59 protein-coding genes and 1 other annotated feature (2 of these 60 running past the window's edge) are annotated in these 57,671 nt (G+C 40.0%); of the genes, 48 read left to right on the plus strand and 11 right to left on the minus strand.

Annotated elements, in window-relative coordinates:
• The 5 genes from ytpR to AWM74_RS06910 all read left to right on the plus strand — a co-directional run.
• Window positions 1–592, plus strand: the 3' portion of a protein-coding gene (ytpR, locus tag AWM74_RS06890) for a YtpR family tRNA-binding protein (RefSeq protein WP_034257975.1). It extends 44 nt beyond the left edge of the window; the window shows 592 of its 636 coding nt (coding positions 45–636); the start codon falls outside the window, past its left edge; it ends in the stop codon at window positions 590–592.
• A 58-nt stretch (window positions 593–650) separates the two neighbouring features.
• Window positions 651–1,514, plus strand: coding sequence for a hypothetical protein (locus AWM74_RS06895; RefSeq protein WP_236702828.1), 864 nt, complete (start codon window positions 651–653; stop codon window positions 1,512–1,514).
• Window positions 1,507–2,850: a UDP-N-acetylmuramate--L-alanine ligase gene (gene murC / locus AWM74_RS06900; RefSeq protein WP_034257973.1), complete on the plus strand. Its 1,344-nt coding sequence runs from the start codon at window positions 1,507–1,509 to the stop codon at window positions 2,848–2,850. Before AWM74_RS06895 ends, murC begins: the two co-directional genes overlap by 8 nt.
• 81 nt (window positions 2,851–2,931) lie before the next feature.
• Window positions 2,932–3,909 carry a magnesium transporter CorA family protein gene (locus AWM74_RS06905; protein WP_026465455.1) on the plus strand — a complete coding sequence of 326 codons (978 nt, stop codon included), beginning with the start codon at window positions 2,932–2,934 and terminating at the stop codon, window positions 3,907–3,909.
• A gap of 97 nt (window positions 3,910–4,006) precedes the next feature.
• The gene (locus AWM74_RS06910; RefSeq protein ID WP_026465454.1) at window positions 4,007–4,909 is read left to right on the plus strand and encodes a UTP--glucose-1-phosphate uridylyltransferase; all 903 of its coding nucleotides are present in this window, start codon (window positions 4,007–4,009) and stop codon (window positions 4,907–4,909) included.
• A 56-nt stretch (window positions 4,910–4,965) separates the two neighbouring features.
• Here the strand turns inward: AWM74_RS06910 and AWM74_RS06915 are convergent, their stop codons facing one another.
• Window positions 4,966–6,276: an alkaline phosphatase gene (locus AWM74_RS06915; protein WP_026465453.1), complete on the minus strand. Its 1,311-nt coding sequence runs from the start codon at window positions 6,274–6,276 to the stop codon at window positions 4,966–4,968.
• Between the two features lie 133 nt (window positions 6,277–6,409).
• Here AWM74_RS06915 and AWM74_RS06920 point away from each other — a divergent pair, with 133 nt between their 5' ends.
• Window positions 6,410–7,417, plus strand: coding sequence for a nucleoid-associated protein (locus tag AWM74_RS06920; RefSeq protein WP_026465452.1), 1,008 nt, complete (start codon window positions 6,410–6,412; stop codon window positions 7,415–7,417).
• Between the two features lie 49 nt (window positions 7,418–7,466).
• Window positions 7,467–7,649 (plus strand): hypothetical protein, encoded by a 183-nt coding sequence (locus tag AWM74_RS06925; protein ID WP_016897743.1) that lies wholly within the window; start codon window positions 7,467–7,469, stop codon window positions 7,647–7,649.
• Between the two features lie 172 nt (window positions 7,650–7,821).
• Here the strand turns inward: AWM74_RS06925 and AWM74_RS09430 are convergent, their stop codons facing one another.
• Window positions 7,822–7,962, minus strand: coding sequence for a hypothetical protein (locus tag AWM74_RS09430; protein ID WP_154647409.1), 141 nt, complete (start codon window positions 7,960–7,962; stop codon window positions 7,822–7,824).
• A gap of 176 nt (window positions 7,963–8,138) precedes the next feature.
• On the opposite strand from AWM74_RS09430, the gene AWM74_RS06930 reads away from it, so the two are divergent.
• From AWM74_RS06930 to AWM74_RS06940, 3 genes are all read left to right on the plus strand, one after another.
• Window positions 8,139–9,941: a M3 family oligoendopeptidase gene (locus AWM74_RS06930; protein WP_026465451.1), complete on the plus strand. Its 1,803-nt coding sequence runs from the start codon at window positions 8,139–8,141 to the stop codon at window positions 9,939–9,941.
• A 116-nt stretch (window positions 9,942–10,057) separates the two neighbouring features.
• On the plus strand, window positions 10,058–10,654 hold the full coding sequence (locus tag AWM74_RS06935) for a uracil-DNA glycosylase family protein (RefSeq protein WP_026465450.1): 597 nt from the start codon (window positions 10,058–10,060) through the stop codon (window positions 10,652–10,654).
• Window positions 10,655–11,018: 364 nt separating this feature from the next.
• A complete protein-coding gene (locus AWM74_RS06940; RefSeq protein WP_026465449.1) occupies window positions 11,019–12,299 on the plus strand; it encodes an MFS transporter in 1,281 nt (426 codons plus the stop codon).
• Window positions 12,300–12,395: 96 nt separating this feature from the next.
• Here AWM74_RS06940 and AWM74_RS06945 read toward each other — a convergent pair whose 3' ends face one another.
• On the minus strand, window positions 12,396–13,352 hold the full coding sequence (locus AWM74_RS06945) for a glutathione S-transferase family protein (protein WP_026465448.1): 957 nt from the start codon (window positions 13,350–13,352) through the stop codon (window positions 12,396–12,398).
• A gap of 476 nt (window positions 13,353–13,828) precedes the next feature.
• Here AWM74_RS06945 and AWM74_RS06950 point away from each other — a divergent pair, with 476 nt between their 5' ends.
• Genes AWM74_RS06950 through AWM74_RS06975 form a run of 6 tightly spaced genes read left to right on the plus strand, consistent with a single transcriptional unit; the run spans window position 13,829 to window position 18,094 of the window.
• The gene (locus AWM74_RS06950; RefSeq protein WP_034257970.1) at window positions 13,829–15,106 is read left to right on the plus strand and encodes a bifunctional folylpolyglutamate synthase/dihydrofolate synthase; all 1,278 of its coding nucleotides are present in this window, start codon (window positions 13,829–13,831) and stop codon (window positions 15,104–15,106) included.
• Window positions 15,107–15,148: 42 nt separating this feature from the next.
• A complete protein-coding gene (gene folE / locus AWM74_RS06955) occupies window positions 15,149–15,706 on the plus strand; it encodes a GTP cyclohydrolase I FolE (protein WP_201784328.1) in 558 nt (185 codons plus the stop codon).
• A gap of 33 nt (window positions 15,707–15,739) precedes the next feature.
• Window positions 15,740–16,579: a dihydropteroate synthase gene (gene folP / locus AWM74_RS06960; protein ID WP_026465446.1), complete on the plus strand. Its 840-nt coding sequence runs from the start codon at window positions 15,740–15,742 to the stop codon at window positions 16,577–16,579.
• A gap of 12 nt (window positions 16,580–16,591) precedes the next feature.
• A complete protein-coding gene (gene folB, locus AWM74_RS06965; protein ID WP_016897734.1) occupies window positions 16,592–17,011 on the plus strand; it encodes a dihydroneopterin aldolase in 420 nt (139 codons plus the stop codon).
• A 2-nt stretch (window positions 17,012–17,013) separates the two neighbouring features.
• Window positions 17,014–17,523, plus strand: coding sequence for a 2-amino-4-hydroxy-6-hydroxymethyldihydropteridine diphosphokinase (gene folK / locus AWM74_RS06970; RefSeq protein WP_026465445.1), 510 nt, complete (start codon window positions 17,014–17,016; stop codon window positions 17,521–17,523).
• Between the two features lie 37 nt (window positions 17,524–17,560).
• A complete protein-coding gene (locus AWM74_RS06975) occupies window positions 17,561–18,094 on the plus strand; it encodes a dihydrofolate reductase family protein (RefSeq protein ID WP_034257968.1) in 534 nt (177 codons plus the stop codon).
• A 197-nt stretch (window positions 18,095–18,291) separates the two neighbouring features.
• Here the strand turns inward: AWM74_RS06975 and AWM74_RS06980 are convergent, their stop codons facing one another.
• Complete coding sequence (locus AWM74_RS06980; RefSeq protein WP_026465443.1) at window positions 18,292–18,963, minus strand: histidine phosphatase family protein; 672 nt, start codon at window positions 18,961–18,963, stop codon at window positions 18,292–18,294.
• 276 nt (window positions 18,964–19,239) lie between these two features.
• Here AWM74_RS06980 and AWM74_RS06985 point away from each other — a divergent pair, with 276 nt between their 5' ends.
• The 12 genes from AWM74_RS06985 to thrS all read left to right on the plus strand — a co-directional run bounded on the left by AWM74_RS06985 (window position 19,240) and on the right by thrS (window position 32,522).
• Window positions 19,240–20,499, plus strand: a complete 1,260-nt coding sequence (locus AWM74_RS06985) for an ArgE/DapE family deacylase (RefSeq protein WP_026465442.1) — start codon at window positions 19,240–19,242, stop codon at window positions 20,497–20,499.
• Window positions 20,500–20,699: 200 nt separating this feature from the next.
• A complete protein-coding gene (locus AWM74_RS06990) occupies window positions 20,700–21,245 on the plus strand; it encodes a hotdog family protein (RefSeq protein WP_034257964.1) in 546 nt (181 codons plus the stop codon).
• A complete protein-coding gene (gene polA / locus AWM74_RS06995) occupies window positions 21,196–23,919 on the plus strand; it encodes a DNA polymerase I (RefSeq protein WP_051218146.1) in 2,724 nt (907 codons plus the stop codon). The genes AWM74_RS06990 and polA overlap by 50 nt, the downstream gene beginning before the upstream one ends.
• Before the next feature lie 171 nt (window positions 23,920–24,090).
• Window positions 24,091–24,945 carry a DNA-formamidopyrimidine glycosylase gene (gene mutM / locus AWM74_RS07000; protein ID WP_026465440.1) on the plus strand — a complete coding sequence of 285 codons (855 nt, stop codon included), beginning with the start codon at window positions 24,091–24,093 and terminating at the stop codon, window positions 24,943–24,945.
• 18 nt (window positions 24,946–24,963) lie between these two features.
• Window positions 24,964–25,572, plus strand: coding sequence for a dephospho-CoA kinase (coaE, locus tag AWM74_RS07005; protein ID WP_026465439.1), 609 nt, complete (start codon window positions 24,964–24,966; stop codon window positions 25,570–25,572).
• A gap of 79 nt (window positions 25,573–25,651) precedes the next feature.
• Window positions 25,652–26,164 carry a transcriptional regulator NrdR gene (gene nrdR, locus AWM74_RS07010; protein ID WP_026465438.1) on the plus strand — a complete coding sequence of 171 codons (513 nt, stop codon included), beginning with the start codon at window positions 25,652–25,654 and terminating at the stop codon, window positions 26,162–26,164.
• A gap of 22 nt (window positions 26,165–26,186) precedes the next feature.
• Window positions 26,187–27,737 carry a DnaD domain protein gene (locus tag AWM74_RS07015; protein WP_026465437.1) on the plus strand — a complete coding sequence of 517 codons (1,551 nt, stop codon included), beginning with the start codon at window positions 26,187–26,189 and terminating at the stop codon, window positions 27,735–27,737.
• A 2-nt stretch (window positions 27,738–27,739) separates the two neighbouring features.
• Window positions 27,740–28,684 (plus strand): primosomal protein DnaI, encoded by a 945-nt coding sequence (gene dnaI, locus AWM74_RS07020; RefSeq protein WP_003142001.1) that lies wholly within the window; start codon window positions 27,740–27,742, stop codon window positions 28,682–28,684.
• A 109-nt stretch (window positions 28,685–28,793) separates the two neighbouring features.
• The gene (amaP, locus tag AWM74_RS07025; RefSeq protein ID WP_016897721.1) at window positions 28,794–29,366 is read left to right on the plus strand and encodes an alkaline shock response membrane anchor protein AmaP; all 573 of its coding nucleotides are present in this window, start codon (window positions 28,794–28,796) and stop codon (window positions 29,364–29,366) included.
• A gap of 44 nt (window positions 29,367–29,410) precedes the next feature.
• Window positions 29,411–29,617 (plus strand): DUF2273 domain-containing protein, encoded by a 207-nt coding sequence (locus AWM74_RS07030; RefSeq protein WP_016897720.1) that lies wholly within the window; start codon window positions 29,411–29,413, stop codon window positions 29,615–29,617.
• 94 nt (window positions 29,618–29,711) lie between these two features.
• The gene (locus AWM74_RS07035; RefSeq protein ID WP_016897719.1) at window positions 29,712–30,164 is read left to right on the plus strand and encodes an Asp23/Gls24 family envelope stress response protein; all 453 of its coding nucleotides are present in this window, start codon (window positions 29,712–29,714) and stop codon (window positions 30,162–30,164) included.
• Between the two features lie 429 nt (window positions 30,165–30,593).
• A complete protein-coding gene (gene thrS / locus AWM74_RS07040; RefSeq protein ID WP_026465435.1) occupies window positions 30,594–32,522 on the plus strand; it encodes a threonine--tRNA ligase in 1,929 nt (642 codons plus the stop codon).
• Window positions 32,523–32,646: 124 nt separating this feature from the next.
• On the opposite strand, the gene AWM74_RS07045 is transcribed toward thrS, so the two are convergent.
• A complete protein-coding gene (locus AWM74_RS07045) occupies window positions 32,647–33,837 on the minus strand; it encodes a haloacid dehalogenase-like hydrolase (protein ID WP_026465434.1) in 1,191 nt (396 codons plus the stop codon).
• Between the two features lie 109 nt (window positions 33,838–33,946).
• Window positions 33,947–34,480, minus strand: coding sequence for a DNA-3-methyladenine glycosylase I (locus tag AWM74_RS07050; RefSeq protein WP_026465433.1), 534 nt, complete (start codon window positions 34,478–34,480; stop codon window positions 33,947–33,949).
• Between the two features lie 199 nt (window positions 34,481–34,679).
• Here AWM74_RS07050 and AWM74_RS07055 point away from each other — a divergent pair, with 199 nt between their 5' ends.
• The 10 genes from AWM74_RS07055 (at window position 34,680) to AWM74_RS07100 (ending at window position 42,331) form a co-directional block, all read left to right on the plus strand.
• Window positions 34,680–35,495 carry a MetQ/NlpA family ABC transporter substrate-binding protein gene (locus AWM74_RS07055; protein ID WP_026465432.1) on the plus strand — a complete coding sequence of 272 codons (816 nt, stop codon included), beginning with the start codon at window positions 34,680–34,682 and terminating at the stop codon, window positions 35,493–35,495.
• Between the two features lie 97 nt (window positions 35,496–35,592).
• Window positions 35,593–36,033 carry a hypothetical protein gene (locus AWM74_RS07060; RefSeq protein WP_016897714.1) on the plus strand — a complete coding sequence of 147 codons (441 nt, stop codon included), beginning with the start codon at window positions 35,593–35,595 and terminating at the stop codon, window positions 36,031–36,033.
• Window positions 36,034–36,302: 269 nt separating this feature from the next.
• Complete coding sequence (gene infC, locus AWM74_RS07065; protein ID WP_081484288.1) at window positions 36,303–36,824, plus strand: translation initiation factor IF-3; 522 nt, start codon at window positions 36,303–36,305, stop codon at window positions 36,822–36,824.
• Window positions 36,825–36,850: 26 nt separating this feature from the next.
• Window positions 36,851–37,051, plus strand: coding sequence for a 50S ribosomal protein L35 (rpmI, locus tag AWM74_RS07070; protein WP_026465431.1), 201 nt, complete (start codon window positions 36,851–36,853; stop codon window positions 37,049–37,051).
• A 53-nt stretch (window positions 37,052–37,104) separates the two neighbouring features.
• Window positions 37,105–37,464 (plus strand): 50S ribosomal protein L20, encoded by a 360-nt coding sequence (gene rplT, locus AWM74_RS07075; RefSeq protein ID WP_016897712.1) that lies wholly within the window; start codon window positions 37,105–37,107, stop codon window positions 37,462–37,464.
• A gap of 336 nt (window positions 37,465–37,800) precedes the next feature.
• On the plus strand, window positions 37,801–38,874 hold the full coding sequence (locus tag AWM74_RS07080; protein WP_016897711.1) for a methionine ABC transporter ATP-binding protein: 1,074 nt from the start codon (window positions 37,801–37,803) through the stop codon (window positions 38,872–38,874).
• A complete protein-coding gene (locus AWM74_RS07085; RefSeq protein ID WP_026465429.1) occupies window positions 38,871–39,551 on the plus strand; it encodes a methionine ABC transporter permease in 681 nt (226 codons plus the stop codon). Before AWM74_RS07080 ends, AWM74_RS07085 begins: the two co-directional genes overlap by 4 nt.
• A 35-nt stretch (window positions 39,552–39,586) precedes the next feature.
• The gene (locus AWM74_RS07090; RefSeq protein WP_236702829.1) at window positions 39,587–40,504 is read left to right on the plus strand and encodes a MetQ/NlpA family ABC transporter substrate-binding protein; all 918 of its coding nucleotides are present in this window, start codon (window positions 39,587–39,589) and stop codon (window positions 40,502–40,504) included.
• Between the two features lie 209 nt (window positions 40,505–40,713).
• A complete protein-coding gene (locus AWM74_RS07095) occupies window positions 40,714–41,250 on the plus strand; it encodes a GNAT family N-acetyltransferase (protein ID WP_026465427.1) in 537 nt (178 codons plus the stop codon).
• 58 nt (window positions 41,251–41,308) lie between these two features.
• The gene (locus AWM74_RS07100) at window positions 41,309–42,331 is read left to right on the plus strand and encodes a lipoate--protein ligase (protein WP_026465426.1); all 1,023 of its coding nucleotides are present in this window, start codon (window positions 41,309–41,311) and stop codon (window positions 42,329–42,331) included.
• Window positions 42,332–42,465: 134 nt separating this feature from the next.
• Here AWM74_RS07100 and AWM74_RS07105 read toward each other — a convergent pair whose 3' ends face one another.
• Entirely contained in the window at window positions 42,466–43,167 is a 702-nt protein-coding gene (locus AWM74_RS07105) for an adaptor protein MecA (RefSeq protein WP_016897705.1), read from the minus strand.
• Window positions 43,168–43,296: 129 nt separating this feature from the next.
• Window positions 43,297–43,713, minus strand: a complete 417-nt coding sequence (spxA, locus tag AWM74_RS07110; RefSeq protein WP_016897704.1) for a transcriptional regulator SpxA — start codon at window positions 43,711–43,713, stop codon at window positions 43,297–43,299.
• Between the two features lie 214 nt (window positions 43,714–43,927).
• Here spxA and trpS point away from each other — a divergent pair, with 214 nt between their 5' ends.
• From trpS to pepF, 3 genes are all read left to right on the plus strand, one after another.
• Window positions 43,928–44,923: a tryptophan--tRNA ligase gene (gene trpS, locus AWM74_RS07115; protein ID WP_026465425.1), complete on the plus strand. Its 996-nt coding sequence runs from the start codon at window positions 43,928–43,930 to the stop codon at window positions 44,921–44,923.
• A gap of 333 nt (window positions 44,924–45,256) precedes the next feature.
• The gene (locus AWM74_RS07120; protein ID WP_026465424.1) at window positions 45,257–46,354 is read left to right on the plus strand and encodes a competence protein CoiA; all 1,098 of its coding nucleotides are present in this window, start codon (window positions 45,257–45,259) and stop codon (window positions 46,352–46,354) included.
• 67 nt (window positions 46,355–46,421) lie between these two features.
• A complete protein-coding gene (gene pepF, locus AWM74_RS07125; protein ID WP_026465423.1) occupies window positions 46,422–48,218 on the plus strand; it encodes an oligoendopeptidase F in 1,797 nt (598 codons plus the stop codon).
• Between the two features lie 121 nt (window positions 48,219–48,339).
• Here pepF and AWM74_RS07130 read toward each other — a convergent pair whose 3' ends face one another.
• Both AWM74_RS07130 and AWM74_RS07135 read right to left on the minus strand, forming a co-directional pair.
• Window positions 48,340–49,035, minus strand: coding sequence for a DsbA family protein (locus tag AWM74_RS07130; protein ID WP_026465422.1), 696 nt, complete (start codon window positions 49,033–49,035; stop codon window positions 48,340–48,342).
• Between the two features lie 219 nt (window positions 49,036–49,254).
• On the minus strand, window positions 49,255–49,845 hold the full coding sequence (locus AWM74_RS07135) for a CYTH domain-containing protein (protein WP_026465421.1): 591 nt from the start codon (window positions 49,843–49,845) through the stop codon (window positions 49,255–49,257).
• Between the two features lie 208 nt (window positions 49,846–50,053).
• On the opposite strand from AWM74_RS07135, the gene yjbM reads away from it, so the two are divergent.
• The 6 genes from yjbM (at window position 50,054) to AWM74_RS07165 (ending at window position 56,250) form a co-directional block, all read left to right on the plus strand.
• A complete protein-coding gene (gene yjbM, locus AWM74_RS07140) occupies window positions 50,054–50,743 on the plus strand; it encodes a GTP diphosphokinase (RefSeq protein ID WP_034257962.1) in 690 nt (229 codons plus the stop codon).
• Window positions 50,744–50,835: 92 nt separating this feature from the next.
• On the plus strand, window positions 50,836–51,675 hold the full coding sequence (locus AWM74_RS07145; protein WP_016897697.1) for an NAD kinase: 840 nt from the start codon (window positions 50,836–50,838) through the stop codon (window positions 51,673–51,675).
• 83 nt (window positions 51,676–51,758) lie between these two features.
• Entirely contained in the window at window positions 51,759–52,640 is an 882-nt protein-coding gene (locus tag AWM74_RS07150; protein WP_026465420.1) for an RluA family pseudouridine synthase, read from the plus strand.
• A gap of 320 nt (window positions 52,641–52,960) precedes the next feature.
• Window positions 52,961–54,322, plus strand: a complete 1,362-nt coding sequence (gene mgtE / locus AWM74_RS07155; protein WP_026465419.1) for a magnesium transporter — start codon at window positions 52,961–52,963, stop codon at window positions 54,320–54,322.
• A gap of 116 nt (window positions 54,323–54,438) precedes the next feature.
• Window positions 54,439–54,671 (plus strand) — a binding site (T-box leader).
• 112 nt (window positions 54,672–54,783) lie between these two features.
• Window positions 54,784–55,728, plus strand: a complete 945-nt coding sequence (metA, locus tag AWM74_RS07160) for a homoserine O-acetyltransferase MetA (RefSeq protein WP_016897694.1) — start codon at window positions 54,784–54,786, stop codon at window positions 55,726–55,728.
• A gap of 33 nt (window positions 55,729–55,761) precedes the next feature.
• Window positions 55,762–56,250: a redoxin family protein gene (locus AWM74_RS07165; protein ID WP_026465418.1), complete on the plus strand. Its 489-nt coding sequence runs from the start codon at window positions 55,762–55,764 to the stop codon at window positions 56,248–56,250.
• Window positions 56,251–56,343: 93 nt separating this feature from the next.
• Here the strand turns inward: AWM74_RS07165 and ndk are convergent, their stop codons facing one another.
• A complete protein-coding gene (gene ndk / locus AWM74_RS07170; protein WP_026465417.1) occupies window positions 56,344–56,757 on the minus strand; it encodes a nucleoside-diphosphate kinase in 414 nt (137 codons plus the stop codon).
• Between the two features lie 160 nt (window positions 56,758–56,917).
• Between ndk and yghU the strand changes: the two genes are divergently transcribed.
• Window positions 56,918–57,671, plus strand: partial view of a glutathione-dependent disulfide-bond oxidoreductase gene (gene yghU / locus AWM74_RS07175; protein WP_026465416.1) — the 5' portion only. It continues 47 nt past the right edge of the window; 754 of the gene's 801 nt are visible here — the first part of the coding sequence; it begins with the start codon at window positions 56,918–56,920; its stop codon lies beyond the right edge, outside the window.

Here is a 57,671-nt window from a genome sequence, read left to right on the forward strand (position 1 = left end):
CATGTTTTCCAAAGGGACATTAACGAGAGATCGTATTGCGACTTCAACAGTTGGAGATGTGACGCGTATTTTCAATAATGAAACGAAAGAAACAATGGGTTACAATATCCAAAATATTTCTAAAATGATTCAAATTGAAGGAAAGGGGCGTGTTCATTTAAGTCAAACACAATTAGACTTAATCAACCAATCCTTATATGAACAAGGTTTTGATACTATTCCTTTCAATGATAATCCGCGTTTAGTCGTGGCTGAAGTTTTAGAAGTGAAGGATTTAGAAGGTTCTGACCACTTGCATATTACGCAAACCAAAATTGGCCCAGATGAGGTTGTTCAAATTGTTTGTGGTGCGCCAAATGTCCGCGAAGGGATGTTTGTAGTGGCGGCCTTGCCAGGTGCTGTAATGCCAAATGGTCAAGTGATTTGGGAAGGTGAACTGCGTGGCGTTTCAAGCTACGGTATGTTAACTTCTGCATTTGAATTAGGTGTCGACCCTGAACATGTACGAAAAGGTATCCTTGAAATTAAAAATGGCGTGCCAGTTGGGACATCATTTGATAAAATTAACAGTGAACATTTCGTTGACGCTTAACAGATATTATACGGTCTGATTAGGCAAACTATACATGTATTGTGTTGGGGGTGAGTAGTTGAGTCGAGAGCATGACAAACTGAGACATTCTAAGGATAAATGGCAGCGATTTGAAGAGAAGTCCGCAAGTCAGCCTGAACAATTTGTCCCATTTTATCATAAGGAGAATGATTCTTTGTTACACGAGAAAAATGACAATCCAATTACTTTCCCCAATTACATGAACTGGTATAACCAGGGGGAGGATCAATCTTCTGGACGGCAAATTCCGCCTAAAAAGACCTATCAAAGAGAGGGTCAAGGAGACGACCGTCAGCAGATGGATTATTATCTAGCCGAAAAAGATCATAATCACCGCTACCAACCCTCATATGGCCATTTTAACTATGCCAACAACGAAGACCGGGACACAAGACCAGTCGAAGATTCAGGGGTGCAGGAGGTCTTTAAAGCGGCCTCTGTGGACGACAAACGCCAGCAAAAATTGGACCGTTTACGTCAAGAGTTGCAGGAATATCAAGATTACCAATTCCGCAGACCTTTTCAACCGAATGATTTGCCGACAAATTGGACCAGTAACCGCCAAGATGCCAAGGCTGCTCGGTTATCCAAACGCAGCCATTTTCATTTTGAAGAGGCGGTTTCTGAACCTAAAGGATTCCAAGAAAAACGGCAAGCAACACCGGTTTCTGAAACCACGCCTGCAAGGGCCACTGTCCCTAAACGAGGGCACTTAAACCGTGGTCTGCAGAGTATTATGGCGGATGAACCAGGGGTAAGCTTTAACCAGCCAGGAAGACAAGCTAAGTCGGGACATTATTCCTATTTTCCAGGCCAGGACAAGCCGTTATCGACCCCATACTTAAAAAATAAACAAGCGCAATCTAATCGAGGAAATGGAGATTTTAACGAGCATGAATAAAGAATTAACGTATCACTTCACAGGAATCAAAGGGTCAGGCATGAGTGCCTTAGCCTTAATCTTGCACAATATGGGCTATAAGGTTCAGGGTTCAGACCAAGAAACTTACTTCTTTACCCAACGGGGTTTAGAGAAAGCTGGTATTGAATTACTACCTTTTAACGCTGACAACATCCAAGAAGGTATGTTTATCATTTGTGGGAACGCTTTTGGCGATGACCATCCTGAAGTTGTCCGTGCGAAAGAATTAGGTCTTGACGTGATGCGCTACCATTTCTTCCTTGGTGAATTAATCAAAGACTACACTAGTGTAGCGATTACTGGTTCTCACGGGAAAACATCTACCACTGGTTTGATGGCACACGTGATGCGTGGTTTACAACCAACAAACTTCCTAATCGGTGATGGTACTGGTGCTGGTCAAGAAGACGCTGAATACTTTGTGTTAGAAGCGGACGAATACCGTAAACATTTCTTAGCTTACCACCCAGACTACGCGATTTTTACTAATATCGATTTTGACCACCCTGACTACTATGAAAACATTGACCAAGTATTTGCAGCGAATACGACTTTTGCTCACCAAGTGAAGAAAAAAGTCATTGCATACGGTGGCGATGCTTACTTACGTCAATTTGCTGACCAATCTGACTTGGATGTTTGGTACTACGGTCTTGAAGGTGGCGACAACCATATTGTGGCTTCAAATGTCGATCTAGCTACTGATGGCTCTCATTTCGATGTGCATGTAATGGGTGAATTCTATGGTCATTTTGACATTCCAACGTTCGGTGAACATAATGTGATGAATGCTTTATCTGTGATTGGTTTCTGCTACTTCGAAAACTTCCCAGCAGACCGTGTTGCAGAAGAATTACGTACTTTCGGTGGGGTTAAACGTCGTTTCTCTGAGAAGAAAATTGGCGATATGACTTTAATCGATGACTATGCTCACCATCCATCAGAAATTAAAGCGACGATTAATGCTGCCCGTCAAAAATACCCGAACAAGAAGATTGTTTCTGTCTTCCAACCACATACTTTCAGCCGTACCATTGCATTAATGGACGAATTTGCGGGTGCTTTGGACTTGTCAGATGACGTGTTCTTATGCGAAATTTTTGCCTCTGCGCGTGAGAAGGACAATAAGCAAGTATCTGTTTCTGACCTAGCTAATAAGGTAACAAAACCTGTGCAAGTATTACCATTGGAAAATGTATCACCATTATTAGACTATGATGATGCAGTCATGATCTTTATGGGTGCTGGCGATATCATGAAATTCGCTTACGCTTATGAAGACCTATTGGCAGACAGCCAATCTACTATCCACTAGAATAAAAGAATTGAAAGGTCGGCTTTGTGCTGGCCTTTTTGTGAAGAGAAAGATTTTTATCAGCCTTGAGAGGAGGATTAGATGGTTTACCAAAAAGTGATTCAATTTGACCAAGAGAACCAGTTTCAAGATGGCTTGGCCAATGAAATCAAGCAACTAACCTGGTTGCATTATGAAAATCCGGATAAGGGGGAAGTCCGGCAGGTGCTTGAAGACTACCACTTGCCAGTCCATTTCGGGGAGTATGTCTATGACCAGTTTGAAACGTCTTGGATTGAGTATTACCGAAATGATGCCGGCGAGCTATTTACCTATATCATTATCCAGTATCCCTTTGGTCATGAGGTAATTAGCGAGAATACCTATCATACAGCCCCGCTAGTGATTGTTATGGGCAAGGATTTGGTGATGACTTTTATGAACCATACCAACATGCCTTTTATGTTGGATATTCAGCGGTTAAATTTTCCTTCTGACTTTCCGATGACCTCTGCCTACGCATTTGTCATGTACATGTTTTATGAGGTGGCTCAGGCCCATATCGATGCGGTCACCATTATGCATGGCTTGATTAAGCAAGCTGAGGAGGAAGCCCGTCATTCTACTAAAAATAACGTGTCTTATGCCTTAATTAACGTCAATAAGGGGCTGGTATACTTATCCACTGCGGTCCATAATAATGCCAAGACTTTGAGCCGGATTAACCAATACTTTAACCAATTGGAAAACGACACCCGCTACCAGGAACGAGTCCTCAATAGGGTACAAATCGAGATGAACCAGGCAGTAACCATGATTGAAAACGACATGGCGGTCATTAATAAACTGAACGATATGCTGTCGAATGTCATTTCAAATAACTTGAACGATGTCATGAAACGGCTAACGGTTATTACCATTATTATGACTGTGCCGACGATTACAGCAGGTCTTTGGGGGATGAATGTGGCTTTACCACTTGAAGATAATGTCCACGGTTTTTCTATTATTTTAGTCGGTTCGATTATCTTGTCGGTTATTATTTACTTTATTATTGACCGGATCAATCTGTTTAAATGATTGCTTGGATTGTAAATTTTTTGAAAAATGACCGTTTACCTACCTAGTTGAAAGTAAATTATGCTAAGATAAAGATAGTATAATCAAGGAGGCTATTATGGCTAAACAACAGATTAAAAAAGCAGTAATTCCAGCTGGTGGTTTAGGAACGCGTTTCTTACCAGCGACTAAAGCGATGGCAAAAGAGATTATTCCAATCTTAGATAAACCATCCATTCAGTTTATTGTTGAAGAGGCAATTGAAAGTGGTATTGAAGAGATTTTAATTATTACCGGACGTAACAAACGTTCAGTGGAAGACCATTTTGATGCAAACTTTGATTTAGAAGACAACTTGAAGCAAAAACATAAAGATAAGTTGTTGAAGATGGTTGAAGACACATCATTATTGAATATTCAATTCAAACGCCAGCACTATCCAAAAGGATTAGGGGACGCTATTTTCCAAGCAAAATCATTCGTTGGTGACGAACCCTTCTTATTACTATTAGGAGACGACATCATGGTGAGTGCGCCAGGTGAAAAACCATTATCAAAACAAATGATTGATTGCTACCAAGAGCAACTAGATAATGACGTTGTATTGGTTGCCGGAGCAACTGTTTCAGCTAAAGAAACATCTTCTTTCGGGATTATGACGACATCTGGTGACGGCGAAGCGGGTATCTACAATATTGATAAATTTGAAGAAAAACCACAAAATGAAACCGAAGAAAAATTAGCGGCAGTAGGTCGTTACATTTTACCACCGGAAATTTTTGATGCCATTGAAGCCGTTCCAGAAAATGACTTCTCAGGTGAGTTTGAATTAACAGATGCCATCAACCACTTAGCTAAAGGCAACAAGTTAAAAGCCTATGACTATCAAGGTGAATGGTATGAAGTTGGCGAACCATTAGGTTTATTAAAAGCCAGCATTCAATTCGCCTTACGTCACGAAGAAACGGCAGACGGTTTCCGTGACTACTTGAAAAATGACATTATTCCTACGCTAAAATAATTGAACTTAAAAAACAGTAGCGCAACTTCAATCGCGCTACTGTTTTTTTCGATATTTTAATAGTTATCATCGTCTGGTGATAAGCCAGCGGCTAATATCTTCAGTAGTTGCCCGTTTTCCGCATTTTCATGCCAGCCTCTAAAGTAGTCAGACCCGGGTCCATAAGCATAGACATTGACGTCTTCACCCGTATGGTTACCTGTTGTCCACCCTGTATTAGAACGGCGGTCTACAATGTCTCGAATGGCTTGGGTCAAGCGGCTGACCTTTTCTTCGTAAGTATAGACATAAGTATGGTAGATAGACCGTAACTGGTTTTTCTCAGTAGAAGATAATTCGAATTGGATGTTACGACGAATTACTTCAACCCAGTCATTGGTTTCTTGGGTTAATTCAGCAATGTGTTCAGGAGTTGCTTTGACTTTTCGAATATAGTCAGGCAACCAGGAATCGATATTATTAGCCCCCATAGTCATCCCACCGGTTGCATGGTCAGACGTTGCAATGACAAGGGTATCTCCGTCTTGCTTGGCGAAATCAATGGCCACTTGAAAGGCGCCGGCGAAATCATCAATTTCACTCATGATCCCAACCACATCTTTATGGTGGGCAGCCCAGTCAATTTGACTCCCTTCAACCATTAGGAAGAAACCTTCATCACCAGTATCCAATCGGCGGATGGCAGAATGGACCATTTCACCAAGACTAGGGGTCACATTTGACCAACGATCAATAGCCATTGGAACCCCAAATTCGGAGAATAAACCAAGAATTTGTGGGTTGTGAGAATTGAAGAGTTCATGTTTGGTATGGACGATATCATAGCCAAGATTTTCAAATTCTTGGGCTAAATTTCGGTCTGGGCGGATAAAATGGTCACGCCCCCCGCCAAGCATGACATCAATTTTTTGCTTACCTTCAATGGTATCGTCTAGGTATTGATCAGCAATATCAAAATAATCTAAGCGGCTTTCTACATGGGCCGCAAAACCTGCAGGCGTTGCGTGGCTGATTTCAGCGGTCACGACAATCCCTGTCTTTTTATTGTTCAATTTGGCAATCTCTAAGGCAGAGTCTACCCGGCTCAATTGTTTGTCTAGGCCAATGACACCATTCATGGTTTTGACACCAGTAGCCATGGCTGTTGAAGAGGCGGCAGAATCGGTAATTGTCGCCCAAGGGTCAAAGGAATAAGTGGATTGTTGGCCAACCAAATACTTGTTAAAGATACTTGGGTTTCTAAAGTGACCAACGTCTTGATGAAGATATTCCCGGTAGGCTGAGGCGAGTGAAACGCTCATCCCGTCGGACACCATGAAAATAATGTTCTTCGGTTGGTGGGGAAATTGCTCAATACTAGCTACCATAATTTATGCTGCTTCCTTTCAGTAATCACTTGTCAAATTGATGGTATTTTTTCAAATCAATACCATCTTTTCTATCCTATAATCCTATTATAAGTTAAAATAGAAAGGAATGCTAAAGAAAGAGGGATACAACATGTTACGGATTGATGCCGCAGTTTTACATATCTTTGATACCAACACCAACGAAGCGGTCTTATCACAGACACTTTTAGACCATAAAGAACAATATATGATTGAATATATTGACAAAATGATGACCAAAATCATGTACACGGCACAGCAAAAAGTAGGCAAGCTACCCGACAGAAGTCCAGCTAAGGAAATTTTAGTGGGCATGAATCAAGCAGAAAACTTCCTACATGGCACACAAAAACTGACCAACCGATTTTTCAATTTCACTAAATTAAACCCGGATATCAAACCAGCGGATTTACTGTGGACAGGATTCTGGCTAGACGAAGCCTATTTTATCGGCATGTTCAAGTTAAACCACAACGAATCTTACACCCACTACGTAGAGTATGACCAGGACAACTTGAAGAATGACCTGATTATCAACCGGGCCATTCTACCTAGCCCAACCCAAGCTATCGACGAAGGGTTCTTATACTGCATCGATACAGAAGAGTACTTCTTAATTGAGAAGAAACACCTGATCGAAGAATATGGGGAGCGAATTAACTATTTAAGTGAAATCTTCTTGGATATCCAAACCAACCCAAGTATGAAAGAATCAGTGAATATTATCAAAAAGGCCATCGCTAAAACCGCCAAGAAGTTTGGGGAAGATGACTATCAAGACCTGGCCGAAGTAAAACAAATTCTGCATGACACTATTCATGAAACACGAGCGATTGATAACCAAGCCATTGCTGAAGTTATGTACGGGGACAATTTCTCTCGTAAGCAAGCCTACTTTGAAGAAACCAAAGAACAAGGTCTAGCTGATGAAACACCTTATATGCCGGAACTTTTGGGGAACAACATGCAACGCCAAAAATTCAAGTTTGAAAACGGGATTGAATTATCCATTCCCTTAGACTTGTTCAATGACCCAGAAGTGGTTGAAATCAAAAATAACCCGGATGGAACACTGTCAGTCGAAATCAAAAATATCGAAAAAATCAAAAACATGTTCTAGACTACCACCATTGTCTAAATGACGGATAATATTAGAAAGGTTTACCTATATGTGGCAAAAATTTAAAAACTTAGGTTGGCGTGCCGCCCTAATCGTCTTCTTCGTGGTTTATATGATCACGATTTTAACAGTACCAAACCCAGAACAATTCCAAACGCCATTCCGCTTCATCTTCGCGGCCATCATAATCGTTGGCTTTGTAATGGAATTAGAAAAGAAACGAAAAAAATAGAGAGCTGTAACCAAAGTCGTTAAGACCCAACATGCTGGGGAAAAAGCCGAAAAATTACTTCTGAGTAATTGGCGTATTTTGGGAAGCATCGGAAGCGTTTGACTTTTTGAACCCGATATTAAGACTATATGCATGATAAAAGGTCGCGAATTGTTTTTCGCGACCTTTTTACTTAGTTTTTCGTATGTGTCTTAATATAAGGCATGACTTCATCGGCGAATTTTTCCATCTGGGCATTTACCCGGTCTGGTTGATTGCCATTATCCACTTTTAAGGTTAACCGCTGGAAGTTAAAGGTTTCGTACTGGTACAAAATCTTATCTCGTAGTAACCGCTTGTCCCCAATCAACGTTCTTTTGCTTGCCTAAATTGAAGGACGAAGGTCTATGTGTACTGTATATTCTGAATGATTTGAATCAAACTGTAATCAAGAGTAAAATAGGAAAGAATAATGATAGCAAAAATAAAGCAAGAGGAGAGGGTTTTTAAATGAAATATAATGACACTTGGGATTTAGACGCCATGTATCAAGGCGGAGTGACAGGGTATGCCTTTCAAGAGGCATTAGAAACCCTAGTCCAAAAACGAGATGCCTTAATCAAAGACATGCAAGCATTTGATATCAATACAACAGGCGCACCAGCAACTTTTGCGGATATTATTGATCAAGCTGACCAATACCTGAACCACTTCACTACTTTAATTACCTACGCCCAAATGGCATCTGACGCAGACATGCGTGACGAGGCCGCTTCGGCAGCGATTAATAAGGTGGCGACTTTAAACCAAGCTTATGAGATTGCCCGCAAAGGGTTAGACAAACAATTGGCGACCCTAACAGATGCCGCATTCCAAGACTTTTTAGCGGAACCGCGCTTGGCTGAAATTGCCTTCACCCTTGAGGAAGACCGCCGCGATGCGAAACGCTTGTTAGATGATCAAGCGGAAGCGCTTTTATCTGAATTACAAATCGACGGTTTATCTGGTTGGTCAAATACCTATTCTACGACGGCTTCAGTGATGACGATTTCGGTCGATTTAGACGACGGCCACCACGACTATTCAGTGGGACAGGCCATGAACAACATGTACGCTGACCCAAATCCGGATAACCGGGCGAAAATTTTTGCTGCTTGGGAAGAGACTTTTGCTCAATACGGTCCAGTCTTCGCTGATGTCTTAAACCACTTAGCTGGCTACCGGTTAACCACTCAAAAAGCGCATGGATACAATGATTTCATGGAGGAGCCCCTAGAATATAACCGTATCAAGGCGGAAACTGTGGAAGCTATGTGGCAAGCTGTCGCAGCCAATAAAGATACCTTTGTCCAATTTTTAAACCGGAAAAAGGCTTTGCTTGGTTTAGACGAGTTGAACTGGCAAGATGTTGATGCGCCATTAGATTTCGAGGATACCAAACCAACGACCTTCACTTACGATGAGGCGGCAGACTTTGTGGTAGAAAACTTCAGAACCTTTGGTGACAAGCTAGCGGACTTCGCCCAATCAGCTATAGACAAGCGGTGGATTGAAGCAGAAGACCGTCCCGGTAAGCGTCCAGGTGGTTACTGTACTGAAACCATCAACCAAGATGAGACCCGTATCTTTATGACCTTTACAGGCTCTAGAAACGATACGTCAACCTTGGCCCACGAATTGGGTCACGCCTTCCACTCTGATGTGTTAACTAGTGAAGCACCGTCTAACCAAGCTTATGCTATGAATGTGGCTGAAACAGCGTCGACATTCGCTGAAACAATTGTGGCTAACGCCAATTTAAAACAGGCCAAAAGTAAGTCTGAGCGCCTACAATTATTGAACGCGAAAATGGAAAATGCCATTGCTATGTTTATGAACATCCGGTCTCGGTTCTTATTTGAAACAGCCTTTTATACTGAGCGCCAAGACGGTTTTGTATCAGAAAGTCGCTTGAATGAATTGATGACCCAAGCCCAAAAAGAAGCTTTTGGTGGGGCCATTAATGACCTACACCCACATTTCTGGGCCAGTAAGTTGCACTTCTTCATCGATGACGTGCCATTCTACAACTTCCCATATACATTCGGCTACATGTTTAGCTTAGGAATCTATGCGGAATACTTGAAGGCGCCAGAAGGATTTGAAGAGCGTTACATCGCCCTATTGAAAGATACAGGACGGATGACCACTGAAGAATTGGCCATGAAACATTTAGGCGCTGACCTAACTAAGCCAGATTTCTGGCAAGCTGCCATCGATTTAGCGGCAGCAGACGTGAAAGAATTCTTAGCTGAATCGGAAGATTTAGTTTAATGGAATATATAAACAAGTTGCTAAAGCAGGTAGGGATATATTTCCTTTACCTGCTTTTTACAATATGCACAAACTTTGCGTGCTATAATTGACCTAATAAGGAGTATGTGATTTTTATGACTAAATCAACCATTTTTGACGAAATCAAACAAGAGATTATTGCCGATCCTTATAACAAGGACTATACCGACCGTGGGATTAATCCTGTTTTCTATGCTTCAAAAAATGCCAGGGTTGCCATTATCGGCCAAGCACCTGGTAAGAAGGTAGAGGAGACACAAATTTTCTGGAATGACCAGTCGGGAGACCGGTTAAGAAATTGGATGGGGATTTCTAGGGAACTATTCTATGAAACTGATTTGATTGCCCAATTACCCATGGATTTCTATTATCCAGGCAAAGCCAAAACGGGGGACAAACCACCAAGAAAGGGATTCGCAGACAAGTTTCACCCGCAAATTCTAAAAGAAATGCCCAATATAGAAACCATTATCTTGATTGGTAATTATTCACAGAAACACTATTTGGGAAAAGACCGGCAGAAAAACCTGACCGAAACAGTTAGACATTACAAGGACTATTTACCAGAATATTTCCCCCTGGTCCATCCGTCCCCTTTAAACCAAAGGTGGATGAAGAAGAATCCTTGGTTTGAAACAGATGTACTACCTGATTTTAAAGAGATGATACAGACGTATATCAAGGAGGACTAGGTAATTGACCAGGTACTAGCAATCGATGACTATATTGCAGGTTATGTAAATGATGTCCAAGCTATTTTAATGAAGTTATGACATAAGCTAGCGTCGGCATTGCCTGCTTGTCAGGAGAAAAATTCCTATGGCATACCGAACCTTTTTGATAAGGAGATGGTTACCCACTAAGGGAGCAACAAGTGTTACCTTGGGATTTATCCCTTCCCGAAAACGATTCTTACTTTTGGGGACAAGGGGGCAGATCTTAGGTAAGCCAAGGGACCTTACAATTTCCCTATGATTCAGAAATTCCTTATGAATTAATTGTTGAATTAGCGGTTTACAACTACCATCAACAAAAATAAAAATACGGAGGCAAGTCATGGCAGAGATAGGTAAAAAAATTTGGGGTTACACCAAAGAAGAATGGTCGTGGGTTTTACAGGATACAGGGAATTCAGCTTATTCCTTAGTTATCACAGCAACATTATTTCCCTTGTTTTATAAGGCAATCGCAGAAGGGGCGGGAGTTGCGGACGCAGATTCAACCGCCTACTTGTCTTATGCCAATTCTATCGGAACGGCCTTAGTAGGCTTGATGGCACCGATTTTAGGGTCTATCGCTGAATACCGAGGTTTTAGAAAGCCTTTGTTTACGATGGGGACCTTGTTAGGTATTATTTCTATATTGTTGATGGCTTTTACACCAGGTGGGACTTGGGGAATGGCTTGGTTAATCTTATTAATTTTATATGTTTTATCCAATATCGGTTTTTCATCGTCAAATGTCTTTTATGATGCTTCACTGCTTGATGTAACGGTTAAAACCCGGATGTCTCGCGTATCTTCAATGGGTTACGGTATGGGCTATATCGGGTCTTGTGTACCATTCTTATTCTATTTAGTTTTTATGTTAAATATTGATGCTATGCCGTTTACCCTAGATTGGTTAACCAGAGCAGCCTTTGTATTAACCGCTATTTGGTGGTTTGCCTTTACTATTCCTTATTGGCAAAATGTCCAACAAAAATCTTGGATCAACCCAAGTCCAAGCCCCATTCGCGATTCCTTTAAACGGGTGAAAAATACCATCAAAGACATGGCCCAATACCGTCAGTTATTTATATTCCTATTGGCTTATTTCTTATATATCGACGGGGTAGGGACAATTATTTCAATGGCAACGGCTGTAGCAACTGACTTAGGGATTGAAGCGACAGTCCTTGTAGTGGTTTTATTGATCGTTCAAATTGTGGCCTTTCCATTCACAGTATTATACGGGCAGCTGGCCAAACGATTCGGAGATAAGAAAATTATCTATGTAGGGATTGTGACTTATATCATTATCTGTATCTATGCCTTGAGTATGGAAACAGCGACTGATTTCTTTATACTAGCTTGTATGGTTGGGACGGCTCAAGGTGGCTTACAAGCCTTGTCACGTTCGATGTTTGGAAAATTAGTACCAGAAGGCAAAACGAATGAATTCTTCGGCATCTATAATGTTTTCGGAAAGTTCTCTTCCATTATCGGGACAACCTTATTAGGGATTATCACCCAAATGACGGGTAATTCCTTGAATGGGGTCTTTGGTTTAATTATCCTCTTTATTATCGGGGGTGCCTTATTACTAGGCGTTAAAGAAGACGGGGTAAAAGGATAGGTAACTTGCTCATAACAAAAGGAAAAACTGGTGATCACTTTTTAATAGTGACCACCAGTTTTTTCGTATTGGCTTATTTAATTGTTTGCAGTCATCTTAGATATCTAAAGAGATTGCTGGCCCGGCTGGAATAATGCCGTTCGGGTTAATTGTCGGGTGGCTACCATAGTAGTGGTGTTGGATGTGGTAGAAATCAACTGTGTCAGAAATACCTGCCATGTTGTAGATTTCACGCGTATAACGCCATACATTTTCAAAGTCAGTTAAGTGTTTAATATTGCACTTGAAGTGACCGTAGTAGACATGCTCGAAACGAATTAATGTTGGGAACAAGCGGATGTCAGATGTTGTTAATTTGTCGCCTAATAAGAATTTTTTGTCAGCTAGGATACCGTCTAATTTTTCTAGGGCATCAAATACATGACCAACTTCTTCTTCATAAACAGCTTGATCTGTCGCAAAACCAGCTTTATAAACACCGTTGTTGATGTTTGGATAGACAAAGTCATCTATTTCTTTGATTTGGTCGCGCAATTCTTCAGGGTAGTAGTCACCTTCAATGGCACCTATTTCGTCAAAGGCTGAGTTTAACATCAACATAATATCAGATGATTCGTTGTTGACGATGGTATCTTTTTCCTTGTCATATAAAACAGGTACTGTTACACGGCCTGTGTAGTTAGGATCTGCGTGTGTATAGACTTGGTGTAAGAAGTCAGCATTTAGAATGGGGTCAGGAATTACACCTTGGTCTGGTGCAAATGTCCAACCGTTTTCCAACATAATTGGGTTCACGATAGAAATAGAAATCAGGTCTTCTAATCCTTTTAATTTACGCAACATTAAGGTACGGCTAGCCCATGGACACGCTAGTGAAACGTATAAGTGGTAGCGTCCTGCTTCTGCTTTAAAGCCACCTTCACCTGAAGGACCTGGTGCACCGTCAGTTGTGATCCAGTTTCTGAATTGTGAGTCTTTGCGGACGAAACGACCACCTGTTGACTCTGTGTCATACCATTGGTCCTTCCAAACGCCGTCTACTAATAATCCCATGTATTCATCTCCTTTTAGAAATAATAATTCGATTTCAAATTAATATATGTCTTATTGTAATATAGTTGACTGTATTTCTCAAGTGATAGGGGTTGAGGGGAGAGAGGATACTGCTATTAATGGCAGGTCTTCTGCATCCGCTTGCGCTATCATCTCCTGTCTGCCCTGCAGAACTCGACTTGCGGTGGGACCACCCAACATTGGGCGCGATATCCGGCTCCCTTCAAACGCATAGCCATCGCTTCAAACACGAACTATGTTTTTTTGAGTAATCGTTGATGACTAACAATTAAAAGTTAGCTATACTTAATGGGACTAGGTATGGCTATGGCAGGTCGGGGCATATGTTTTAAGAAAATACCGAATGTTGTTGGTGTTAAATGGTGCATCCACCTGCTAAATCCTACCTATAGACGTTTTAGAAGACGGTTTAAAGGTCTTCTACTCATAATAGATCACGAAAAGAGGCTTATCCATTGCGTTACGAATCACTTCAAGCAAAGTTGCCCCTAGCACCCGCCGGCGAAATGGTGTTAGGATTAGCGTCGATGAAACAATTAATGGCGCACTTTAACCATCCAGAAAATCAACTCCCAACCATTCATATCGCTGGGACAAACGGCAAAGGGTCAACCGCCAAAATGGTGGCCACTATCTTACAAGCAGCCGGCTACAAGGTTGGCTTATTCACTTCCCCGTCCTTAGTCGATTTTAATGAACGCATTCAAATCAATGGCCAGCAAATCACTGACACCCAGCTCATGGCACAAGTTGACCGGATGACGGCAGCATTAGGACCGGATGAATATTACACCGAGTTTGAAGTCTTTACCGGACTTGCTTGGTTGACCTTTGAGGCAAATCAAGTAGATTTTGTCGTCTTAGAAGTTGGCTTGGGCGGTAGATTGGATGCTACCAATATCATCAACCAACCACTGGTCACGGCAATCACGAAAATTGCCCTGGACCACCAGAAAATCCTCGGCGACACACTGGCTGAAATCGCAGGGGAGAAGGCCGGCATCTTGAAAGCAGGTGTGCCCTTGGTATTATATCCGCAAGTTGATGAGGCGAAAAGGGTCATCACTCAACAAGCTGACCGCCTTCAAGTGCCTATACATGAAGTCGTGCCAGGGGATATAGAACCGCTAGCTACCTACGCCCACGGATTACAGCCATTTAACTATAAGGGGCACAAGTATACACTCAATCTACAAGCCCCTTACCAGATCAATAATGCCGCCCTAGCCATTGAGATTATCCAAGTTTTGAAAGCACAAGGGATCGTCATTTCTGACCAGGCCATTGAAAAAGGACTCGCGACTGTTACTTGGCCAGCCCGCTTTGAAAGGGTAGCATCGGAGCCTACAATCATCATCGATGGGTCTCATAATATGGACGGGATTTTATCCTTAAAAGAGGCGATTTTAACCCATTACCCAGCTTCAAAAGTGGGCAAAAGGGTCGCTATTATGGGCATGTTAGCGGACAAGGACGTGGCCCCCGTGGTTGAGGCCATTGCCCCCATTTTTCAAAAAATCATTACCGTAACTCCGCATTCAAACCGGGCTTTAGCTGGTGACCAATTGGCAGCTATGATCAAAGCAACTGGGACAGCGGTTGAGTTTGCGGATTCAGACCAGGCAGCTTTAGAAATTGCGGAAGCGGATTTAAAGAAAGACGACCTCTTATGTATATTTGGGTCTTTCTACTTTGTGGGCTATTTAAGGTCCATCATCAAAAATCGGCTATAAGCATGATAAAGAGTTTTCAATATTAAATAAGAAAAGGTGACAATAATGGATATGGAAAGAATTGAAAAGGCAGTACGGGAGATATTGCTTGCAGTGGGCGAAAACCCGGACCGTGAAGGACTTGTTGAAACGCCAGAACGGGTAGCCAAAATGTATGCGGAAGTATTTGACGGGTTAAATAGAGACCCGAGAATCCACACAGAAAAAACCTTTTCTGAATCAGCATCAGAATTTGTATTGGTAAAGGATATTCCCTTCCACTCAACATGTGAACACCATCTATTACCAGTGATTGGGCAAGCGCATGTAGCCTATATTCCTAAAGACGGACAGGTTATCGGCCTATCTAAATTGGCACGGATTGTCGAAGATTTTGCTTTGAGACCGCAATTACAAGAACGGTTAACCAACCAAGTAGCGGACGTATTAGCGGAAGAATTAGGTGCAGAAGGCGTGTTTGTTGTGTTAGAAGCAGAACACATGTGCATGACTTTACGGGGCATCAAGAAACCAGGTGCTAAGACAGTCACTTACGCAACCCGTGGTGCTTATACTGACCGCGGTCGCCGTCAAGAAGTTTTAGATATGATGAATTTATAGTGGATGCAGTGACCATAGAAAGATTGTGACGAGATGTATATTAAACGATTAAATAAAACCTTCAATTTCCCAAGCGACCACACTTGGATCATGGGCATTTTAAATGTGACCCCTGATTCATTTTCAGATGGCGGAGCCTATGTTGCCACTGACGACATGATCGCCCAAGTAGAAAGAATGGTCGCTGAAGGGGTAGATATTATTGATGTGGGCGGCGAATCTACCCGTCCTGGCCACGCCCCAGTGACCCTTGAAGAAGAAATTAACCGGGTTGTTCCAGCAGTTCAAGCTATTCGTCAAGTTTCGGATGTCTTGATTTCAGTAGATACTTGGAAGGCTGAAGTAGCCAGTCAAGCTCTTGCAGCAGGTGCAGATATTATTAACGACCAGTGGGCTGCGACCCGTGAACCAGCAATTGCCAAAGTTTGCGCTGACTTTGATGCGCCTTTAATTTTGATGCATAACCGGGAAGAATACCATGATTATAGCGATATCATGAAAGAGATGAAAGCTGACCTACAAAACGCTATTGATATTGCCCTTGCTCAAGGGATGCGTGACGACCAGCTGATTCTTGACCCTGGTGTTGGTTTCGCCAAAACGGCGGACGACAACTTGTTGGCAATCCAAGGCTTACAAGAATTAGCTAGCTTTAATATGCCTGTCCTTTTGGCTACTTCAAGAAAAGGGTTCTTGGGTAAATTAGTGGATGTACCAGCTAATGAACGCGACGTAGCGACCGCAGCCACAACGGTTTCAGGGATCTTATCGGGGGCTGATATGGTTCGGGTCCACAATGTGAAAGTCAACAAGGAAGCTGCAGCGGTGGCAGATGCGATCAAACGCGGACAAATTGACCCAGTGAGTATTTAAGGAGGGGTTCTGATGGCTACAAGGGATAAAATTTATTTGAATAACCTGCAATTTTACGCCAACCACGGCTTGTTGGCTGAAGAAACGGCCTTAGGACAACGGTTTAATGTGGATGCAGTTCTAGCGGTGGACTTGGCGCCAGCTGGCCAGTCAGATGATATGTATGATTCAGTTTCCTACGCCGATGTCTATACGGTTATAGAAGATGTTGTCGTACATGAAGCACCCGCTAAATTATTGGAACGATTAGCCCACAAGTTAGCCATGCGGATTTTAGGGGACTTTCCACTCGTTGAAGAAGTGACCATCAAAGTGGTGAAACCTGATCCACCCATTCGCGGGATTTATGACAGTGTAGCCATTGAAATACAACGAGACCGGACCTGGTTTAATAAGATGGAGCAGATAAACCAGATGAATGAGGTGAAATAAAGATGCAATCAGACGTATTAATCGCTTTAGGGTCTAACATTCAACCACGACTTGACCACTTGAAAAATGCAGTGACAGCCTTTAAGCAAAATGAAGGGATTAAAGTAGTGGCAACTTCGCCAATCTATGAAACAGTCCCCAAAGGCTACCTTGATCAAGAGGACTTTTTGAATATGGTTGTGCATATCCAAACTGATTTAACAGCAGCTGATTTATTGGCTTTTTGTCAAAGCATTGAACAAGACCAAAAACGAGTTCGGACCATTAAAAATGGCCCTCGTACTATCGATGTGGATATCTTGCTCATCGATGAAGAGATTATTGACACATCAGACTTACTAGTACCGCATCCGCGTATGCATGAACGGGCTTTTGTCTTATGTCCGGCTGCTGATATTGTTGGTCAATGGCAAGTTCCGCACCTGAACAAAACAGTTTCTGCATTACGAGATGCATTACCACAAGCTGAAAAAGATGATGTCCGGATTTCAGGATTGTCACTAGATTTATAACCATTGAAAATAAATGCTTATTAGAAAGGGGAAAATCATGGGTAAAATTGCCTTAAGTATTGTACAGAGCGTAGATGGGTATATCGCTGACTTAGATGATCAGTTTGGTTTTATTGAAGGTATACCAGGTCCTCACTTAAAAGACATCTCAACGAGTGATTCCCCGTATTCACTCGAAGCCTTTTTTGAGGCTTATGACATTATTGTCATGGGACACCAGTCTTATAAAATTGGCTTTGCAACAGATTTCCCAAGTAAAACGATTTACGTGGTTACAAATGAAAAACGCCCTAATGAAGGTAATATCCATTTTGTTAAACCAGGCCAAATAGTGAAATTAATGATGGCTAAGAAAAAGCAAGGCCACCATATTTACCTATATGGCGGGGGAATTGTATTGAAGCCATTTATGGCAGCTAATGCGATAGATGAGTACATTATCGGGACCGTACCGATTATTTTAGGTAAAGGTAAACCTTTATTTTACGAATTAGATGAAAGTATACCTTTACAACTAGACCAAGTTGATGTGATGGGTGGATTAACCATTCATATTTATCACAGACGTTAAATAAATACGAATAAATTATTTTGTTTGTTTTAGAAGTGAAGAAGGTTAAATACACATTTCTACTGTATCAATATTAGGAAGATATATTTTAATAATTGTTTTGACGCTATAATTTGTTTATTTATCCAAAAATTAAAAGGTATGGTTCAATAGTAAACCACACCTTTTTAATTTTTATGAAATGAATTGCATAACAATTACACTTGGTTAAATTCTTCTAGTTCGTAGGCACCTTTGGTATAAACGACATGGGCATAATGGCCGTATTCTAATTCTTCTTTTAGGTCGAATTCTGGTAGGACTTCATGTAGGAAGAAGCGAATGGGCATGTCATGGCTGACGATTAAGACGTGGATGTCTTTCTTTTGGGTTTCCATGCGGACTTCTAGGGCGTCGTCATGGATATCCAACATAGCTTCTTCAATCCGGTTCCAGAAGGTGATAAAGTCTTCAGAATTACCTTCTTCATCTCGGTCCACAAGGTTTTCGATGATGAGTGGGACGTATTGGGTGGAAGGGATTTGGTTGATCCGCATGTCGTCCACTAATTGACTAATGGATTTTGGCCATACTTTCTCGATATCTTGATCTTCTAAACCACCGAAGTTGTACTCTCTAAAGCCTTCAACTGGGAATAGTTGGATATCATTTTCTTGTTTCATTAAGATGCGCTCACCTGTTTCAATACACCGGTCTAAATCACTGGAATAGGCTAGGTCAAAGGGCACATCTGCTAGGGTTTCGGCTACTTGGTCGACTACACGCATGCCGACACGTGTAACTGGTGAATCTGCCCATCCTTGGACGCGTTGGTCTGCATTGGCCGTCGTTTCACCATGACGGACAAAGTAATAATGGATAGCTGCCATAATATTCACTCCTCTCGTGTTTTGGTATTTGATGTTAACTTCATTCTAGCATAATAAACGATTTATGAAAACGATTTCCATAATAATGATGATATATGATCTTATTAACCCAAATCTTGATTCAATTAGTTGAGAGAGTTATTCGCATACTTAGTTCAATAAAAACGAACACTCCTGATTGAAATCTCGTGGGCAATTTGTTATTCGTGGGCAAAAATTCGTGCTAAAATGGAGGATATATGATGAATGCCGGAGGAAATGGCAGAAAAATGAGGAGTGTTCTTTTTGACAAAAGTAGCAAAAGTATTTACTGATGAAGAAAAAATTAAAATTTTAAGTGATATTGTGGCAATCGAGACGGTTGACCGCAATGAGGAAGATGTGGCTAATTATCTTGCAACCCTACTAGGTGAGTATGGAATCGATTCTAAGGTGATTCCAACAGGGATTCCTGGTCGTGCCAACTTGGTAGCTGAAATCGGATCTGGTTCGCCAGTATTAGCAATCTCTGGTCATATGGATGTCGTATCTGCAGGGAATGCGGAGGCTTGGACGTCTGATCCTTACACATTGACTGAGCGTGACGGGAAACTATTCGGCCGTGGATCCACAGATATGAAAGGTGGATTGGCTGCCTTAGTGATCGCTATGATCGAAATTAAAGAACAAGGATTATTAGAACGCGGAACTTTACGCCTGTTAGCTACTTACAACGAGGAAAATGGGGCTGTCGGTTCAATCCAACTAGAAGAAGCAGGTTATGTATCTGACGTTGATGCTATAGTGATTGGTGAACCAACAACAGGGATGATTCACCCATCTCACAAGGGTTCAATGAACTTTGTGGTGTCATCACGCGGTAAATCTGTTCATTCATCTAGACCACGTGGCGGCATCAACGCCATTGACCCATTGATGGACTTTGCTTTAGCCTTCAAACAGGCATTCAAAGAAGCGACAAAAGATATCAGCTTTGGTCAATTAGACTTCTCACCAGTATTGAATTTATACGGGGCAGTTGAAGGTGACGACGCTGGTAACCAAGAATTAGACCAATTATTGAAACAGCCAACCTTTAACGTGACTGTATTCCGTGGTGGTGACCAAGTGAATACCATTCCTGACCACGCAGAAGTTGTCTTCAACATCCGTACGGTACCTGAATTCGACAACGAAGCAGTTAAAGGTGTATTTTCTGAAGTTTACCAAGAATTCTTGGATAAAGGGGCTGACTTCGACCTACAATTAACCCTAGACTTAAAACCACTAAATGGCGGGGTTAATTCAGACTTGGTCCAATTAACCAAATCATTAGGTGCTACTTACCTAAACCAAGACTTGGAAGTTGTGCCAATGACAGGTGGTACGGATGGGGCAAACTTTGTTGCTAACAAACCAGCAGGCTACCCAATCATCATCTTTGGCCCAGGATCAACAACATCACATCAAATTGATGAATACGTGGACAAGGACGAGTATCTAACATTCGTCAACTTATACATTGACTTGTTAGCCACTTATTTAGAAAACAAATAAAACTGGTTTAAAAAAGCTATGACATTCTGGTCATAGCTTTTTTATGCAGCCGGTACAATGGTATCTACTACCATACTATTGTATTTGTCGCATATATCCATTTTCTTTGATAAAATATGAAAGAGACTGTTGCTTTTTTTCGCAACAAATAATCGTTGGAAATGACATGATCATAAAATAAGCGTAGGGGTGTATTGAATATGGTAGAACATAATTTAGAAGAGACGCAAGAACAAGCTGCAATGGGTAAAACCCTTCAAGCTATCAAAGTTGGTGACACTTTCCGTGTAACTGAATCGATTAGAGAGCGAGATGTCTTGTTATACATGGGGGTTACCTCAGACTCGAACCCGGCATACCTACATCAAACGTCACATAAAGCAGGCCTGACTCCAGGTGAAGTTGTTGTACCACCAATCGCCTTGATGGGGATTATTACGCGTACAGTATCGATGAACTTCCCTGGCCCAGGTTCTCGTTTAGTTGAAATGAATATCAATATCATCCACTCTATTCCACATAACTCAATTATTACCTTTGAATTTGAGGTTATCCGTGTAGAAGAATTGAAGCAATTCGTGACGATTCACTGTATTGGAAAATTTACCAATACGACTGGTGACGACCGTGTCCTAGATGCCATGTTGACTGTTTTACCACCACTAGAGCACCTACAAAATGACGCTGAAACGATTGATGCAGGTGTATTCCAACGAATTTCAGGAGGCGACTCAATTGAGTACTAATAAAGAAAAGAAGAAGCTTGTCTTATTTGACGGGTCATCTCTGGCTTTTCGTTCTTTCTTTGCCATCCATAATATCGATTCATTCGTAAACAAGAATGGTATGCATACCAATGCCTTGTTTGCTTTTCATGAAATGATGAATAATATCTTGGAAAAAGAACAGCCGACGCATGCCTTGGTGGCGTGGGACGCAGGTAAAACGACGTTTAGAAACGAATTCTTTGATGAATATAAAGGTGGGCGTCAATCAACACCATCTGAGTTTAGAGAGCAAATGCCATTTTTCAATGTGCTCCTAGATGCCTTTGGGGTTGCGCATTATGAGTTGACTAACTATGAAGCGGACGACATTATCGGGACTTTTGCGACTAAAGTAGACCCTGAAGAATTTGATGTTGTCGTGATTTCTGGGGACAAGGATTTAACGCAATTGGCACGTGACAATGTCCGAGTAGATATCACTAAAAAAGGGGTATCTGAATTAGCATCTTATACGCCAGCTTCGATTATGGAAGATATGGGGATTACGCCTGAACAAATCATTGATATGAAGGGGTTAATGGGGGATTCTTCAGATAACTACCCTGGTGTATCAGGGATTGGTGAAAAGACAGCCCTAAAATTATTACATGAATATGGGTCAATGGAAGCGATGTATGAGCAAATTGACGATATGAAGAAATCGAAGCGTAAAGAAAATCTGATCAACGAAAAGGACAATGCGATTCTGTCTAAAAAGTTGGCGCGGATTGAACTGGACGCACCTGTGAAAATTGAATTAGCTGAGTTACCTTATAAAGGCAAACAGCTTGAACCGCTGATGTCATTTTATAAGGATATGAACTTTAATGGCTTTATGTCTCGTTTATTGGAAAATTCAGACCAGGCGGACTTGTTGACAGAAGATTGGGAAGAGGTTACTTATACGCATGTGGCGTCTGCTGAGGATTTAACAGTGGACCATTTCCCAGGTGTGGCTGCAGCGGATGGGTATGCGATTTACCTTGAAAACTTGAGTAAAAACTACCATGATTCAGAGGTTGTGGCTGTTGCATGGACGAACGGTAGTGAAATCTTTACTGGAGATGCTAGCTTACTACAGGCTGATTTATTTAAATCATGGTTGTCGGATGAGCAAGTCACAAAAGTAGTCTTTGATGCCAAACGAACAAAGGTCATGCTGGACTATGTAGGCATCGACTTTGCAGGGGTTGTGGATGACGTCTTAATCGGGTCGTATTTATTACATGCCCGCGACAATTCTAACGACTTGGCTGAAGTGGCACGCGAATTTGATATGGATGACTTGTCTTATGATGAGTCTATTTATGGCAAAGGGGCTAAACGAGGCGTACCTGAAGAAGCTGAAACCATGTACGAACATATTGCCCGTAAAGTGCATATTATCGCACGTTTACAAGAAACCATTCGCCCGCAATTAGAAGCCAACCAAATGGATGACTTGTACCAAAAAATGGAGTTACCATTGGCTTTAGTATTAGCAAACCTTGAAATTTTAGGGATTTCAGTGGATAAACAACAATTAGTCACTATGCAGGCTGAATTCCAAGAGATTATTGACGGCCTTGAAGCCAATATCTGGAAAGAAGCAGGCCACGAATTCAATGTGAATTCACCTAAGCAATTAGGGGTTATCCTATTTGAAGAAATGGGCTTACCGGTGATTAAGAAAACGAAGACTGGTTATTCAACAGCCCAGGATGTTTTGGAAAAATTGGCTGGCCAAGCACCAATTATCGACTTGATTTTAAACTACCGTCAATTGAATAAATTGCAATCGACTTATGTTGAAGGGTTACAAGAGTTTATCCACGAGGATGGTAAAATTCACTCTCGTTTCCAACAAACCTTAACATCAACAGGTCGTTTATCATCGGCTGATCCAAACTTACAAAATATTCCAATTCGTTCTGAAGAAGGTCGGAGCATTCGTAAAGCCTTTGTGCCAAGTCACGAAGACTGGGTTATTTTTTCAAGTGACTACTCACAAATTGAATTACGGGTGTTGGCCCATATTTCTGGTGACAAGCACATGCAGGAAGCCTTCAACAACCAAGAAGATATCCATACTTCAACAGCTATGAAAGTCTACAATGTGGCTAAAGAAGAGGTGACGTCTAACATGAGACGAAATGCCAAGGCGGTAAACTTCGGGATTGTCTATGGAATTTCTGACTATGGTTTGAGCCAAAACTTGAATATCTCTCGCCCAGAAGCTAAGAACTTTATTGATACTTACTTGGAAAACTATCCAGGTGTTCAAGCTTACATGAAGGATGTTGTAGAGAAAGCCAAAGAAGATGGTTATGTAGAAACCTTATTCAACCGTCGTCGCTACCTACCTGATTTGAAGTCGAAGAACTTTAACGTACGTTCATTTGCTGAACGTAATGCCATGAATACGCCAATTCAAGGGACGGCGGCGGATATCATTAAAATAGCCATGGTGAAGATGGATGAAGCGTTAAAAGAACATAAGTTAAAAGCCAATCTATTATTACAAATCCATGATGAGTTGGTCTTTGAAGTGCCAAAAGATGAAATTGAGACATTAGAAAAATTAGTGACTGAAATCATGGGGTCAGCAGCCCAACTAGATGTGCCATTAGAAATTGAATCTAATTACGGTGCAACTTGGTACGAAGCAAAATAATGAATCAAAAGAGGTGCAGTTAAAATAGACTGACACCTCTTTTCTAGCCTTTGAAATAAAATGGATAAGGATGGCAGATATCTTGCAAGCTTTACCTCCTACTTGTCTTTTCAATAGGCAGGTTTTGCATTAGAATGGTATGAAGAAGAGAAATTAGAAAGTGGTGTAGTGATGCCAGAAATGCCCGAAGTGGAAACGGTTCGACGCGGTCTAGAAGAAATTGTTATTGGTAAGACAGTATCGTCTGTGACAGTGACTTGGCCAAGAATTATTCAAGCAGAAGGTGGCGTGGAGGCCTTTGAGAGCCGGATGCCAGGCCAGCAATTAGAGAAAGTAGGTCGAGTAGGAAAATTTTTACTTTTCTATTGGACTGATGTAACATGGATTGCCCATTTACGGATGGAAGGCAAGTACCTATATGACCCAACGGATTGCCCGGTAGACCAATATACCCATGTTATTTGTCATCTGACTGACGGTCATGACCTTCGTTACAGAGATGTTCGGAAGTTTGGCCGGATTCATATGGTTGAAAAGGCGGATACTGAAGCAGAGATTGCCAAGTTGAAATTAGGTCCTGAGCCAGAAGATTTAACCTTTGATTATCTGCAAAAGCGTTTTGATAAGACAATAAGACCCATCAAGGCAGTTCTTTTAGACCAAGGGGTTATTGCAGGAATTGGCAATATTTATGCGGATGAAATCTTATTTGCAGCGAAAATCCACCCTGAACAAAGCGCTAGATCATTATACGACGAGGAAATTCAAGCCATTATCACTGAGAGTCGTAGGATTATGGCGTCAGCTATTGAAGTTGGTGGGACAACGATTCGAACCTATACCAATACCTTCGGTGAGAATGGTCATTATGCCGATTATTTAAAGGTCTACGGGAAGAAGAGCCAACCCTGTCCACGATGCGGCACTGAGATTGAGAAAATTAGCGTGGCTAAAAGAGGGACGCATTTCTGTCCACATTGCCAGCGCATTCACCTTTCAGTTAAAAACACTACATCATCTATTTAAACGTAAAATGGAGGCACTATGAGTCATATTTTAGGACTAACCGGCAGTATTGCCACAGGTAAATCAACAGCAAGTAAATTTTTTAAGAAAGCCGGGTTTCCAGTCATCGATGCAGATTACGGAGCGCGGGTGGTTGTTGAACCAGGACAACCAGGCTTAGAAGCGGTTAAAGCGCATTTTGGAGAGGATATTGTCTTTCCAAATGGGGTTTTAGACCGTAAAAAACTAGGCCAAATTATCTTCTCAGATGATAAGAAACGAGAGAAGCTGAATGAATTGTTACACCAACCTATTCGCGACTGGTTAAACAGTCAAAAAGACAAGTATGAAGCAGAAGGACATGAACTGATTGTCATGGACATTCCTTTATTATTTGAAGGAGATTTCATGGATGCATGTGACCAGGTGATGGTTATTTATGTGTCAGAAACCATCCAATTAGACCGGTTAATGCAGCGGGATAACTTAACTTCAGTTGATGCTTTTCAACGAATGACTAGTCAAATGTCCATTGAACGAAAAGCCATGATGGCGGATGTGGTGATTGATAATTCGGGATCTATTGCAGAGACTGAACAACAATTGGATGCATGGGTCGGCATCTCTGGTTTTCAACCGCTAAAATAGTGGTTTAATAGCCTTTGTGCTATAATAAACCGAGCAATAATTCAAGTATATTAAAATTGAAAGCAGAGGTGTCAAATATATGCAATGTCCAAATTGTACTTCAACCAATTTAAAAGTAATTGATAGTCGACCAGCGGAGAATAATACCTCTATTCGTCGACGTCGAGAGTGCTTAGACTGTGGCGCCCGTTTTACCACTTTCGAGCGCATCGAACGAACACCCTTATTAGTCGTTAAACGTGACGGAACTAGAGAAGAGTTTTCTCATGAGAAAGTTTTGCGTGGCCTGATCCGCTCTGCTGAAAAGCGTCCTGTATCAGCTGACCAACTTGAACAGGTAGCCAATGATGTTGAATCTGAGTTGCGGTCTCGTAGCCAAAATGAGGTACCAGCTTCTGAAATTGGGGAATTGTTGATGGCGGCTTTACCAGATATTGATGAAGTGGCTTATATTCGTTATGCTAGCGTATACAGACAATTTGAGGATCCGACTGTTTTCCTAAGAGAAATCGAACGGTTAAGAGGGCGGAATGACCAGGGTGAAGGCGATGCGAAACCTGAAGAATCGAACCAAGATCATGTAGAAGACTAAATATTTCATAGAAGGGAGGGTAATGCCAGTGACATACCCATGGCAAAATTTAGATCCAAAAGGGCTTGTTCAAATTACCCAACCCCACTGGATTTCAGATATTGACCAGCAAGTCCTACTTCATTTATACCAACCCATTATTGGCGGCACTGCTTACGCCTTTTACCAGACTTTATATGCCAATATTCAACTGTCTGACTTTGCCTCAATCCCTTTGCGCCACTTCGATTTGATGGAACAAATGGTGGCTGGTAAGGAGCAATACGTGAAGGCCAGACGGCAACTTGAAGCAATTGGCTTATTACAAGTTTTTGAAAAAAGTAGTCATCAAAATCAAGATGATGTGACGACGATTTATCAATTGCAAGCACCTTTGGATTCTAAGCACATTTTCTCTGACCCGATTATGTCTAGTCTTTTAATGGGCCGGTTGGGTCAAGACCGCTATCAATTGATGCTAGACAAGTTTTCAATCAAAATGCCAGTAGACTTGAAATCAGGAGATTGGACGGAAGTGACCGCTACTTTCCAAGATGTCTACCGATTACCAAGTCAATACTATCCCATTTCGGATGAGATTGAGGATAAGTTGGTAGCTAAAAATAGTCAAACTAAGGCAACTACAATCACTAGTTCAACCTTAGATATGAACGCCTTAAAAGAGTTGCTGCAATCGTCATTCATCTCTGAAAAAGCTATTACAGCTGAAGTGAACGAGATGTTTGTATCCTTACATCAACTCTATGGTTTTGATGAGGTGGACTTGAAAGAATTGGCCTTATCAGCGACTGATTTAAGGACCAATACGATTGACGTACGCAAGTTGCAGCGCCTGGCTTTAGACAAATCGAGCAGTCAAACAGGTATAAGCAATGTTCAGCCAGCAAAGGCATCTACACAAGGGACTAGTAGCGGTTTAACGGACCGGATTACAGTTTCAGAGGCCAGAGGCCGCCAGCAGGCAGACCAAGCTGATCAACATTGGCTAGGGAAAGGGCTCTCAAAAGAAGAGTTGTCATTTTCTAAATTGGCTAGGTCTTATCCACCAATTGCCTTTGCCAAATCAATTAAGGAACAAAAAGGCGGCTATCTGACTAAGTCTGAGGGGAACGCCATTACTGAGTTAATCCAGTTAGAAGTGATTCAGCCGGCGACCTTAAATGTGATGGTGCAATTCTGTTTGATCGAGTTGGAACAGAACCGGCTGACGCGCTCATACCTAGAGAGTGTTGCGGATGACTGGCGTCAAAACAAGGTGGTTGAGCCTGAAGAAGCCATGTTATACTTGAAGCAACGTAAACAGAAGAGTGCTGAAAATTATGAAAAACGGCAAAAAAACCGGATGGCTAAAGGTCGTTATCAGACGCAGAAGCAGTCGGTTAAACCAAAATGGTTAGACCCTGATTCAAGACAGGATAAATATCAAAAACCAGTGGTGGCGCCAAAGACAGGTGACCAAGAAGGGCCTAAGCAAGACACGGCAGTCAAGCAAGAAAATAAGGCATCCTTAAGTGCGCAAGAAGCAGAAATTCAACAATTACTGCATTCATTAAATCAAAAAGAAGGTGAGTAAGTATGGCTGACAACAACCAAATGAAAAATGTGGGGGACTCCTTAAAACAGCAGTTCAACCGCAACCCCATGTTCAAAGAGCGACAAGCAAAAATTGAAGGCATTGTTCAAAGTGATCCGGATGTCCAGGCTTTTCTTGCCAAACATCAATTAACCTTTGAAGATGAAATCGTGAAGAAATCTTTTTCAAAATTATATGAGTTTGCGCGCGAGAACGGCAATGATGCTTTGGGCCAAAAGAAATTCGTCCAATATGCGCCAAATTTGATTATGAACGTGAACTTTATCGATGTGGATTATCATCCAACTGAAGCCTTTATCCAACAACAAGAGGCCGAAGAATTGAACAAGCGGGTGACTATGGTCTCAATGCCGAAAAGTCTGCGGTCAGCTTCTTTTGAAAAGATGACGAAAGATGACTATCAAGACCGATTTGAAGCGATTCAAAAGAGTCTACAATTTATTTCAGCCTATACCAGTAAGCCAAATGCCTATCATAAGGGTTTGTATCTACACGGGCAATTTGGGGTTGGGAAAACCCATATCCTGGCTGCTTTAGTCAATACTTTGGCTGAGCATGGGGTCAAATCTACCTTGGTACATTACCCAGAATTGTTAGTAGATCTGAAATCACGTATCCGGACCAACACTGTTGACCAAAGAGTGAATGAAATTAAGCAGGCGCAAGTGCTAGTGTTAGATGATATTGGTGCTGAATCTAATAGTGAATGGGTCCGCGATGATGTGCTGGGTGTTATTTTGCAATACCGGATGCAAGAGCAGTTATCGACTTTCTTTACCTCTAATTTCTCAATGGCAGAGTTGGAAGAATTCCTAACAACGACTAGAGAAGGGGTAGATGTGGCAAAATCAGCTCGTATCATGGAAAGAATCAAGTATTTAAGTGAAGAAATTACAGTTGGAGGTAGAGACCGTCGTAACGGTTAATACCTTCTTTTTTATTGCCATTTTCACAGCAAAATATTTGTACACTTAACTTTAAAATGATAAGCTATACTTATATCATATATAGAAGCTAGATGAAGGAGGTGAGTGAATGGGTGGATTGAGAAAGTTCCTTCAAATCCTATTTTCACTCTTAGTTTTATTAGCGGTAGTGGCAACAGCTGCAGTCATTTATCCAATACCATACGTAAGTGACTTTGTTGACCAATATATTGTGTCTAATCAAATATTAGTGAATACGGTCATTGTGCTATTGGCACTTGCATTTATTTATTTTGCGGTTGCTTTAATTTGGGCATTGGTCGCACCAGCAAAATCACGTACCTTGAAAGTAGCTAATGACTTTGGTGAGGTGAAAGTAAACCGTGATACAGTTGTACATGCGGTACACCAAGAGTTATTAGATGTGAAAGAAGCGTCTAATAAAAATGTGACAGTGAAATTTGGACGCAAACCAGAAAATACTAAAGTCACTGTTGATTACGCTACAGATAAAAATCAAGCAGTTCAAGCGATTTCTGATCAAATCGCAGAAAAAGCAAGACTTGGTGCAGAACGCGTTTTAGGGACAAATATTCAAAATGTAAAAGTATCTGCCGCACCGTATGATGCGAGCCAGGTAAGCCAACAAGGTCGCGGTCAAAACCAGGCGCGCGTTAGATAATCTTGGTCAAATAGGACCGAATTTTGATAGGGGGCACAGAGCATATGAAACAACCACCACGTAGTTGGTATCCATATAGAAATCGTATTATTGGCGGACTAATTGCTTTCATTTTTGGTTTACTGTGGATGTGGTTAGGTTTTGGACCTGCCTTATTTATCCTAGTATTCTCAGTAATTGGATACATTGCAGGGGCATATTTTGATGGTCAAATTGACTTAGGAAGCTGGTTCTCATTTTTCAATTTTTAGCGTCATATCGTTTGAGTTAAGTAGATAAATTTGCTATGATAATTAAAACTTATTGGTTATATAATTTAATAATAAAAGAAATGGGGTATTTTACATGTCAGAAAACGTAAAACACACAAATGATTTAACTTTTGAAAACCGTGTTTTGGAAAAAATTGCTTTTTATACAGTTCAAAACATTGAGGGTATTTTAGAGTTAAAAGGTAACTTTACTTCAGGAATTATGAACTTCTTCTCTAACGGCGAAGACGAAACTAAAGGTGTTAGCGCAGAAGTTGGTAAAAAAGAAGTAGCTTTAGACCTTGAAGTGATTGCTGAATATGGCAAAGATATTCCAGCCGCTTTTGACAAAGTGACTAAAGCAGTGAAAGAAAACGTTCAACAAATGACCGGTTTAACAGTTGTTGAAGTGAACATGAACGTAAACGACGTGTTAACACGAGCTGAGTATGAACGTGACCAAAATGAACAAAAACGTGCAGCTGAACAACAACGTCGTCAAGCAAACCAAAGTGGTCAATACACTGACGGTTCACGCGTACAATAATTTTCACCTAAAGGAGGCGAATTTACACTCGTCTCTTTTTTCCTTGAAATCGTCTATGCGAAACGGTTTCTTATGAATTTTGTTTGACAATTATAGGCTCGATGCTTATACTTATTTTGAAATCAGATAACTATATCGATGATAAGAGACAAGCTTTAGGATTGGACATTAGGGACAAGTTGGTTAGTGAGAAACTTGCAAGATCATATAGCGAACCACTCTTTAGATCGCACCGAAACAGATGGCATTATGCACATGTGATAAGGTGTACGGGTTGCCCCCATTATCAGCAATTGAGGATAAGGTATGCCCTGCATATATTATCGAACTTGGGTGGAACCACGCATATTGTTTATTAGCGTCCCATTCTAGTCTTATAGGCTAGGATGGGGCTTTTTTTATTTTTCAAAAGGAAAAAGGAGGAAAAACATGATTGACTTAGTATTCCCAGATGGGGCTAAAAAATCATTCGAAGCAGGCGTGACTGGTCGTGACGTTGCTGCATCAATTAGTAACTCATTAGCAAAACGTGCATTAGCGGCTAAAATTGACGGTGAATTGGTGGACTTAAATGCCCCAATTAATGAAGGTGGCGCGATTGAAATCGTTGACCCTAAACATGAAGATGCATTAGGTATCTTACGTCATTCTACTGCCCATTTAATGGCGCAAGCGATGAAACGTTTGTATCCAGGCATTAAATTTGGTGTCGGTCCAGCCATTGAAACAGGTTACTATTATGATACGGACCAAGAGAAACAAATTACTGAAGAAGATCTACCAGTAATTGAAGCTGAAATGGCTAAAATTGTAAAAGAGAATTATCCAATTGAACGTCGTGAAGTGACACGTGCTGAAGCGAATGAAATCTTTGCGGATGATGAATATAAATTAGAAATCATCGCAGATTTACCAGAAGATGAAACGTTAACAGTATACTCACAAGGGGAATTCACTGACCTTTGTCGTGGAATCCATGTACCATCAACTGGTTACATTAAAGAATTCAAACTATTATCTGTTGCCGGTGCATACTGGAGAGGTAACTCAGATAACAAAATGATGCAACGTGTTTACGGTACAGCATTCTTTGAGAAACGTGACTTGAAAGAGTTCATCAAACAGCGTGAGGAAGCTAAAGAACGTGACCACCGTAAATTAGGTAAAGAATTAGATATCTTTATGGTAAATCCTGAAGTTGGTTCTGGTTTACCATTCTGGTTACCAAAAGGTGCTACAATCCGTCGTATTATCGAACGTTACATCGTTGATAAAGAAGAATCACTAGGTTATGAGCATGTGTATACACCAATTATGGCAGATGTTGAATTTTATAAAACTTCTGGACACTGGGACCACTACCATGAAGATATGTATCCACCAATGGATATGGGTGACGGTGAACAATTAGTTTTACGTCCAATGAACTGCCCACATCACATGATGGTTTATAAAAATGATATTCACTCTTATCGTGAATTCCCAATTCGGATTGCGGAATTAGGTATGATGCACCGTTATGAAAAGTCAGGCGCTTTATCTGGTTTACAACGTGTACGTGAAATGACTTTAAATGATGCGCATATCTTTGTACGTCCAGACCAAATCAAAGAAGAATTTACGCGAGTACTGCAATTAATCAAACAAGTCTATGATGACTTTAATATTACAGACTACCGCTTCCGTTTATCTTACCGTGATCCAGAAAATACGGATAAATACTTTGATGATGACGAAATGTGGGAAAAAGCACAAGCAATGCTAAAAGAAACAATGGATGACTTAGGTTTAGAATATTTTGAAGCCATTGGTGAAGCAGCGTTCTACGGTCCTAAATTAGATGTTCAAATGAAAACTGCTTTAGGTAACGAAGAAACAATGTCTACTGTTCAATTAGACTTCTTATTACCAGAACGCTTTGACCTAACTTACGTTGGTCAAGACGGTCAAGATACACACCGTCCAGTGGTTATCCACCGTGGTGTCGTTTCAACAATGGAACGTTTCGTAGCTTACCTAATCGAAGAATACAAAGGAGCCTTCCCAACTTGGTTAGCACCAGTTCAAGCGAAATTAATCCCAGTTAACGATGACGCACATGGTGACCATGTTGAAGAAATCCGTCGTCGAATGAAGGCTGCTGGTATGCGGGTTGAGGTGGATAATCGTAACGAAAAAATGGGTTACAAGATTCGTGAAGCACAAACACAAAAAATCCCATATCAATTAGTATTTGGGGACAACGAAATAGCTGAAAACACAGTAACAGTACGTCGCTATGGCTCTAAAGAAACATCATCAATGCCATTTGATGAATTCTTAGCACAATTAGAACAAGACATCAAAGCATATAAATAAAGGGTGTAAGAGTCGACACAACGTTTTTATGAGAGATTGTCTTGACCAATCAAATAAAATTAGACTAAATAAACCCAAATTAAAAAAAGAAGGCTGAGATTTTTTCTCAGCCTTCTTTTTTCTTCTATAAGTATAATTCGCCTGCTTGTAATACTGGCTCTAAATGACCTAATGGAATGGTTGCCATACTTGGGCGTAGTGTACCTTTGTTTTCATCGCGTCCTTGTACTACTAAATTTGCATCTTCTTGTCGGTACATGTTGATGCCTTTCACAACTAATTGTTGTGTCTGATCATTAGCATATCTGTTAAATAGTACCGATAGCTTAACAAAGGGCAGTTGCGTCATCATTGGATAATCACCCATGGAATCGCCAAATACCATGGCTGGTTCTTTACCGTGAGTTTCTACCATAAAGTTTTTGATTACTTCAACTTTTCCTAGACCTTTAGTAATATATGTTCCTGCTTCTAAGCGTGAATCCATAACCCCTTCTTGATCAACCTCATAGCATTGACCAAAGACTTGACTAGCATCTAAATTAAAAGGTGATTTGGTTACGATTGAGCGAACTAAATCAATTGGACTAGCTGTAATGATATAAATAGTAATATTATTATCTCTTAGTGCTTGCCATAAATGTAGAATTTCGTCAGGAATCCGGATTCCTTGTTGGATAGTAGCTTCGACTTTTCCAACTTTACTCTTAATATGCGGGCTAGAAAATAGACGACGAAGTGCAATAGGCTTAGCTAAAGCATCTTCGAATACAGCAGTAGATAGGGCTTTAAACTCATCTACTGTATAGCCCTTAAACCAATAAATAGGCGAATTTTCACCAGGTGTTCTTTGAAATTTACTACCTACTTTTTGATAAAATAACCGAAGTTTTGCGGCAAACTCATCGAATTGTGTCAATTCTTTCACTTGGTCTAGAGGTAAACGCTCGCTTTCATCTAAAGCAATATGGTCTGTGTATAGGACTTGGTATTGCGCGATGATATCATCAGCCAAGTCAAGATAGGTCGCTCTATTTTGTGAGTTTGGAAAAATAGGTTGATTGAAATTCATAGGCCCATTTGTTAATACTTCATAGAATTCATCAGGTGTCATCTTATAGGCTAAATGATCTATCATATACATCATTAAATGGTCTTCTATATCATGCATGATGGTCGTATTATCAAAATCGAATACGGCATATTCGGTATCAGGCCTATCTGTATCTAAATCAGATGCAGATTCCTGAATGACTGTGTTTAAACGTTGGACAACAAAGGGGTCCCATTTTTGTTGATTGATATTTAACGGCATAAAAATCTCCTCATATATATATTGAATTCATCATTCGCTTATTTCCCATTATAAAGGAATAGTAATAAATTCATGTAAAATCTAAGTCATAATTAAGTAAATACATTGATTATCTAAGATAACATTGTAGATCGTGGTGGTTATAGACACCAATTGTCTCTAGAAATGATTCGATTGTGGTTGGCCCGACAAATTTAAACCCGCGTTTCTTCAGTAATTTCATCAGCGCTTTATTGATTTCGTCTTCATTTCCGTCAAATTCGACCACTAATTGTTGTGCTGTTTGGTAGATGAAATCTCTAAAACTTGGAAAATGAGTATCTTCTTCGATTGCTAGCGCACACTGGGCGTTGTTTATCATAGCTTGGATTTTTTGGCGGTGACGAATGACCCCTTCATCAAGCATAAGCCGGTCAACATCAGCTTCATCAAACTTGGCCAAGGCCTCCATGTCAAAATCAGCAAAAGCTGCTCTCAGTGCTGGCCTTTTTTTCAGGATTATAGCCCAGGATAAACCAGCTTGCATGGATTCTAAGCACAGGGCCTCAAAGACTTCCTGACTAGTGGGTTTATCTTGACCCCATTCCTCGTCATGATAAGCAACCATGTTTGGGGTATTGGCAAATTGACAGCGTATGACCATGAAAAAAAACTCCTTCACCTTGCAAGTTTCACTAGGATTTCTTAGTGTGTCCAAATTATAGCAAATTTAATCCAATTATAATAGTTGGGTTCGTTATAAACGATTACTCATGATTAAAGTAAGGTATTATCAATATCTTGAATCTTTCAATATAATGAAGTTGTGAAAAGAAAATAATTTGATATGGGGGAAGGTTATTATGAAGCATTTTGTGAAGTTGGGGTTATTGGGTTTATCGGCAACGGTGCTTGCAGCGTGTTCTAGTGATAGTAGTGAGGAAACTACTATTCGAGTCGCGACGTCACCTGGTCCTTATAGTGAGTTATTTCTAGACCAAGTGGCCCCTAAGTTAGAAGAAGAAGGCTATACAGTACAAGAAATTGAGTTTACGGATTTGCGGTCAGCGGATGTTGCCTTACAAGAAGGGTCAGCAGACTTAAATGTTGACCAACATTCCTTATATTTAGCTAACTTTAATGAAGAAGCGGGTGCAGAACTAACGGCTGTGACACCGGTACCGACTGTGCCAACAGGTTTGTTCCCAGGTACAAAGGATGATTTGGCTGCTGTCTCAAGCGGGGACCGTGTGGGTATCCCGGATGACCCATCAAATTATACGAGAGCTTTACTAGTTTTGCGGAAAGCGGGCTGGATAAAATTCAGTGAGGATGCCAATCTCGAGAATTTAACGGTTGATGACATCTCAGAAAATACGGCGGGCATTGAAATTGTACCAATGCAATCAGCGTCAATCCCAAGAACCTTGGAAGATTTAGCCTACGCCATTATTCCAGGCTCAATCGCGTATGACGCGGGCGTGGACTTCTCAACTATGTTATTAGCGGAGGATGTGCGGGAAGACTTGTTACTGCAAGCTGTAGTTTCCACTCCTGAAACAGCGGAAGAAGATTGGGTGCAAGCAGTCGTGGATATCTATAATTCGGACGATTTTCAATCGCAAATAGAAGAAATCAATAATAGTTCAGATGAAACTTATTGGATCATTCCAGATTAAGAAATCCGAAAGAAAGTGTGAATATTTATAGAAAGCGTTTACATCGCTAGGCCGTTTCCTATATGATAGGGGTATCAAGAGAATAGGAGTGATGTACATGGTGGAAGTTTACACAAACTACTGGGAAAATCGACGCGATGGTGTTCGAAAGGAACATGGATCATATGCTAGCGAAGAAGCGGCCTTTGAGGGGATTCGAAGCTGGTGGACACTTCATCAAGAAAAGTATACCGATGTGAATAAACGACGGACCAATTCAGGTGCCCTAGAAATTACATATGGTGATGACAATTACTACTATCGTATTGAGAAACGGCATTTGGACAAGTTACCATCGACTAAATGTAAGTTGAGAAGTCCTGGTGAGATTGATAGTAAACGTAAACTGGCGCAATTAGATGAGGAAACCTTCCTATTTGAAGAATTAGCAGAACCTTATCGTGACCTGCTACTTGTTGCAATGGGGAATGGCCAGCGGGTCAAGGACTTTATCTACGATGAAAAAGGGCGACCAATCCGCGAGCTGACTAAAGTATAAAATTTGAGAGAAATGATTGACAAAGAGATTGCAGGGTGTTATGCTATTGGAGTTGAGAAAAGAAGCAGAAACACCCGTTTCTCACCTGAGTTGACAAGTTACGTCCTCGGGTTGATAGATATTCAGTTCACACAGACTCGATCTGTGTGCTTAATACGACGGGTAGTGATTGTGCTATCCGTCGTTTTTTCTATGTGAAATTTCTCTTTCATACAGATTTATGCAATCTTGCAGAAAAATTTCTTTTTATACAGCATCAATGGAGGTGTATTACTATCGCAAAAGATATGTTCGTAAATGAAAATATCCGTGCACGTGAACTTCGTGTAATTGATTCTGAAGGTGAACAATTAGGTGTGTTAAGTAAAGACGAGGCTTTAGATAAAGCTGAACAAGTTGAACTTGACTTAGTACTAGTATCACCAAACGCAAAACCACCAGTTGCTCGCATCATGGATTACGGTAAATACCGTTATGAGCAACAACGGAAAGAGCGTGAACAACGTCAAAATCAAAAACAAGTCAGTCTGAAGGAAGTACGTTTATCTCCTACGATTGAACAAAATGATTTCGACACAAAATTGCGTCAAGCTCGCAAGTTCCTTGAAAAAGGTGACAAAGTGAAAGCTTCAATTCGTTTCCGTGGACGTGCTATTACGCACAAAGAAATCGGTCGCGAAGTGCTAGAACGCTTTGCAGAAGAGCTTAAAGATATTGCAGAAGTTGAACAAAGACCAAAAATGGAAGGACGTTCAATGTTCCTTCAAATGGCACCAACTGCTGACAAATAATTGAACACTTTTTAGGAGGAAAAAACATGCCAAAACAAAAAACTCACCGCGCTTCAGTTAAACGTTTCAAAAAGACTGCTTCAGGTAAACTAAAACGTAGTCATTCAGAGCGTTCTCACCGTTTCCACGGTAAAACTAAAAAACAACGTCGTCAACATAAACAAGCGACTACAGTTCATTCATCAGATATTAAACGTATCTCACAAATGATGGACACTTACAAATAAGATTATCTAAGCGTTCAGTCACGGACTGGACAGTACCAAAAGGAGGAAATTAAATGGCTCGAGTTAAAGGTGGAACAGTAACACGTCGTCGTCGTAAAAAATATCTTAAGTTAGCAAAAGGTTACTTCGGTGCGAAGTCTAAATTATACAAAACAGCTAAACAAGCTGTAATGAAATCTCATACTTACGCATACCGTGACCGTCGTCAAAAGAAACGTGACTTCCGTCGTTTATGGATTACACGTATTAATGCAGCTGCTCGTATGAACGGAATGAGCTACAGCACATTAATCAACGGCTTAAAAGTTGCTAACATCGACATGAACCGTAAAATGTTAGCTGAATTAGCAGTTAACGATGCTGATGCATTTGCAGCTATCTGCGAACAAGCGAAAGCAGCTTTAAACAAATAAATCAGACAATCAAAGTCCACGTAGCACCAGCTTTTAGCGAGTGTCTACTGGACTTTTTTGTTTATGAGCTAAAAATGTTTTGGTGTTCTATTTATACTATCAAGGGTTATGAAATATTCGTATTATCCAAATCACTTAACACTTGGTAAAATATGTGTTAGAAAAGCCGTGAGCCATTTTCCCAAAAAATGAATCATGAATATTAGAGGATGATAGAAAATGCTATTGCCTAGTGGCGGATTCAACCAAGATTAGACTAAAGTAAGTCATCTTATGATAGAATGAAGCGATAGCGTCAAAAGGAAAAATTTATAAGTTAATGTAGAGGTGAAGCAGATGTCAATTATCGACTTAAAAGACGTCGCGGTAAAATTTGATACACCAAATGGTACCGTTGATGCAGTAAAAGATGTCAATATTTCAATCGCTGAGGGCGAAATATTTGGCGTGATTGGTTACTCTGGTGCTGGTAAATCCACACTGGTTCGTACCATAAACCGCTTGCAACCAGTAACTTCTGGGCAAGTAATTGTAAATGATAAAGAAATCAATGCCTTATCAGAAGCAGAATTACGTGCTTCTCGTAAGAAAATCGGGATGATCTTCCAACACTTTAATTTAATGAATGCGAGAACGGTTGAGGGCAATGTCCTTTTCCCATTGAAGGATTCTAAATTATCTAAGGAAGAGAAGAAACAGAAAGTACATGAGTTGTTGGAATTAGTTGGATTAGCTGACCGTAAAGATGCTTACCCAAGCCAACTATCTGGGGGACAGAAACAACGTGTAGCGATTGCGAGAGCCTTGGCTAACGATCCAGATGTCTTATTATGTGACGAGGCGACTTCTGCCTTAGACCCCAAAACAACTTCATCAATCCTTGAATTATTGAAAGAATTGAATGAACGCTTAAACCTAACAATTGTCATCATTACCCACGAAATGCACGTTATCAAAGAAATTTGTAACCGTGTGGCGGTAATGGAGCATGGTGTGGTTGTTGAACAAGATACGATTTTCAATATCTTCAGAAATCCACAACAAAAATTGACCAAAGACTTTATCGAGTCTGCGTCACCAATTGAAAAGGGCATTCAAGAAGTTTTAAGCAAACCAGAATTATTGAATATTCACCCAGCTGACCGCGTAATCCGCGTGACCTTCTCAGGTGCTTCAACTGGTGATCCGTTAATTTCAAAATTAACAGAGCAATTCCAAGTGAAAGCCAACATCTTATTCGGTAATATTGAAATCTTACAAGATATTCCAGTGGGTACTTTGCTACTAAGCCTAAGTGGTGAAGATGCGAAAGTACAAGAAGCCATTGACTTTATTACTTACGAAGGTATTACTTTAGAAGAATACAAAATCGAAGACGACCACTATATTCAAGAGGAGGTTGATGCATAATGAATTTTATCGAAAGTATCTTACCAAATGCAGCAAGCATTCCTGATGAATTTCTAGAAGCAACAATTGAAACACTTTATATGACACTTTGGACTGCCGGACTTGGATTTGTTCTTGGTCTTGGGCTAGGTGTTTGGTTAGTCTTAACCCAACCTAAAGGATTAAAAGCCAACGCTGCCGTTTACGGTGTCTTAGACAAGTTTGTGAATATTTTCCGGTCTATTCCATTCGTTATTATGATTGCCTTACTAGTTAATATCACTAGACTCATCGCTGGTACTTCAATTGGTACAACTGCAGCAATCGTGCCATTAGTCGTAGCTACTGTGCCATTCTATGCTCGTCAGATTCAAAATGCCTTGGTAGAAGTTAACCCAGGCGTGATCGAAGCGGCACAAGCGATGGGCTTGTCTACTGGAGATATTGTCTTCAGAGTTTACTTAAAAGAAGCCTTACCAGGTATTATCCGTGTATCTGCATTGTCAATTATCAATGTGATTGGATTAACAGCTATGGCCGGAACTATCGGTGGTGGTGGTCTTGGTAACTTGGCTATCACACGCGGATATAACCGATTCCAAACAGATGTAACGATTATTTCTACAATCATTATCCTAATTATTGTCTTTATCTCTCAAGCTATCGCTGATCGCTTGGTGAAAAAAGTAGAGCACTAAAAAATCTGTCACTAATCAAATTTTGGAGGAGAATTATGATGAATAACAAATTTAAATTATCTGCAACAATCTTTGCTTCAATCATTGCTTTAGCTGCTTGTGGTACAACTGGTAACGAAAGTGATTCAGCTGCATCAGAATCTGCAACTGAAGAACAAGCTGAATACACTGTTGGTGTCGTTGGTGATACTGAACGTTTAGTATGGGAAGACGTTGCTGAACGTGTAGCAGATGAAGGCATCACCTTAAATGTTGAAACCTTTACTGATTACGTTACACCAAATACTGCCTTAGTTGATGGTTCCTTAGACTTAAATGCTTTCCAACATTTAGCTTACTTAGCCGAATTTGTGGCATCAAATGATGCTGACCTACAACCAGTTGGTTATACTTATATCTCTCCAATGGGTGCATATTCAGACTCACTTGAAAGTATCGAAGATTTAGCTGATGGTGGATCAGTGGTTATCCCAAATGACGTGACAAATGGTGGTCGTGCTTTACTATTATTAGAATTAGCTGGTATCCTTGAAATTGATGATGCTGCAGGTATAACACCAAGTGTTGAAGATATCACAGCTAATCCTAAAAATATTGAAATTACTGAAGTTGACGCAGCTCAAGTACCTCGTTCACTTGCTGATGCTGACTTAGTAGTTGCCAACACTAACTACGCAGTAGATGCCGGTTTAGTACCTGAGGAAGATTCAATTTTCTTAGATACTGATGACTTAGGTTCTTTAGGTGCACAATACAAAAATGCTGTTGTTGTAAGATCTGAAGATGCGGAAAATGAAGACATCCAAACAATTGTGAAAGCTTACCAATCTGACGAAACTGCAGCTAAAATTGACGAAGTAACATCAGGCGCTGACCAACCAGCTTGGACGGATAATGATGATATTCAAGCGGACTTTGATGAAGTTGTTGGCCAAACTGAGCCAGCAGAATAATTTGCAAAAATAGTATTATAGCGATATGTTAAGCACAGGTTAAAACCAAATATTGGTTAAACCTGTGCTTTTTATATTGTAAATATTGTTAAATTAAATTTATTTCATAATTTATTTTTGGTCATTTTCTAACTATGCATTGAGGATACAATCTGATAAAATAAGTTGAATTTATTCAAAGTAAAAAATGAACTTAGGAGAAGACATGGATGAGTCATATTAATATGGGACTAGCACTTCGCGGATCAATTGAGAGCGATATGGCGCAATTAACTGGTATGCTTGAAGATGCGATAGCTTTACTTGCAATGAATAATATAGATCAATGGCAGAATGGTACGATATCCAGTGAAATTTTATTAGATGCGATTATGCATGATCAAGCTTTTGTGTGGGAACAACGGGATAGTACAGGGATTGCAGGCTTTTGTGTCTTGGATACTTATGATGAATTGTATGAAAACCTTGCAGAAGGTGAGTGGACTGTACCTGGGTCTTATCTGGCAATTCACCGTGTGATGGTATCTCAACATTTACGTGGACGCAAAGTAACTACTCAGATGTTTTTAGATATTAAAAAGATGGGAATCGTAAATAACGTTGATTCCTTACGAATTGATACTCATCCAGATAATATTATGATGCAGAAAACCTTAAAAAGAAATGGCTTTGTTAGAACAGGGTTACTGTATATGCCTTCAGGTAGCTCACGGTATACTTACGAGTTTGATTTATCCAAATTTTAGACTAAAATAGTACTTATAACGAGTTGAAATCAAGTCTGAGATAGAGAGGTAGTTAGTTATGTATTATGTAAAAAATGAACGTAACGGTAAAGAGATTTTTGACCCCACTTATAATTTGGCGATTGAATACTTTTTGTTAAATGAAAAGAAATTAGATGAACCAATCTTACTATTTTATATTAATGAACCTTCAATTATCATTGGAAAAAATCAAAATACGCACGTTGAAATTAATGAGCCTTATGTTAAAGAACATAACGTTCATGTTGTCCGTCGTTTTTCAGGCGGTGGAGCAGTCTACCACGATTTAGGTAATATTTGCTTCTGCTTTATTACTAATGATGACGGCAATTCCTTTAGAGACTTTAAGAAATTCACTGAACCTATTATTGAATCTCTTGGCAAAATGGGTGTTGAAGGCGCTGAGCTACGCGGACGTAATGACCTTGTAATCGGTGACCAAAAGTTCTCTGGTAATGCTATGTATTCTAAGAATGGGCGAATGACAGCTCACGGTACCTTGATGTTTGATGTAGACATTGAAGAAACGACTAAAGTATTGAAACCTAAAGCAGCCAAACTAAAGGCAAAAGGGGTAAAATCAATCCGAAGTCGCGTAACGAATATTAAGCCACATATGGATGCTGCCTCTCAAAATATGACCTTGTTCGATTTCAGATCAGCTTTATTACGTAATATTTTTGATGTAGAAAATCTTGAAGACATCCAGGAATATGTCTTAACTGATGATGACTGGGCATGGATTGAAGACTTTCGTCAACAATATACCAATAATGATGACTGGAACTACGGAGAAAACCCGGACTTTGAAATCATCAGAGATGAAAGAACGCCTGCTGGCCAAATCGAATTCCAATTTAACATTTCAAAAGGTAAAATTATAGCATGTAAAATATACGGTGACTTCTTTGGTTTAGGGGAAATTACTGACGTTGAAAATGCCTTGATTGGACAAGAATATAGCCGTGAAAATTTAATCGATATTTTTAATAGCATTAACATTAAAAACTACTTTGGTAACGTCACAGCTGCAGAATTAGCTGACTTAGCTTCATTATAAAAATAGAAAATAACATAAGTAAGAAGGGGCGAGGATTCAAATGGATCCTTGTCTTTTTGATTAAAGGCAAATTTTGCCACAAAAAAACCAGCCAACCGATTTGGGTAACTGGTTTATGAATTCTATGGTTTGTCTTAGCCAAATGCGCGACGAATTTGGACACTCGCGTTGCCTCTGGCAATTTCATGACCGCGTTCACGGACTAATCCAGCATTCAATGCGGATACTTCAGCGTATTCTTCGGCGAATGAAATTAAATCTTCAATTTCATCATCTGTTAATTCGTTTGTTTCAAATTTAATCAAGGCAAAGTAAGATTCGTTATAAACGTATAAGTCTACTTGTGCAAATTCATCTTTAAAGTCACGCGCGAAAGCTAGGAAATCTTCAAAAATCCGGAAGACTAAAGTGATTTCTCTAGGAACACGAGGTTCCTCTGTTTCAGCACTCGCTGCTTTTTTCTTCTTGTCTGCCTCTTGGTTAGCGAGGTCATCTAAGACATTTTGGCGTTCATTTGCATTTTCTTTATCTTCATCTTCAAGCTCGCCAATTGTTTCCATTAATTGCTGGAAAGCACTATCTTCTTCATTGTCATCGCCAAAACCTTTACTGATATACAAATCGATACCGTTCCTTTTTGGCATTACTTGGAAAGTGATCGCTTCAGTGTGTTGGAATTTCTGGGACACATCGACCTCTTCAAGGATACTCATGAAAAAATGCTCAACTTCGTTTTGATTGCTCATGATATCCATAAACGAGATGCCTCGCTCAATTAAATCATCAGTATCTATAAACACGCGGATAGTATTTTCGTTAATATACTCCATTTCCATCGTAATCACCCCAATCTATTAATAAGTAGTGTAAACTAATTGATGCGAAAGTTAAAGTAATTTAGTTTAAGAAAATAAAAAGAGTACAGAAATTTGCACTCTTTCCATCATATTATCTTGTTTTAAAATTTAATTTGCGTGTGCTTCTTGTTCTTCGTAAGAGGCCAACGCTTGTTGTAATTCAAGTTTACGAACGCTTCTTGGTAAGAAACGACGAATTTCATCTTCGTTATAACCAACTTGTAAACGTTTATCATCTAAAATAATAGGGCGTCGTAATAAACCAGGATTATTTTGGATTAATTCAAATAAATCGTTCAACGGAATTTCATCAAGATCAACATTTAATTCTTGGAATGCTTTTGATCGAGTTGAAATGATTTCTTCAGTACCTTCCTCTGTCATGCGTAGGATGGCTTTGATTTCATCTTCTGTTAATGGTTCTGAAAAGATATTTCTTTCGGTGTAAGGAATTTCATGTTCTTCTAACCATGCTCGAGCTTTGCGACATGAAGTACAACTTGGTGATATGTATAATTTAACCATGTGTATCTCTCCTTTGTATGAAAAACAATTCTTAACTAACATATATACAGTATAACACAGAGTTTGTGAATTTTCTATGGTTTTTTAACCAATCTTGACGTATCAAAGATAAGTTATTATAGCGGTATCATCTAGTCATTCGAACAAGGCGAATACTAACAAGACAGTAAAAATATGCTATACTAGAGTAGAATTTAAGTGAGGGGATATTTAGATGACAAAACGTATTTTTTCTGGTGTACAACCAAGCGGAACGCCAACAATCGGTAATTATGTTGGTGCTATGAAGCAATTTATCGAATTACAAAATAACTTTGAAGCCTATTACTGTGTCGTAAACCAACATGCCATTACAGTAGCGCAAGATCCTGAGGAGTTACGTAAAAACACACGTTCACTAGCTGCCTTATATATTGCTTTAGGGATTGACCCAGAAAAAGCGACGATCTTTATTCAAAGCCAAGTACCGGCCCATGCACAAGCTGCTTGGATTGTTCAATGTAACACAGCCTTAGGTGAACTAGAGCGTATGACACAATTCAAAGATAAATCAGCTAAACAAGCATCTGTTTCAGCAGGTCTATTAACTTATCCACCATTAATGGTTGCAGACATCATTTTATACCAAACAGATTTAGTACCTGTGGGGGATGACCAAAAACAACACCTTGAATTAACAAGAAACTTTGTTGAACGCTTCAACAATCGTTATACAGGTAAGAAGGAAAGCCCAATTCTAACAATGCCTGAATTTTACGCACCTAAAGAGGGTGGCCGTATTATGAGCTTGCAAGAACCAACGAAGAAAATGAGTAAATCAGACGAAAACAAAAAATCATTCGTTTCATTATTGGATGATCCAAAAACAATTACGAAGAAAATTAAATCTGCAATGACAGATTCTTCTGGTGAAATTTCTTACGATAAAGAAAATAAAGCCGGCGTATCTAACTTGTTAACGATTTATTCTTCATTCGCCAACCGTCCAATTGATGACATCGTCGCTGAGTATCAAGGTGCTGGTTACGGTAAATTCAAACAAGACTTAGCGGATGTCGTGATTTCTATCCTTGAACCAATGCAAGAACGTCACGCAAAATTGATGGCTTCATCTGAATTAGATGACATTTTAGCAGATGGTGCCAAGAAAGCCAATGAAGTAGCCAATGAAACACTGGCTTCCATGGAGAAAGCAATCGGATTTAGATAAGCCGACGAAGCTAATCAAATTTACCAATTCAAATAAACAACTTTCATAGTGTGGTGTTAGCCAACCAACCAAGTTGGCTAGCAACACACTTTTTTCATGAAAAATAGACCGGTTCATTTTATTCTGCCAAAAAGCTTAAACGTGTAAACCCTTATAAAATATGATTGTGAAGAGTGGGCTAAACCGCAAGTTAACCTCCGAACAAGTTCATAAAATAACCACCCAATCTTCGCCAAGTAAAAACCTCACCTAGCTAGGTTTTTTATTTTGAAAAATAGCCCGGCGCTTTCGAATATTTACGGCGTATATAATTAAGTGATAGGGGGCTGAGGGATGAAATTTGCACAAAGAGAAGATGAATCATTTGTCTTCGCAGTAGATCTGATTGACGAAAACGGTCAAAAAGTACCAACAATAGAAAGTTATTATTGCAGCCAGTGTAAGAGGGCAGTTTACTTAAAGAAGGGGAAAGATACGAGACCTCATTTTGCTCACTATGCTAAGACTATTAAGGACCATCATAAGGTGAATGAATCAGATATTCATTTTGACCAAAAGACCATTATTCATGGCAAATTAAAGACGGTTGATATAGAAGGTTATATAGAGCATGCAGTTGAAAAACAAGTTAGGCGGGCCGATATTTATGTGCCCGATCAAGTCAAGGTTAGTAATAACCTAGCCATCGAATTACAGTATGCCCCAATTTCTGCTGAAGATGTCTTCAAACGCCAAGCGGATTATCAGGATGTAGATTGTCGTGTTCTATGGTTATTAGGCTACCAATCTACTTATCATAGCATTTTTGATAACAACCACAAAGGACCCACTTCTAAGACTTTGAATGCCGTCCGTCCCTTTTTACGGTATGATTACGAGTTTGGTTTTTATCTGCCTTTTTGGCATGAGGCCTCAGGTAAAGTAGTTTTATTGACCGTCAACCTTTATGGTCAAGGGCAAAAGCAAATTCGGATGTCCATTGAACGCTATATCAACTACTTCAATGACCATCTCACCTATGAAAAGGGGGACTTTTTGACCAGTTTATTATTTGGCAAAGACTATCCCATAATTAGTCCAGCCCCAAAAGATTTAGCCAAGTTTATTAAGAAAGTTCTTGTTAGTCCAACAGCTAATCAACAAAAAATTCTAGAAATCATTTACCAACGACAAGTTTACTTACAAGAAGCACCAGCGGATTTATATACCTACCAAGCGACCGCAATGTTTTCAAAAGTGGCTGACTGGGCCATTATTCTAGCTTATGTAGCCATTTATCAAAAGAATGACCCAGATTTTGAGCGGACCCATTTTGCCCAATTCGCCAATGTACTATTCGATAATCAGCTGGTCATTGAACATCCATTATTTACCAAAGAAATCATTATTTCATGGCTGATGTGGCTGTTTGCTAATTACGAAAATAGCTAGCGTATTAATGTAGAAACCAACCTTCGTGTGTTAAAATGAAAATACTATTAAAAAACGGAGGTATATTATGGCAAAAATTTTTGAAGTAAAACCTAGAAATGAAGTAGACAGTGCGTTTCAATGGGACTTAACTAGTATCTTCCCAGATGATCGAGCTTTTGAGAATGCCTTAAGTGGATTCCCAAAGAAAGCGGATGCTTTTCAAGACTATAAAGGCACTCTAGATCAAGGTGCTGACCAAGTGGTAACCGTATTAGAGGCCTTATTAGCGGTGAGCCGTGAATTGGAATCCCTATACGTTTATGCACATTTAAAACATGACCAAGACACAGGAGACAACAAGTACCTAACTTACAACAGTCAAGCGGGTGCCTTACTTGCTCAAGTTAGTGAAAAGATCTCTTGGTTTGAGCCAGAAGTATTAGCAGTATCTGAAGATGTACAAAAAACTTTGGAAGACCACTCTGAATATGGTCACTTCTTCCGTGAGTTATTTGCGAAGAAGGCGCATGTCTTATCACCAAGTGAAGAGGCTTTACTTGCTGGTGCTAGCGAAATCTTTGGTGTCTCTTCAACAACTTTCTCACTTTTAAACAATGCTGACTTAAAATTCGGTAAAGTCAAAGATGAAGAGGGCAATGATGTTACCCTTTCTCACGGTTCATACGGTGTCCTACTAGAAAGTGCAGACCGTTCTGTTCGAGAAAATGCCTTTAAACAACTTTATGCAACTTATGAAGGGGTTAAAAATACCAACGCTTCATTGATGTCAGGTAATATTAAAGGACATAATTATACGGCTAAAATTCGTCACTACGATTCAGCACGTCAAAAAGCTTTAGACAACAACAATATTCCAGAAAGTGTTTATGACACATTAGTCGATACAGTAAGAAAGAATACAAATCTATTACATGAATATGTTGCCTTAAGAAAAGACATGCTAGGTCTTGATGACTTACAAATGTGGGATATGTATACACCATTAACAGGTGATGCACCGGTGAAATTTACTTACGAAGAAGCTAAAGAGATTACATTTAAGGCTTTAGCGCCTTTAGGTGACCAATACTTGAAAGACTTGGCCAAAGCCTTTGACGAGAAATGGATCGATGTTTATGAAAATGAAGGTAAGCGTTCAGGAGCATACTCATCAGGTGCATATGATACCAACCCATATATCTTACTAAACTGGCAAGATTCATTGAATGACTTGTATACATTAGTTCATGAGTTAGGTCACTCAATGCACTCTTATTACACTAGAAGTAACCAACCATACGTATATGGGGACTACTCAATTTTCGTAGCAGAAATTGCCTCTACGACAAACGAAAACTTATTAACTTCATATTTACTAGATACAATTGAAGATAAGGATGCACAAATCTATATCTTGAACCACTATCTTGATGGGGTAAAAGGGACAATCTTCCGTCAAACACAGTTTGCTGAATTTGAAAAATTCATGCATGAATCAGATGCAAACGGACAACCTTTAACAGCAGACTTCTTAAGTGAAAACTACTTCGAATTAAACAAGGCCTACTACGGTCCGTCAATCGGAGAGGATAAAACAATCGCTTTAGAATGGTCTCGTATCCCTCACTTCTACATGAACTACTATGTTTACCAATATGCAACAGGATTCTCTGCAGCCAACACATTGGCTAAACGTTTAGTAGAAGGTGAAGAGGGTGCCGTTGACAAGTACTTAACTTACCTGAAATCAGGTTCATCTGATTTCCCAATTAATGTTATGCAAAAAGCGGGTATCGATATGACCAATGCCACTTATATCGAAGAAACCTTTGCCCAATTCGAGCAAAGATTAGCTGAATTAAAAGGCCTATTAAACAAATAGAAATAGATTGAAGGGGCTGTAGCATTGACTGCAGTCCTTCTTTCTTGCCGTTTTAAGATTTCAACCCCTCAATGACGAGACGAAAAAAGAGGTCGGAATATTCCGACCTCTTTTGGATATTTTATTTTTTAATACAAGTCAATATTGGCTTTTGACTCATTTCTTGATCCATAGCTTCTTCAGAGGGTACCATCATTTGATCCGTTAGGTATTCTAAGTTTTCAAGAGTAATATTCTCTTCAAGTTTAAAGCCGTATTTGTAATTGATATTATCAAATACAACAACAGTAGGGTTGGCTGAAATTTGCATTTGGCGAGCCAACTTAGCATCAGCAATAATGCTTTCTTGAGTAAGATCTGAATGGATATCTTGCAACCACATGTTCGTATCAAGACGGTTAGATTGCGCGATTTCTAGCATTTTTTCGTGTGAGTAAGGGTTACCTTGGCGACCGAAGTAATCTTGAATCTTCATCAAGTATTCACGACCAACTTTCTTACCCTGTAATAGAGCAGCCTTGTAGCCCTTACAGACTTCTTGATGTGCAAGATACAAGCTGTTACGATCAGCTAAAGATAAAGGTTTATCTAGTTCTTTAATGTAGTTGTTAAAGGTCTGCATATCTGATGTTGTGATAAAACGGAGGTAAACTTTCTTATCTGTTTGTTGTACAAATTTTAACACTTCTTCTTCGCAATTTAAACAAGTGTCACCGAACGGGTTAACAAATAAGAAAACTTCAAACACATGGTTGTGCTTACAGGCGCCTGGCGTGGTTTTTTTACTGCTATTCGTTTGAACAATCTTTTGTGCCATACTCTACTCCTTTACTCATATTTTTTAAAACAATCAGGTTTAATTTCATTTGTTTATTTAACTTGTCTATTGATTAGTTTTAACTAACTATCTAATCACATCGAGTTCTCAACTATTCACCAATTCTAACAGGCCAACTTTAAAACTGCAATCTATTTGTTTAGGCTAAGAGAATTTCATTCGCTTCTTATAGGTAATAGATTGATAGCATAACTGAATTTAGCCCAAGGAATCAGCTTTTGATTGATTCATACGCACGATTTTTTGTTTAATTGGTCGTTGCGGAATTTGAAATTTTTGCAATAAATTTTGATAAAAAAGGAGACCAGTTTCTGGATTACTTGTTTCAACTTCAAGTTCATAATCCTCGTAATCTTGGAAAAAACAGTGGTCCAGCACCATATCCTGACCTTCAACCACTTGTTGGTGTCTGATAGTTTTAAATCGCCCGATAATGACTAAGTCATCAAGTGCAATATCAATTGTTGCTAGGAAATCAGTAACCTCACCGCCATAACTTAATTTTCCAGATTCTTTAATAGATTCGCCATCGATAAGGGACAATTTTTCAGTTGTTTCCAATTTCTGATGGTCTTTAACAGGTTGTTTCATTGTTAAATGGACATAAGCATCTGTTATACGCACTCGTAAACCAATATGTCGTTTACGCAATTCACCATCGGCAGTATCAAAATAGATATTCTCTTGGGTTAAGGGGGCAGTTTCCGCGAAATTATAGTGGTTAAACAATTCCTGGTACTCTGCTTGACTTAAAATATTTTTGTATTCTATTTCTAAATTTTTTGCCATTGGATCGCCTCTTTTCTTTATCCGCCTTAAGTATATCAAGATATACCTAATTTTTACAATAAAAGGGGTTGGCGGTACCATGCATTTTAGACGAATAAAACGACAAAGGTGACTTGCTATCTTTGAGTTTCTTGTTATAAATTAATGGTTTTTGTGATAGAATATACAGGATGTGTATGCAAGTAGATTAAATAAAGTGGGTGACCAGATGGTGGAAGATTGGCATAGTTTTCTTGCGCCGTATCGACAGGCTGTCGAGGAGTTAAAAGTTAAATTTAAGGGTATTCGTACGGAGTTTGAAGAAGCAAATATTCATTCGCCAATCGAATTTGTTACTGGCCGGGTAAAGAGACCTGACAGTATTTTAAGAAAAGCTGAATTTAGAGAAGTATCAGACCTAAACGTACATAATATTCAAACCGTGATTGAAGATATCGGTGGTATTCGCATCATGTGTCAGTTTGTGGAAGATATTTATCAAGTTGTTGAAATCCTTCACCAGCGTGAAGATTTTGACATTATTGTTGAACGTGATTATATTAGTCATAAGAAGGCAAGTGGGTATCGTTCATACCATATTGTCATTGCTTATCCGATCGAAAGAATTACGGGAACCGATTCGATTCTTGTTGAAATACAAGTGCGGACGTTAGCGATGAACTTTTGGGCGACGATTGAGCACTCATTGAATTACAAGTATGCGGGTGATTATCCATTAGAATTGCACCAACGCCTTGAAAGAGCAGCTGAAGCAGCCTTTCGTTTAGACGAGGAAATGTCTGAAATTCGTGAAGAAATTAAAGAAGCTCAGAATTATTTTCAAACGACTGGGTCAAATAGTAGACAGAAGAGGCAATTCCCTAATCCAGTAGAAGACAAACATAAGCGCCCACTATAATTTTACGATTAATTAAAATATTCGGATCTAGTTACAGTGGGAATGAAGATGTAAATGTAACGGTGATTAAATCAATTGTGGAGGGTATATAGATGAGAGTGGCAGTACGATACAGTGACACTGAAAGTTCTAAAAAAATTCGCGATATGATTTATGCATCTTGTGCAAGCTCAGGCTTTGAATTGGATGATGTAAATCCTGAATTAGCTATTTCCGTTGGTGGAGATGGTACCTTGCTAAAAACCTTCCATACTTATGCGGACCAGTTAGACTCTGTTCGTTTTGTTGGTTTACATACTGGGCACTTAGGTTTTTATACAGATTGGCTAGAAAGTGAATTGCCTGAATTCCTTGCAGCCTTAAGTAATGATTCAGGTGAAAGTGTGTCTTATCCCTTACTAGAAGTCGAAATTGAATACAGTGATGGCCAAGTGATCCACCACATTGCTTTGAATGAGTCTGCCATTAGACGGTATGAGGGGACAATGACGTGCGAGATTTTCATTAAAGAAGAAAAATTTGAATTCTTTAAAGGAGACGGCTTATGTATTTCAACGCCAACTGGTTCAACAGGGTTAAATAAATCCTTAGGTGGGGCCGTTGTCCACCCGCGTTTAGATACCATTCAAATGACGGAGATTGCTTCAATTAATAACCGCGTGTACCGGTCTTTAGCCAGTCCCTTATTGATCGCTAAAGATGAGTGGATTGTCTTAAAACCGGCCAAAGAACATGCCATGACTGGCGTATTCTTGTCTTTAGACCACTTGAATATGCCATTGAATGATGTTGAAAAAATTACTTACCGTGTAGCCAAGGAACGCGTGCATTTTGCTCGTTACCGTCACATGCACTTTTGGGATAGAGTAGAAAACTCATTTATCGGCATCAACGACTATCCAAAGCGCAAACTCACAAAGGAAGAAAATTAGTTTTTCTGCATTTGGTATGTGAAAAAGCAATAGATTAAAGTAACAAATAAAGCAGCGTAAATGAAAGGTCGACAATTTTTATGATGGTATTCGAATGGCAAGCGGATGAAGCTTTGTTAACACGTACCTTTTTGAGACACAGGGGGATTTCTAGGCGACTATTGTCCCAAATCAAGTTTCATGGAGGACAAATTTTAGTAAACGGACAAGAAGAGAATGTCCGTCACCAATTGACCGTCGGCGATAAAGTGACGGTCATTTTGCCGAATGAGGGGAAGCAAGAAATCATCGAGGCCATTCATCTACCGATTGATATTTTGTTTGAAGATGACCATTATATCGCCGTCAACAAACCAGCTGGCTACACCTCTATTCCGTCCCAATACAATCCTCAGGGGTCAATGGCTAATATTTTAAAGGCCTATTACCAGCGTCAGGATTATGACAACCAGGTCATCCATGTGGTGACGCGGTTGGACCGGGATACGAGCGGGGTCATGTTATTTGCGAAACACGCTTTTGCCCATGGCTTAATTGATCAGCAAATGCAGCAAAAAGGCATTGAAAAGACCTATCTAGCTGTTTCGGATAAAAAAGTATCTGACCTTGACCATGGTTTTATTGATGATCCGATTGCTAGAAGTCCGCGGTCAATCATTGAACGACGGGTTCACGAATCAGGACAATCAGCTTTAACAGAGTATTGGCTAGCTGAACAAGTGGGCGCCTTAAAAGTCTATAAAGTACAGTTACATACTGGACGCACCCATCAAATCCGGGTGCATTTTGCTTTTAATGATGCACCACTTATTGGAGACGACTTGTACGGTGGTCAAATGGACCATGGCATTCAAAGACAAGCCTTGCATTGTCGGTCCCTAAAATTTAAACACCAATTTACCGGTGAAATGGTTGAAATCCAGGCACCCTTGCCGGAAGATATTTCTGCTTGCTTTGACCTATAGGTTATATTACAATGGTTGGCATGTGTTAAAATAGATGGTGTGACAAAAGTCGTTCAGACTCAACGGACTGGACCAAAAGCCGAACAATTACTGCAAGTAATTGACGTGTTTTGGGGAGTATTGGAAGAGTTTGACTTTTGGCGCCCGATATTATGATGTTTGTTAGATACAAATAGAAGGTGTGACAGCTGTGTTACAGCCTCAATCAAAATGACAACATATCAAAAAAATGACTTAGGGGTGAGAATATGAGTCGCGATGAAAATAAACAAGTCTTAGATAATCGAGAAACAGAAAACGAAGAAGTGGAAATCTTTGAGATGAGTCAGCCTACTGATGAGGAAATCTATGAAAGTATTATAGAGGCACTGCATCATAATGACCAAGACCGGTTTAGAGAAGAATTCTTCAAAAACCATACATATGATCAAGCACAGATTTACCTGACTTTGGATCCAGCTGAGCGGGTGAAATTGCATGATTATTTAGCGCCACAAGAACTAGCTGAAGTTTACGATATTATTGATGAAGACGATCACGACCGTATTTTGACCTTCCTCTATGATATGGATGATAAATATGCAGCTGATGTTCTTTCCTACATGTATACCGATAATGCAGTAGATATTTTAAATGAATTAAATGTTGAAAAAGTACGGACTTACATGCATTTAATGCCAAAAGCGGTGGCAGATGATATTAAAGTGTTGATGCATTATGCAGATGAGACTGTAGGGTCAATTATGACCACTGAATTCGTGTCGATTACAACCAATCAAACTGTTAAATCAGCGATGACGATGTTGCGTGCTAAAGCAGCAAATGCTGAAACAATCTATTACCTATACGTTGTGGATGATGATAACCGTTTAGTCGGAGTACTATCTCTTCGTGACTTGATCGTGAATGATGGTAATGTGATGGTTAATGAGTTAATGTCTGATCGTGTTGTATCGGTAGATGTTAATGAAGACCAAATCAATGTTGCCCGTACCATTCAAGACTACGATTTTCTAGCGGTGCCCGTTGTTGAAGAAACAGGGGAATTGATTGGTATCGTAACCGTCGATGACGTTATCGACGTCTTGAATGATGAAGCCATGCAAGACTACTCTGGTTTGGCCGGGGTAGACGTGGACGAGCAATATTCGTCACCCTGGAATTCAGCGAAATCACGTTTGCCATGGTTGATTACCTTGCTATTTCTAGGAATGGGAACTTCTACTTTGATCAGCCAATATGAAGGCATGATTTCTGAAGTAGCGACTTTATCCTTATTTATTACATTGATTACAGGTACTTCAGGGAATGCGGGGACACAGTCCTTAGCGGTTGCGGTTCGTAAATTGGCGACACCAGAAGATGAGGCCTCTACTATGGGGTCAATGATTTTACGTGAAATTATGACAGGATTAATTTCGGGTTTCGTGACAGGATTAGTCATCATGACGGTTGTCGGTATCTGGCAAAGCAATTTTGTATTAGGTGGGGTAATTGGTGTCTCCATGTTAGCGGCGATTACAGTGGCTAACTTAGCTGGATCATTGATTCCTATTTTGATGGATAAGCTTGGTTTTGACCCTGCGGTTGCATCAGGACCCTTTATTACAACCCTGTCCGATTTAACGTCAGTATTAATTTATTTTTCAATCGCCTCACAATTCCTCCAATTTTTAGTGTAAATGCAATTAATTATCACAAATAAGTAATAGGGAGAACCGGTAACGGTTGACAGTTTGAGTAGATTGTTTTAATATTTGCTTATAGAAATATAAGAACTTGATGATAAACATAAAAATGAATCACATTGAAAAGATAAGTAAATGGAAATCTTTGCTCAGAGAATCTACGGTTGGTGAGAGTAGGTGTAAGTATTTCCTTTGAAAATGGTCTGGGAGTGACGAGTGTAGAATGTACTTACCTTTAGCACTTGCGATTGATAGTCGATAACCTATCTTCGTATGATTGTACGAATGAGGCGAGCCGAGTGTTCGCAAAGTAAGGTGGTACCACGTTCTAGACGTCCTTATAATACTGTGTTGTATTATAAGGACTTTTTTTTATGTAAAGTGAAGATGATGATGAGGGAAGAATCGCTTAGCTAGCATGATGAAGCTAGGATGATAAAATGGAGGGAATATCAATGCCAATTAAAGTTGTTCAAGATTTACCAGCATTACAAAAATTAACCCAAGAGAATATTTTTGTTATGGATGAACGTCGTGCAACCATGCAGGACTTTCGTACTTTAGAAGTGGTTATTGTGAACTTAATGCCGACTAAAGAAGCGACGGAAGAGCAGTTGCTGCGGTTATTAAGTAACTCACCCCTGCAAGTGAACGTGACCTTTATCCACATGCAGTCACACCAAGCGGCCCATATTTCAGAAAACCATCTAAAAGAATTCTACCGAACCTTTGACCAAATTAAGGACCGCTACTTTGATGGGATGATCATTACTGGCGCGCCGGTTGAGCACCTAGATTTCGAGAAAGTGAATTACTGGGACGAATTGGTATCCATTATGGAATGGTCAAATAATCATGTTTTCTCAACCTTGCATATTTGTTGGGGCGCCCAAGCAGCCCTTTACCACCATTACGGCATCGGTAAACAACCTTTAGACAAAAAACTATTTGGTATTTACGAGCAAGAGTTGAGAGATAAAAAGGTATCTTTAGTACGCGGTATGGATGAACTTTTCTATATGCCACATTCTCGCCACACGACTGTGCCAACTGAATCTTTTGAACAGGCACCAAACTTAGAAATTCTAGCTGGTTCAGAAGAAACAGGTGTTTCAATCGCTCAGTCTACTGATTCTCGTTTTGTATTTATCTTCGGCCATGCGGAATATGACGCCGAAACCTTAGGCAAGGAATACAAGCGTGACGTTGAAGCAGGTAAGCCAATTGAAATGCCAGTTAACTACTATCCTGGCAATAACCCAGAGAAGACGCCGAAATTGAAGTGGCGGACAGCAGCCAATACCATTTATGCCAACTGGTTAAACTACTATGTTTACCAAGTAACGCCATTTGTCATTGAACAAATTAGTGACTCTTGGCAAGGCAAACAGAACGCTTAATCGCTTTTCTAATTAAAATGAAGGAGAAAAATTATGCAAATCAAAAGAGGCGACCAGATCATTCATTTAGCGGGCCAACCCTTACAAAAAGGCGACCAATTACCCTTAGTCGACCTATACAACCGCGATAAAGAAGTGGTTCAATTGGGCAACTATATCAAAGAGTTAACCGTCATTTCCATTGTCCCAGATATCAATACTAAGACTTGTGACATTCAAACCAACCGTTTCGCAGCGCTAGCTAAAGAAAAGAATTATCCGATTTTGACCATTTCTTTTAACGACCCTGCAGATATCACTAACTGGTGCCAGGCCAACAATGTCGACATGACTTACCTTTCTGACCAGGCGGGCCATTTTGCCAAAGCCTCAGGACTTGAAATGGTTGAGAATGGTAAACTGGCACGGACCGTCCTATTGGTAGATGACGCCAATCAAATCCAATACATCGAAATCGTTGCGGACATGCGAGACGAACCCAATTATGACGCCGTACTTGCTGCCGCTGACCAGCTGATTTAAATGACGATTTGAAAAAAGAGCACTCACCAACTTGCTAATGCCCAATATAATAATGGGGATTGTAGGCTGTTGTAGGCTCTTTTTGTGTATTTACTATTCGTAAGAATTGAAGAAACGGGTAATTTCAATGGCTGCATTTTCTTCTGTGTCTGAACCGTGAATGGCATTTTCAGTCACATTTCTGGCGAAATCAGCGCGAATGGTATGAGGCGCTGCATCGCGTGGGTCGGTTGCACCTATGATTTTCCGCATCCCATCAATGACGTTATCGCCGGTAACCACCATAGCAAAGACTGGGCCAGAAAGCATATAAGATTCAAGCTCAGGGTAAAAATCCTCATTCAATAAGTGGGCATAGTGGTGGGCCACCATTTGTTTATCTAATTCCATGACCTGGGCGCGCTCAATAAAATAATCTTGATCTTCGATACGCGAGATAATGGCACCCATCAAGCCGCGTTTTAAGACATCTGGTTTCAACATAATAAAAGTTTTTTGTTCAGGCATAATGAAAAGCCTCCTTTAATTTACTATTATAAGTAACTCCCTGAAATTTACCAGTAATTTACGAATTTTTAACCCTTTCAATGAGCGAATGATTTAACTTTACTACATGGGCAGTGGTATATTTAGGTAAGCAAGTAAGGATTAGAAAAGGAGCGATTAAATGAGCGAGTATATTGTACCAAATGTATGGACATGGGAAAATGAAGCTGAAGAAATCAAGAATCTAGGTGGTAACCGTCCAACTGCAGGTAGCCGTTTTGAACAAACACTGCCTGTTGGAGAGGCTGATTTACAGTTGTATTCTTTGGGTACACCAAACGGGATTAAAATTACTATTCTACTAGAAGAATTAAAAGACTTGGGCGTGTCAAATACTGAATATGACCTATTCTTAATTCATATTGGAAACGGGGATCAATTTGGTTCAGATTTTGTTGAAATCAATCCAAACTCTAAAATTCCAGCTTTAGTAGACCAAAGTCAAGAACCTGCCTTGAACGTTTTTGAATCAGGTTCAATTCTACTTTATTTAGCTGAAAAATTTGGTCATTTAATCCCTACAGATATCCACGGGCGTACAGAAACCTTGAACTGGTTATTCTGGCAAATCGGTGCTGGTCCTTATGTTGGTGGTGGTTTTGGTCACTTTTTTAGCTACGCACCTGAAAAATTAAAATACCCAATTGACCGTTTTACAATGGAAACCAAACGTCAATTAGACTTACTAGATCAAACATTGGCTAACCGTGACTTTATCGCTGGCGATGAATATACCATCGCGGATATCGCTATCTGGTCATGGTATGGCCGTTTAGTCCTTGGTGAATTATATGAAGGATCTAAAGAATTCTTGGATGCTGAATCATACAAAAACGTGGTTGAATGGGCCAATAGAATCAATGAACGCCCAGCAG

Source organism: Aerococcus urinaeequi (genome assembly GCF_001543205.1).
Lineage (GTDB): Bacteria > Bacillota > Bacilli > Lactobacillales > Aerococcaceae > Aerococcus > Aerococcus urinaeequi.

Excerpts from the sequence above, each read along its gene's own strand:
- murC (WP_034257973.1), top strand. The coding sequence starts at position 1,507 with ATGAATAAAGAATTAACGTATCACTTCACAGGAATCAAAGGGTCAGGC.
- AWM74_RS06905 (WP_026465455.1), top strand. The coding sequence starts at position 2,932 with ATGGTTTACCAAAAAGTGATTCAATTTGACCAAGAGAACCAGTTTCAA.
- AWM74_RS06910 (WP_026465454.1), top strand. The coding sequence starts at position 4,007 with ATGGCTAAACAACAGATTAAAAAAGCAGTAATTCCAGCTGGTGGTTTA.
- AWM74_RS06915 (WP_026465453.1), bottom strand. The coding sequence starts at position 6,276 with ATGGTAGCTAGTATTGAGCAATTTCCCCACCAACCGAAGAACATTATT.
- AWM74_RS06920 (WP_026465452.1), top strand. The coding sequence starts at position 6,410 with ATGTTACGGATTGATGCCGCAGTTTTACATATCTTTGATACCAACACC.
- AWM74_RS06925 (WP_016897743.1), top strand. The coding sequence starts at position 7,467 with ATGTGGCAAAAATTTAAAAACTTAGGTTGGCGTGCCGCCCTAATCGTC.
- AWM74_RS06930 (WP_026465451.1), top strand. The coding sequence starts at position 8,139 with ATGAAATATAATGACACTTGGGATTTAGACGCCATGTATCAAGGCGGA.
- AWM74_RS06935 (WP_026465450.1), top strand. The coding sequence starts at position 10,058 with ATGACTAAATCAACCATTTTTGACGAAATCAAACAAGAGATTATTGCC.
- AWM74_RS06940 (WP_026465449.1), top strand. The coding sequence starts at position 11,019 with ATGGCAGAGATAGGTAAAAAAATTTGGGGTTACACCAAAGAAGAATGG.
- AWM74_RS06945 (WP_026465448.1), bottom strand. The coding sequence starts at position 13,352 with ATGGGATTATTAGTAGACGGCGTTTGGAAGGACCAATGGTATGACACA.
- folP (WP_026465446.1), top strand. The coding sequence starts at position 15,740 with ATGTATATTAAACGATTAAATAAAACCTTCAATTTCCCAAGCGACCAC.
- folB (WP_016897734.1), top strand. The coding sequence starts at position 16,592 with ATGGCTACAAGGGATAAAATTTATTTGAATAACCTGCAATTTTACGCC.
- folK (WP_026465445.1), top strand. The coding sequence starts at position 17,014 with ATGCAATCAGACGTATTAATCGCTTTAGGGTCTAACATTCAACCACGA.
- AWM74_RS06975 (WP_034257968.1), top strand. The coding sequence starts at position 17,561 with ATGGGTAAAATTGCCTTAAGTATTGTACAGAGCGTAGATGGGTATATC.
- AWM74_RS06980 (WP_026465443.1), bottom strand. The coding sequence starts at position 18,963 with ATGGCAGCTATCCATTATTACTTTGTCCGTCATGGTGAAACGACGGCC.
- AWM74_RS06990 (WP_034257964.1), top strand. The coding sequence starts at position 20,700 with ATGGTAGAACATAATTTAGAAGAGACGCAAGAACAAGCTGCAATGGGT.
- polA (WP_051218146.1), top strand. The coding sequence starts at position 21,196 with ATGCAGGTGTATTCCAACGAATTTCAGGAGGCGACTCAATTGAGTACT.
- mutM (WP_026465440.1), top strand. The coding sequence starts at position 24,091 with ATGCCAGAAATGCCCGAAGTGGAAACGGTTCGACGCGGTCTAGAAGAA.
- coaE (WP_026465439.1), top strand. The coding sequence starts at position 24,964 with ATGAGTCATATTTTAGGACTAACCGGCAGTATTGCCACAGGTAAATCA.
- nrdR (WP_026465438.1), top strand. The coding sequence starts at position 25,652 with ATGCAATGTCCAAATTGTACTTCAACCAATTTAAAAGTAATTGATAGT.
- AWM74_RS07015 (WP_026465437.1), top strand. The coding sequence starts at position 26,187 with ATGCCAGTGACATACCCATGGCAAAATTTAGATCCAAAAGGGCTTGTT.
- dnaI (WP_003142001.1), top strand. The coding sequence starts at position 27,740 with ATGGCTGACAACAACCAAATGAAAAATGTGGGGGACTCCTTAAAACAG.
- amaP (WP_016897721.1), top strand. The coding sequence starts at position 28,794 with ATGGGTGGATTGAGAAAGTTCCTTCAAATCCTATTTTCACTCTTAGTT.
- AWM74_RS07030 (WP_016897720.1), top strand. The coding sequence starts at position 29,411 with ATGAAACAACCACCACGTAGTTGGTATCCATATAGAAATCGTATTATT.
- AWM74_RS07035 (WP_016897719.1), top strand. The coding sequence starts at position 29,712 with ATGTCAGAAAACGTAAAACACACAAATGATTTAACTTTTGAAAACCGT.
- thrS (WP_026465435.1), top strand. The coding sequence starts at position 30,594 with ATGATTGACTTAGTATTCCCAGATGGGGCTAAAAAATCATTCGAAGCA.
- AWM74_RS07045 (WP_026465434.1), bottom strand. The coding sequence starts at position 33,837 with ATGCCGTTAAATATCAATCAACAAAAATGGGACCCCTTTGTTGTCCAA.
- AWM74_RS07050 (WP_026465433.1), bottom strand. The coding sequence starts at position 34,480 with ATGGTCATACGCTGTCAATTTGCCAATACCCCAAACATGGTTGCTTAT.
- AWM74_RS07055 (WP_026465432.1), top strand. The coding sequence starts at position 34,680 with ATGAAGCATTTTGTGAAGTTGGGGTTATTGGGTTTATCGGCAACGGTG.
- AWM74_RS07060 (WP_016897714.1), top strand. The coding sequence starts at position 35,593 with ATGGTGGAAGTTTACACAAACTACTGGGAAAATCGACGCGATGGTGTT.
- rpmI (WP_026465431.1), top strand. The coding sequence starts at position 36,851 with ATGCCAAAACAAAAAACTCACCGCGCTTCAGTTAAACGTTTCAAAAAG.
- rplT (WP_016897712.1), top strand. The coding sequence starts at position 37,105 with ATGGCTCGAGTTAAAGGTGGAACAGTAACACGTCGTCGTCGTAAAAAA.
- AWM74_RS07080 (WP_016897711.1), top strand. The coding sequence starts at position 37,801 with ATGTCAATTATCGACTTAAAAGACGTCGCGGTAAAATTTGATACACCA.
- AWM74_RS07090 (WP_236702829.1), top strand. The coding sequence starts at position 39,587 with ATGATGAATAACAAATTTAAATTATCTGCAACAATCTTTGCTTCAATC.
- AWM74_RS07095 (WP_026465427.1), top strand. The coding sequence starts at position 40,714 with ATGAGTCATATTAATATGGGACTAGCACTTCGCGGATCAATTGAGAGC.
- AWM74_RS07100 (WP_026465426.1), top strand. The coding sequence starts at position 41,309 with ATGTATTATGTAAAAAATGAACGTAACGGTAAAGAGATTTTTGACCCC.
- AWM74_RS07105 (WP_016897705.1), bottom strand. The coding sequence starts at position 43,167 with ATGGAAATGGAGTATATTAACGAAAATACTATCCGCGTGTTTATAGAT.
- spxA (WP_016897704.1), bottom strand. The coding sequence starts at position 43,713 with ATGGTTAAATTATACATATCACCAAGTTGTACTTCATGTCGCAAAGCT.
- trpS (WP_026465425.1), top strand. The coding sequence starts at position 43,928 with ATGACAAAACGTATTTTTTCTGGTGTACAACCAAGCGGAACGCCAACA.
- AWM74_RS07120 (WP_026465424.1), top strand. The coding sequence starts at position 45,257 with ATGAAATTTGCACAAAGAGAAGATGAATCATTTGTCTTCGCAGTAGAT.
- pepF (WP_026465423.1), top strand. The coding sequence starts at position 46,422 with ATGGCAAAAATTTTTGAAGTAAAACCTAGAAATGAAGTAGACAGTGCG.
- AWM74_RS07130 (WP_026465422.1), bottom strand. The coding sequence starts at position 49,035 with ATGGCACAAAAGATTGTTCAAACGAATAGCAGTAAAAAAACCACGCCA.
- AWM74_RS07135 (WP_026465421.1), bottom strand. The coding sequence starts at position 49,845 with ATGGCAAAAAATTTAGAAATAGAATACAAAAATATTTTAAGTCAAGCA.
- yjbM (WP_034257962.1), top strand. The coding sequence starts at position 50,054 with ATGGTGGAAGATTGGCATAGTTTTCTTGCGCCGTATCGACAGGCTGTC.
- AWM74_RS07145 (WP_016897697.1), top strand. The coding sequence starts at position 50,836 with ATGAGAGTGGCAGTACGATACAGTGACACTGAAAGTTCTAAAAAAATT.
- AWM74_RS07150 (WP_026465420.1), top strand. The coding sequence starts at position 51,759 with ATGGTATTCGAATGGCAAGCGGATGAAGCTTTGTTAACACGTACCTTT.
- mgtE (WP_026465419.1), top strand. The coding sequence starts at position 52,961 with ATGAGTCAGCCTACTGATGAGGAAATCTATGAAAGTATTATAGAGGCA.
- metA (WP_016897694.1), top strand. The coding sequence starts at position 54,784 with ATGCCAATTAAAGTTGTTCAAGATTTACCAGCATTACAAAAATTAACC.
- AWM74_RS07165 (WP_026465418.1), top strand. The coding sequence starts at position 55,762 with ATGCAAATCAAAAGAGGCGACCAGATCATTCATTTAGCGGGCCAACCC.
- ndk (WP_026465417.1), bottom strand. The coding sequence starts at position 56,757 with ATGCCTGAACAAAAAACTTTTATTATGTTGAAACCAGATGTCTTAAAA.